The sequence below is a fragment of the Conexibacter sp. W3-3-2 genome, from assembly GCF_009707605.1.
In the GTDB taxonomy this organism is placed as follows: Bacteria; Actinomycetota; Thermoleophilia; order Solirubrobacterales; family Solirubrobacteraceae; genus Paraconexibacter; species Paraconexibacter algicola.
In genome coordinates, this window is sequence record NZ_WLYW01000001.1 from 394,226 (window position 1) to 449,542 (window position 55,317).

Below are 55,317 nucleotides of genomic sequence, written 5' to 3' on the forward strand. Positions count from 1 at the left end.
GAGCTGCAGTTCGGCGTCACGGTCATCGAGGGCGACAACCGCGTCTCCGGCTTCCGCGAGAAGCCGCGCAGCGAGCACTGGATCAACGGCGGCTTCTTCGTCTTCGAGCCCGGCGTCCTGGACTACCTCAGCGAGTCGAGCATCCTCGAGCGGGAGCCGCTGGAGGGCCTGGCGACCGACGGCGCGCTGCACGCGTTCCGCCACACCGGCTACTGGGACTGCATGGACACCTACAAGGACTCGATCACGCTGAACGACCTGTGGGCCTCCGGTACGGCCCCGTGGAAGGTCTGGGCGTGAGCGACGCGCGCACGGCGGTCGCCGGCGTCCCGTTCTGGTACCACACGATCGAGGTCGCCCCGGGGGTGCTGACCCCGGGTCAGGTGGACCTGCGCACGAGCGCCGCGAAGCTCCTGCCGGACGACCTGACCGGCCGGCGCGCGCTGGACGTCGGCACGTTCGACGGCTTCTGGGCGTTCGAGCTGGAGCGCCGCGGCGCGCAGGTCGTGGCGATCGACGTCGACGCGCTCGACAGCGCGCAGTGGCCGCCGCTGAACCGCCCGCGCCTGGAGCGCCAGGCGGCCGAGTGGGGGATGGAGCTCGGCCGCGGCTTCGCGGTCGCGCACGAGGCGCTCGGCTCGTCGGTGCAGCGGATCGTCTGCGACGTCTACGACGCGGCGCCCGACCGGCTGGGCGGCCCGTTCGACCTCGTCTTCATGGGCGCGATCACCGAGCACCTGCGGGACCCGGTCCGCGCACTGGAGGCGGTGCTGTCGTGCCTGCGCCCGGGCGGCGAGCTGGTCCAGATGGAGCCGTTCTCGATCCGCAACACGCTGCGCGCCCCGCGCACCCCGGTCGCGCACTTCCAGCCGCTGGTGAGCGACTTCAACTGGTGGTACCCGAACCTGTCGATGCTCAAGGCGATGCCGTGGGCCGCCGGGTTCGTCGACGTGCGGCGGACCTGCTTCCTGCGGCCGCCGTCCTCCAAGGCGATGACCGGCTGGTACGCCGGGATCGCCTCCCGCCGACCGTCCTGAACGACTGAGAGACTGAGCAGCACATGACCTTCGGAGAGCAGCTGTCCGGCAAGACCGCCTTCGTCACCGGCGCCTACGGGATGCTCGGCTCGTGGCTCGTGCGCGGGCTGCTGGACCACGGTGCACGCGTCGTCGTGCTCAAGCGCGACCAGGTGGCCGCGTCCGCGCTGGCCCTCGACGGGCTGGAGGCCCGCTGCCAGGTGGTCCGCGGCGACCTCGTCGACGCGAACCTCATGGACCGGGCGCTCGGCGAGTACGAGGTCGACGCGGTCTTCCACCTCGCCGCGCAGACGATCGTCGGCACCGCCAACCGCTCCCCGGCCTCGACGTTCGACTCGAACATCCGCGGCACCTGGACGCTGCTGGAGGCCTGCCGCCACCACCAGGTCTCGCAGACGGTCGTCGCCGCGTCCGACAAGGCCTACGGCCCGCACGACACGCTGCCCTACAAGGAGGACTTCGCGCTGCAGCCGAAGTTCCCCTACGACGTCTCGAAGGCCGCCACGGACCTCATCGCCCGCTCGTACTTCCACACCTACGGCCTGCCGGTGGCCGTGACGCGGTTCGCGAACATCTACGGCGGCGGGGACCTCAACCCGTCCCGGCTGATCCCCGAGATGGTCTCGGGCATCCTCGCGGGCCGCGCCCCGGTGATCCGCTCCGACGGCTCGCCCGAGCGGGACTTCCTCTACGTCGAGGACGCGGTCGCCGCCTACCTGGCGATCGCCGACGAGCTGGCGGCCGGCCGCGCGGGCGGCGAGGCGTTCAACGCCGGCGGCGACGCGCCGCACAGCGTTCGCGAGATCGTCGACCTGACGATCGAGGTGGTCGGCTCCGACGTCGTCGCCGACTACCAGGGCGCCGGCGTCCCCGACGGGGAGATCGACCGCCAGTACGTGGACTCGACGAAGCTGCGCGAGCTGACCGGCTGGGCCCCGCAGGTCGACCTGCGCGAGGGCCTGCGCCGCACCGTCGAGTGGTACCGGGCGCACCCCGAGGCGCTCTCGGCGTGAGCGACGGCGGCGGCGCCGTCCCCGCGATCTCGGTCGTCGTCCCCTCGCACGACCGGCCGCTGCGGCTGCGCTGGCTGCTCAACGCGCTCCAGGAGCAGACGCTCGACCCGGCCCAGTGGGAGGTCGTGGTCGCGCACGACTCCAGCGGCCCGGAGACGGAGGAGCTGCTGCGCACCCATCCGCTCGCGGCCGCCGGCGTGCTGCGCCACCTGACGTTCGACCCCGGACCGGGGCCGGCCGTCAAGCGCAACGCCGGGTGGCGTGCCGCGCGCGCCCCGCGGATCCTGTTCACCGACGACGACTGCCGGCCGCCACGCGACTGGGTCGCCAACGGGCTGGCCGCGGCGCTCGCGCGCCCGGACGCGATCCTGCAGGGCCGCACGACGATCGACCCGGACGAGCTGGCGGTCCGTCAGCGCGTGCCGCACGCCCGCAGCCAGGAGGTCGACCCGCCCGTGCCGTGGGCGCAGACCTGCAACATCCTCTACCCGCGCGCGGTGCTCGAGGCGACCGGTGGCTTCGACGAGTCCCTGCCGCTGGCGGCGGGGGAGGACACGGACCTCGCGCTGCGCGCCCGCGCGCTCGGCGCCCCCTACGAGGCGGCGCCCGACGTGCTGACCTTCCACTGCGTCGAGCCGGCGACGCTGCTCGCGCGGATGCGGGAGGTGCAGCGCTGGGAGCACCTGCCGTTCGTCGTGCGCGCGCACCCGGAGGTCCGCGACGGGCTCCCGGGCTTCGGCACGTGCTGGAAGCCCGCGCACGCGCGCCTGCCCGCGGCGGCGGCGGGCGTGACGCTCGCGGCCACCGCCCTGGCGCGCCGCCGCCCGGGGCTGCTCGGGGCGGGGGTCGCCGCGGTCGTGCCGTGGGCGCTGGCCGCCGCGCCGCGCTACGGCCGCGACCCGCGGGGCGTCGCGCGGTCGGTGAGCGAGCTGCCCGGACGGTTCGCGCTCGACGTCGCCGAGTTCACCGCGCTGGCCCGGGGCAGCGTCCGCTATCGCACCCTGCTGCTCTAGCCGTGCGCGTCCGCCTGCTCAACCCCGTCTTCTGGCCGGAGGTCCGGCGCGGCTCGGAGCGGTTCGCGCGCGAGCTCGCCGACGGCCTGCGCGACCGCGGCCACGACGTGACCCTGCAGACCTCCCGTCGCGGCCGGCGGACGGTCGCGGTCGAGGACGGGGTGACGGTCGTCCGGGTGCCGCGGCTGCCGGGGGAGGACCGGTTGCGCCGCCGCCTCTACGAGGACCACCTCCTGCACCTGCCGGCCGCCTACCGCGAGCTCGCCGCCGACCCGCCGGACGTCGCGCACGCGCTCTACCCGACCGACGCCCTGGCCGCCCTGCGCGCCCGCGACCGCCGCGGCGGCGCGCCGGTCGTCCTCTCCTACATGGGGATCCCGCACCGGGTCGGCCTCGCCAACCGACGCGGCCGCAAGGAGATCGTCCTGCGCGCGGCCCGCGAGTCCGACGCGGTCGTCGCGCTCAGCCGCACCGCCGCGGACGGCTTCGAGCGCTGGCTCGGGGTACGCGCGCACGTCGTGGCGCCCGGGGTCGACGTCACCGCGTTCGCGCCCGGGGAGGGCCGGGCGCCGGTCCCGACGATCCTCTGTGCCGCCGACCACACGCAGCCGCGCAAGCGGGTGGCGCTGCTGGCGGAGGCGTTCGCGCTGGTGCGCCGCGAGCGTCCCGACGCGCGGCTCGTGCTCTCCCGGGTCCCGGGCGCCCCGCTCGCCGGGCGGCTGCCCGACGGGGTGGAGGAGCGCGACCTCGACGACCGCGCGGTGCTGGCGGCCGCCAACCGCGAGGCGTGGGTGGCCGCGCTCCCGTCGGTGGGCGAGGCGTTCGGGCTCGTGCTCGCGGAGGCGCTCGCGTGCGGCACCCCGGTCGTCGGCACCGCGGCCGGGGCGATCCCCGAGGTCGTCGACCGTGACGGCATCGGCGCGCTGTTCGACGGGGACGACCCGCGGGAGCTCGCCGTCGCGCTGCGCACGGCCCTGGACCTCGCCGCCGACCCGGCGACCGCCGCGCGCTGCCGCGAGCGGGCGCTCGAGCTCTCGACCGACCGCACGACGGAGGCGTACCTCGCGCTCTACGCCGACCTGACCGCCCGGCGGTGAGCGCGTGCGGGTCCTGACGGTCGGGAACATGTACCCGCCGCACCACCAGGGCGGCTACGAGCTCGTCTGGCGGGCGGCGGTCGCGGACCTGCGCGCGCACGGGCACGAGGTCACGGTCCTCACGACCGACCACCGCGAGCCGGGCGTCCCCGACGGCGACGAGCCGGACGTCCACCGCACGCTGCGCTGGTACTGGCACGATCACGACTGGCCGACGCTCGGCCTGCGCGAGCGCGCCCGCCTGGAGCGCCACAACGCCGCCGCGCTCACCGCGGTCCTCGAGCGCGCGCGGCCCGACGTCGTCGCGTGGTGGTCGATGGGCGGCATGTCCCTGTCGCTGCTCGACGCGGTGCGCCGGCGCGGGCTGCCGGCGGTCGCGTTCGTGCACGACGACTGGATCCTCTACGCGCCGCGCCGCGACCTCTGGCTCGCCACCCCCGGCCCCCTGCGGAGGCTCGCCGGGGTGCCGCTCGCCCGCGACCTGGGTCCGGCGGCCGAGTGGGTGTTCGTCAGCGAGCACACCCGCGACCGGGCGCTGCACCACGGCGCGTGGACCCTCGCGCGCACGGCGATCGCCCACTCGGGCATCGACCCGCGCTTCCTCGACCCGGCGCCGGAGCGTCCGTGGGAGGGGCGGCTGCTCGTCGTCGGCCGGCTCGACGAGCGCAAGGGCGCCGACGTCGCCGTCACGGCGCTCGCCGCGCTGCCGGACGCGACCCTCACCGTCGCGGGCGACGGCGACGCCGACTACGCGCGCCGCCTGCGCGAGACGGCCGCGGCGGCGGGCGTCGCCGACCGCGTGCGGCTCCTCGGCCCGGTCGCGCGCCGCGACCTCCCGGCCCTCTACGCCGCCCACGACGCGACGGTCTTCCCGGTCCGCTGGGAGGAGCCGTGGGGGCTCGTGCCGCTCGAGTCGATGGGCGTCGGACGGCCCGTCGTGGCGACCGCCCGCGGCGGTGCCGCCGAGTACCTGCGCGACGGCGTCAACGCGCTGGTCGTCCCGCCCGACGACCCGGACGCGGTCGCCGAGGCCGTCGGGCGTCTGGCCGCCGATCCGGCGCTGCGCGGACGGCTGCGCACCGCGGGCGCGGCGACGGCGGCCGCCCACACCCACGAGCGCTTCCACGAGCAGGTCCGCGCGGCGATCTCGCGCGCCGGGCGCGGATAGGCTGCCGGTCCGTGCTGGACTCCGCCGCGCAGCGCATCGCCGAGCTCCCCGACACCGCCCGCGTCCTGGACGTCGGTGGCTGGGCCGCCCCGATGGCCCGCGCCGACGCGGTCATCGACCTGTTCCCGTACGAGACGCGCGGCCTCTACGGCCTACCGGTCGACCCGGCGGCCGAGCGGTTCACCGCCGCCACCTGGACGCAGCGCGACGTCTGCGCGAGCGGGCCGTGGCCGTACGCCGACGACGAGTTCGACTTCGTCGTCTGCTCGCACACGCTCGAGGACGTCCGCGACCCGGTCCGCGTCTGCGAGGAGCTCGTCCGGGTCGCGCGCGCCGGCTACGTCGAGGTGCCCGCCCCGGTCCACGAGCTCACCTACGGCGTGCACGGCCCCTGGGTCGGCTGGAGCCACCACCACTGGATCAGCGAGCTCGACGGGGACGGCCTGCGCTTCACGTTCAAGCCGCACCTGCTCGTCGAGCCGGGACGCCACCTGCCCGCGGGCAGCTGTGCGGGCCTGGCGCCCGAGGACCTCGTGCTGGAGCTGTGGTGGGAGGGCTCGTTCGCGTTCGGCGAGCAGGTCCTCGTCGGCGCCGAGGAGTTCGACGGCTGGCTCGGCGGGCTGCTGGCGCGCGCGGGGGAGCGGGCGACCCCGGTCGCGTCCCCTCGCCGGGCGCGCTGGCGGCGGCCCTGACAGAATCGCGTCATGGCCGGACATTCGAAATGGGCGTCGATCAAGCACAAGAAGGCGATCGTCGACTCCCGGAGGGGCAAGGCGTTCACGAAGCTCGCGCGGCACATCACCGTGGCCGCGAAGGCGGGCGGCGGTGACCCGGACGGCAACCCGGCGCTCGCGCTCGCCATCCAGAAGGCGAAGGCCGCCTCGATGCCGAAGGACAACATCGAGCGGGCGATCCAGCGCGGCACGGGGGAGGGCGCCGACGCGGAGAGCTACGAGGAGGTCCTCTACGAGGGCTACGGTCCGGGCGGCGTCGCGCTGCTGATCGAGGCGCTGACCGACAACCGCAACCGCACGGGCGCGGACGTCCGCCACGCGCTGTCCAAGGCGGGCGGCAGCCTCGGCGAGCCCGGCTCGGTCGCGTACCTGTTCGACAAGCAGGGGATCATCGTCGTCGACGGCGAGAAGTACTCCGAGGACGACCTGATGGTCGCGGTCGACGCGGGCGCCGAGGACATCGCCCAGGAGGGCGACGTGTTCGAGATCGTCACCGAGCCGTCGACGCTCTCGCAGGTGCGCGCGGCGCTGCAGGACGCGGGGATCGAGGTGCAGAGCGCCGACGTGACCCAGCGGCCGAAGACCCGCGTGCAGCTCGACGAGGAGACCGCCGCGAAGCTGTTCCGGCTCATCGACGTGCTGGACGACAACGACGACGTCGGCGACGTCCACGCGAACTTCGACGTGGATGACGACGTCCTCGAGCGCCTCGCCGGCTGACCCGCCGGTCCTGGGCGTCCTGCTGGACGTCCACCCGCTGCGCAGCCAGACGTTCGTCACGACCGAGCTGCGCGAGCTCGCCGCGCTGGGCCACCGCATCCACGTGGAGGCGACCCGGCGCGGCGACCACGAGCCGGAGCCGATCCCGGGGGTGACGGTCCGCTGGCGGCAGGACGACGTCGCGGTGTCACGTGGCTCGGCGCTGCCGCTGCTCGTCGGGCGCCCGCGCGCCACGGTCGCCGACCGGGTCGCCCGGCAGCGTTGGCGCCGCGGCGAGGCGGTGCCGCCGCTGCGCGAGCTGCTGGAGCCGCTCGCGCGCCTGCAGGCCGCCGGGGTGGAGCACCTGCACGCGCACTTCGCGGCGGGCGCCGCGCTCGACGCGCTGCGGCTGGCCCGCCTCCTGCGCGTGCCGTGGTCGGTGACCGCGCACGCCTACGACATCTACCAGCGGCCCGAGAACCTCGCGGAGAAGCTCCGCGACGCGGCGTTCAGCACGAGCGGCTGCGACTACACGGTCGCCGACCTGCGCCGGATCGCCGGGCCCGGGCACGCCGACCGGGTGCACCGGATCGTCATGGGGGTGGACGCGGCGACCTTCCGCCGCACGCGCCCGCTCCCGGGTGGACGCCGGGTCGTCGCGGTCGGCCGCCTCGTGGAGAAGAAGGGCTTCGCGCACCTGCTGGAGGCGGCGGCGATCCTCGAGCGTCAGGGCCAGGGCCTGGAGCAGCTCGTGATCGTGGGGGACGGGCCGTTGCGTGCCGCGCTCGAGGCGCGCGCCGCGGAGCTGCTCCCGACCGGTCGGTACCGGTTCCTCGGGGCGCAGGACGCCGCGACGGTCCGCGGCGTGCTCGACCGCGCCGACCTGCTCGCGATGCCGTGCGTCGTGGCCGCCGACGGGGACCGCGACTCGATGCCGGTGGTGGTGAAGGAGGCACTCGCGATGGAGCTGCTGGTCGTCGCCAGCGACGAGGTCGGCCTGCCGGAGATCGTCCGGCCGCCCGCCGGCACGCTCGTCGCCCCCGGCGACCCGGCGGCGCTGGCGCAGGGTCTCGCGGCCGCCCTGGCGCTCGGCCCGGACGCGCGCGCCGCCGCCGGTGCGGCGGGCCGCGAGCTCGTGCTGCGCGAGGCCGACGCGGCCGCCGAGGCCGCGAAGCTGTCGCAGCTCGTCCTCGACGCCCGCTGACGGGCGGCCGCGCCCCGGCCCGCCCGGCGGTCGCTCAGGCGCGCTCCGGGTCCGGCGCCCGGCGGGCCCGGAACGTCTTGACGCCGCCGCGGACGCCCTTGACGCGCCGCTCGCCCGCGAACGACCACGCCAGGCGCGGGTCGTCGGCCGCCGCGTCGTGGGCCTCCTGGGTCGCGAGCACGCTCCCGGTCCGGGCCAGCGACGTCATCCGGCTGGCGAGGTTCACCGGGGCGCCGAACCAGTCGCCGCCGACCGAGGTGGCCGGTCCCTGCGCGATCCCGACGCGCACCTGCGGGAACTCCTCGCCCTCCGCGGCGACGAGGTCGACGAGCGCGAGCCCGGCGACGACGAGCGCGGCGGGCTCGTCGCTCACGAGCATCACGGCGTCGCCGATCGTCTTGACGAGCCGGACCGGCCCGGTCGCGACGGCCGCGCCGAGCACCTCGAGCCGCTCCGCGACGCGCCCGACCTCCTGCGGTGGCACCTCCTGCCCGAGCCGCGTGAAGCCGACGAGGTCGGCGAAGGCGACGGCGACCTCCCGTGCCCCGGGGATCGCGCCCTCCTCCCGGGCCCGGAGGTCGAGCGTCTCCCCGCGCACCATGTCACGCAGGTGCATGCGCACCATCGACTCCAGCAGCGGCCCGACGTGGGGCAGGACGACCTCGACGGTCGCCTCGAAGCGCTCGGCGAGCTCGCGCTCGCGCAGCCCGGGCTCGAGCGTCAGCTCCAGGACGGTGCGGCGCATCACCTGCGCCGCCTGCGCGAGGCCGCGGCCGAGCACGCGGCCGATCGCGACCATCTGCGCCTCGCTCACGCCGAGCTCCGCGAACCGGGCGGTGAGCTCGACCGCGCGCGTCTCGGCCTCGGCGAAGTCGACCCGATCGGGGTCGGCGATCGCCAGGCCCTGCGAGGCGCGGACCGCCTGCAGCAGCTCGAGCGGCACGCCGGCCCGGTCGGCGAGCTGCGCCGCGGTCAGCGTCGGCGGGCCGCCCATCACCACGCGTTCCGCGGGCAGGAAGGCGAGCAGGCCCTCGGCGTGCGCGCGATGCAGCTCCGCGTCGGTGAACCCGCGGTCGGCGAGCCACTCCAGCAGCTCGACCCGCTCCTCCCGCGCGCGGCCCTCCAGACCGTCCAGGAAGCCGTGCCAGGGAGCGCTCATCGCGCCGGACGCTACCGGGCGTCGTACCCTGTGCCCGTGCCCGACCGTGAGCCCCGCCGTCGCCTGTCCGCCTCCGAGCGGCGCCGCGCGATCCTCGACGCCGCCCAGGAGGCGTTCGCCAGCGGCGGCTACCACGGCACGTCGTTGGAGGAGGTGGCGCAGGCGGCGGGGATCTCCAAGGCCCTGATCTACGAGCACTTCGCGTCCAAGCGGGACCTGCACGCGTCGCTGCTGCAGTTCCACGTCGAGGAGCTGTTCGCGCGACTGCACGCCAACGCGCGCAGCGGCGCGACCGGCGAGGCGCGGCTGCGCGGCGGGGTCGACGCGTTCCTCGGCTGGGTCGAGGAGCGGCGCGTCGCCTACCGGGTGTTCTTCCGTGACGCGGCCGACCCGGACGTGGCCGACGTGACGGCCGCCGTCCAGCAGCAGGTCACCGGGGTGATCGCCGTGCTGATGTCCACCGATCCGCAGCGCCCGCCGGGCGGCCGGGTCAGCGAGGACCAGATCACCCAGCACGCCCAGCTCCTCGCCGGCGCGGTGCAGGGCCTGGCGAGCTGGTGGCACGACCACCCGGACGTGCCCCGGCAGGAGCTCGTGGACCGGGTGATCGAGTTCGCGTGGGTGGGCCTGCAGCGGCTCGGCGAGCGCGCGAACGCCTAGGCCAGCTCGGTCGTGTAGCGCGTCTCGTTGCGCATGATGTTGATCGAGCCCTCGTTGTCGCGGGTGTAGCCGCGGAACGCGACGGTGCTGCCCTCGCGGTAGGAGTAGTCGCACCGGACCCAGGTGCCCTTGCCGTACGGGTTGCGGCAGTGCCGGTCCCGATCGGCGAGCTGCCCGTAGGCGGAACGGCCGTCGGCCGCCTTGTCCTGCACGTACAGGTACTCGCCGTCGCGCCGGAAGCAGACCTTCACGTTGTCGTTCTCGGCGACGTTGCCGGCGCAGGTCTTCCCGGGGCCCTTCACCTTCTGGCCGATCTGGATCTCCTCGGCGGAGGCGACGGAGACCGGGACGAGGCCGACCGCGAGGGTGGTCAGCAGTGCAGTGGTGCAGCGCATGAGCTGGTCCTGCCTCAGACCGTGGCCGCGTCCCACGCGGTCCAGTCCTGGTAGTGGCTGAGCTTCTTGCACGAGTTGATGGTGCCGTCGCAGCGGCCGGAGCGGATCTCGACGCGCTTGCCCTCGGGGAGGTCCTTGTCACACGCCAGGCGCGTGCCGACCCAGCCGACCGTGGGGACCCAGGCGGGGCCCTTGGTGGTGATGCACAGCCCGCGACGCGAGCCGTCCGAGAGACGCCAGTGGACGGCGGCGCGCATGCTGTCGCGCTCCCAGTCCGCGGTGTAGAACACGTCGCCGTTGTCGTTGAAGCACCCCATCGAGTAGGTGTCGCCGACCTTGGCGTCACAGCCGTAGAAGTCCTGGACCTCCGAGGAGGTGGCCATGTCGATCTCCAGCGGGGCGGCCGCCTGGGCGGCAGGAGCGCCGGTGAGGGCGACGAGCGCACCGGCGGCGACGGCGAGCGCGGTGGAACGCAGGGAACGGCGGGTGGACGGCATCGGAGGTGCTCCTCGGTGTGGGGTGGACGGTCACCCCGTGCCTACCCGCCGGGCGGCGCGGGACCGTGAGAGTTCGATGAGGGCCGCGGCGCGCCGGCTCCGGCGGCCTCGCCCCGGACCGGTCGCGGGTCGGCGGGACCGCGCCGCGGGGGAGGCATCCGGCCCGACGCGCAGAATCCCTGCGGTGGTGAAGGTCCTCGGCATCGATCCCGGTCTCGCGAACACCGGCTACGGCGTGGTGCAGCGCCGCAGCGGCCGGCTCGCGGCGCTCGACGGCGGCGTCATCACGACGGCGTCCGACATGCCGATGGAGCGGCGCCTCGTGAAGCTCCACGCCCGCGTGCTCGAGCTGCTCGTCGAGCACCAGCCCGACGCGGTCGCGCTCGAGGCCCTGTACTTCGGCCAGAACGCGCGCTCGGCCTTCGCGGTCGGGCAGGCACGCGGCGTCGTGCTGCTCGCCGCGGGTGCGCAGGGTCTCACGACCACCGACTACACGCCCCAGCAGGTCAAGGGCGCGGTCTGCGGCAGCGGCCGCGCCGAGAAGGACCAGGTCCAGCGGATGGTCCAGGCGCTGCTGTCGCTGCCGGAGCTGCCGCGTCCCGACCACGCCGCGGACGCGCTCGCCGTCGCGATCTGCCACGCCAACCACGCGCCGCTGACCGCGGCGGTCGCCGCCCGGCGCCACGCCCGTCCGACCCAGCCCGCGGTCCGGTGATCGCGCTCGTCGCCGGGGACGTCGCGGTGCGGCGTCCGGACCACGTCGTGATCGAGACCGCCTCGGGCGTCGGCTACCGGCTCGGCGTCTCCGCGGAGACGCTCAAGCACGTCCCCGCGGTCGGCCAGCCGGTGTCGTTGCACACCCACCTGATCGTCCGCGACGACGCGCTGGTCCTCTACGGCTTCCACGCCGAGGAGGAGCGGGACCTCTTCCTGCAGCTGATCGGCGTGCAGGGCGTCGGCCCGAAGGTCGCGCAGGCGGTACTCGGCGGCGGCAGCGCCCGGCAGCTCGTCGGCGCGATCATCGCCGGGGACGCGGCGCGCTTCCAGGCGGTGCCCGGGATCGGCAAGCGGATCGCCGAGCGGATCGTCGGGGAGCTGCGCGACAAGGTCGGCCTGGGCGACTGGGACACCGCCGTGCCGGGGGACGACATCGCGGTGCACCGCGCCGACGACCCGCGGCTGCTGGCCCGCGACGGGCTCGTCGAGCTCGGCTGGTCGCTGCCGGAGGCCGAGGAGCTGCTGCGCGGACTCACGGGCGACACGCCCGAGGAGCTGATCGCGCAGGCGCTGCGCGGGGCCCGCCGGTGAGCGACGAGATCCGCATCCAGACGCCCGGCTGGCTCCCGGACGAGGACGTGGAGGAGACGTCGCTGCGGCCGCGCACGCTGGACGACTTCGTCGGCCAGCCGGGGCTGAAGGCCCAGCTCGCGGTGAGCCTCGAGGCAGCGATCGCTCGCGGCGAGGCGCTCGACCACGTCCTGCTCGCCGGCCCTCCCGGCCTGGGGAAGACGTCGCTGGCCCACATCCTCGCGGCCGAGCTCGACGTGCCGCTCGTCATGACCGCGGCCCCGGCGCTCGAGCGCAAGGGCGACGTCGCGGCGTTCCTCACCGCGCTGGAGCCGCGCTCGATCTTCTTCGTCGACGAGATCCACCGGCTGCCGCGCGCGCTGGAGGAGACGTTCTACCCGGCGATGGAGGACCGGCAGCTGCCGATCACCGTCGGCCAGGGGGCGGGCGCGAAGGTCATGACGCTGCCGCTGCCGCCGTTCACGCTCGTCGGCGCCACGACGCGCGCGGGCCTGCTGACCTCGCCGCTGCGCGACCGCTTCGGCATCCAGCACCGGCTGGAGCCCTACGACCTCGACGAGCTCGCCGACATCGTCCGGCGCAGCGCGACGATCCTCGGCGTCGAGCTCGCCCACGACGGGGCCGCCGCGGTCGCCCGCCGCTCGCGCGGCACCCCGCGCGTCGCCAACCGGCTGCTGCGCCGCGTCCGCGACTTCGCGGAGGTCCGCGCCGACGGGGTCGTGACCGGGGACGTCGCCGACGCGGCGCTGGACCTGCTGCAGATCGACCACCTCGGGCTCGACCGCCTCGACCGGGAGATCCTGCGCGCGGTCTGCGAACGGTTCGACGGCGGGCCGGTCGGCCTGTCCACGCTCGCGATCACCGTGGGGGAGGAGCAGGACACGCTCGAGGACGTGTACGAGCCCTACCTGCTGCAGTGCGGCTTCCTCAAGCGGACCCCGCGCGGCCGTGTCGCGACGCCGCGTGCGTTCGCGCACCTCGGCCTCGAGCCACCGCCGGCCGGGCCGGCCGACGCCTCCTCGCTGTTCTGAGCGGCCCGGCCGCAACGCAGCCCCGGTGCGCCCCCTGGGCGGATTCTGGGTGATCCGCGTGCCGGATACGGGTCCCGGATCACCCAGTACGGCCTGGCTCGGTCGACCCCGCCGCGCTCAGCAGGGCCGGTTGCCCAGCGGCAGCGGCACGACGCCCGCCCGGCTGATGTCGACGCCCGCGGGCGAGCCGCTGAGCCGGTACGGCTTGCCGTTGACCGTGACGGCGGTCGAGGCGAGACCGACGTTCAGGCGCACGCGGCGGCCCTTGAAGGTCCGCGGCCCGCTGAGCGTGCCGGCGAACAGCTGCCGCCCGGCGCCGTCGTCGACGCAGAGGTACGTGGCCGCCGCCGGGGTGAGCCGCACGGTGACGAGCTTGCGTGCCGCGGCGCGGCGGCGGGCCTCGCGCTTGCGGCGGGCGGCGCGCCGGTCGGCGGCGCGGCGCTTCTCGGCCGCGCGGCGCTTCTCGGCTGCCGCCTTGCGGGCGGCCTCGCGGCGCTCCGCGGCGCTCGGACCGGTGGGGCCCGTCGTGGTGGCGGTGGCCTTGCGGGCACCGGTGGCGGCGCTGCCGCGGGCCCCGGTGGTGCCGCGCGCGCCGGTCGTGGCGGCGGCGCCGCGGGCGGCGTCGGTCGTGGTCGCGGCGGGGAGGGCGTCGGCGACGCGCGTGCCGGCGCCGTCGGCCCCGCCGACGACCGTGGAGGCGCCGGCGACCCCGGCGACGAGCGCGGCCAGCGCGCCGACGCCGACGACCGCGCGGCGCACGGTGGTCCCGCGCGACCCGGGGTCCACGGCCCGGACGCGCAGCTCGACGCGGGCGCCCGGCGCGGCGGTGGCGAGCCCACCGTCGGGGAGCTCCACGCCCGCGAGACCCAGCGCGGCCTCGACGCGGCGCAGGGCCGCGGGGTCCGCCGGATCCGCGCCGAACGCGGCGAGCAGCTGGTCGAGGGTGGGCCGTCGCTCGGCCTGACCGCCCCGCGCGGCGGCGCGGGCGATGTGGCGCGCCGTCTCGGCGTCGCGCAGGCTGACGGGCTGGTCGTCGGGGTGGGGAACCATGGACCTCATGCTTCTTCGTCGGCAGGTCCCTACCGTTCCTGAAGCCGGCCTGCGAGGAGCGTGACGCAGCGGTGACCCAGGCTCGCGTACCCTGTCGGAGTTCCACGATGGCCCACCTCTTCATCTGCCCCAACTGCGGCGCCCGCTCGACGGCGACCGATCGCACCGCCGGCTTCCGCTCGACCCCCAAGGGCTGCGCCAAGTGCGGCTTCGGGTTCCTGTTCGAGCTGCTGGACGACTACTACCCGGCCCCGGACGCCGCGTTCTTCGCGTGCGACCAGCAGGGGAACGTCATCGCCTGCGGTCGCGGGAGCTTCGAGCTGACCGGGCTCGACGACGAGCGCGTGATCGGACGCCCCGTGAGCGAGGTGCTCGGCCTGGAGTGGGGCGACCAGCCCGACGCGGTCGCCACCGTGCTGGAGTGGGGCGTCCGCCAGCTGGACAAGCCGGTCAGCGTGAACGCCGAGGGCGACCTGCCCGCCAGGGCGACCGCCGATCTGTTCCCCGCGTACGACGACGACGGCGGCCTGCTGCTCGTCCTCACCCCCGAGAAGTAAGGTCCCCGCGCTCGTGTCCGAACGCCGTCGCAATCTCTTCATCCTCCTGCTCGTCGGCGGCCTGCTGGCCGCCTCGATCGCGGTCGTCGCGACGAAGCAGACGAAGCTCGGCCTCGACCTGAAGGGCGGCGTCGAGCTCGTCTACCAGGCGAGCCCGACCAAGGAGGTCCCGACCGTCACCGGGGAGGCCGTCGATCGCTCGATCGAGGTCATGCGCGAGCGCGTCGACCAGCTCGGCGTCGCGGAGCCGGAGATCCAGCGCCAGGGCGCGGACCAGATCATCGTCTCGCTGCCCGACGTCGACAACGCCGACGAGGCGATCGACCAGGTCGGCACCGTCGCCCAGCTGTACTTCTACGACTGGGAGACGAACGTCCTCGGGCAGGACCTCAAGCCCGACCCGAGCAATGCGGACATCACCGGTGGCGCGTCCGCCGGCTCCGCGGGCTGCCTGCCGAAGTTCGACGCGCTGGCCCGCGCCTCGCGTCGCGCGGCGATGCCGAACCAGAAGACCTCGGCCGGCAACCAGTTCTACGTCACGGACAACAAGACCCGCAAGGTCCTCGAGGGCCCGCAGGAGACCCGTGAGGCCGTCCTCAAGAGCCTGGCCGCGGACCGCGCCGGCTCGGGCGCCGCGAACGCCCGCCCGGAGGGTCGCCTGGCGGCCGACGAGCAGGTCCGGGAGATCAAGGAGGGCACGATCATCGTCCGCGGCGAGCAGCCGCCGGGCAGCGACGACAACGACACCGAGCGCGACTGCTACTACGTCCTCAACGACAACTACGCGCTCCAGGGCAAGGACATCAAGAACCCGGAGCAGCAGTTCGACAACGGTCCCGGCGGCACCGGGCAGCCGAACGTCACCTTCGAGTTCAGCGACGCCGGCCGTCGCATCTGGCAGAACGTCACGCGCGAGATCGCCGAGCGCGGCCAGAACCAGTTCCTGCCGGGCTCCGACCCGCTGAGCGCCGCGCAGCACTTCGCGATCGTGCTCGACGGCCAGCTGATCTCCACGCCGTACATCGACTTCCAGCGCAACCCGGACGGCATCGACGCCCGGACGGGCTCGGAGATCTCCGGCGGCTTCACGATCAAGAGCGCGCAGACGCTCGCGAACCTCCTGAAGACCGGTGCGCTGCCGATCAAGCTCGACCTGATCTCGCAGTCGCAGGTGTCCGCGTCGCTGGGCCAGCAGGCGCTCGACGAGGGCCTCGTGGCCGGCATCGCCGGCTTCGTCATCGTCGCCCTGTTCCTGCTCGTCTTCTACCGCGTGCTCGGCGTCATCGCCGTGACCGCCCTGACCGTCTACGCGATCTACTTCTACGCGCTGATCAAGCTCATCCCGGTCACGCTGACGCTGCCGGGCATCGCGGGCCTGATCCTGACGATCGGCGTCTGCGCGGACGCGAACATCGTCATCTTCGAGCGGGTCAAGGAGGAGATCCGCGCCGGCAGATCCATGGCCGCCGGCATCGCGGCGGGCTACAAGAAGGGGCTCAGCGCGATCATCGACGCGAACGTCGTCACGTTCCTCGTCGCGTTCATCCTCTTCATCCTCGCCACCGCGGGTGTCAAGGGCTTCGCGCTCGTGCTCGGCGTCGGCGTCATCGTCTCGATGCTCACCGCGGTCCTGCTCACGCAGGCGATCCTCGGCGTCGCGAGCCGGTCCTCGCTGCTGCAGTCCCCGTCCGCCCTGGGGCAGAAGGACCCGTCCAAGCACAAGAACCGCTGGCGCTTCGACTACGCGGGCAACGCCCCGAAGTTCTTCGCCGCCTCCGGCGTCATCCTCGTCATCGGCGCGCTCGCGCTCGGCGGCAAGGGCCTGCAGTTCGGCATCGACTTCGACTCCGGCACGCGCGTGACCGCCGCGCTGGTGCAGAAGACCGACGAGGCCGGCATCCGCGACGTCCTCGACCGCGAGGGCCTGGGCGACGCGAAGATCCAGCGCGTCACCGACGAGGAGCTCGGCGACAACGCGTTCCAGATCCGCACCGAGCAGCTCGCGCCCGACGAGGTCTCGCAGAAGATCACGACCCCGCTGGACGACGAGTTCCAGATCCGCGGCGCGCCGAACACGGAGTCGATCGGCCCGACGTTCGGCAACGCGGTCGCCGAGAGCGCGGTGATCGCGATCATCGCGTCGCTGCTGGTCATCACCGCGTACATCGCGCTGCGGTTCGAGTGGAAGTACACGCTGCCGATCCTCATCGCGGTCAGCCACGACATCCTCATCACGGCGGGCGTCTACGCCCTCGTCGGCCGGGAGGTGACGACGTCGACGGTCGCGGCGCTGCTCACGATCCTCGGCTTCTCGCTGTACGACACGATCATCGTGTTCGACCGTGTCCGCGAGAACGTGCCACGGATGCCGCGGGCCGCGTTCTCCCAGATCGTCAACCGCTCGATGAGCGAGGTCATCGTCCGCTCCCTGGCGACGAGCTTCTGCGCCCTGCTGCCGATCCTCGCGCTGTACTTCTTCGGTGGCGAGACGCTGCAGGACTTCGCGTTCGCGCTGATCGTCGGCACGTTCTCCGGCACCTACTCGTCGGTCTTCATCGCCTCGCCGGTGCTGACCGCGTGGAAGGAGCGGGAGCCCGTGTACCGCCGTCGCCGTGCGCGGATCGCCGCGGCCAACGGCGGTGTCGTGCCCCCGTACGCCGACGGCGCGGCCGCGATCGAGGCACCGGTCGAGAAGGCACGCAAGCGCGCCCCGGCCCGGCTGTCCGACGATCCCGCCCAGGGCGTCAGCAAGCAGGAGTTCGACCAGATGGTCCGCGACCTGCACGTCGAGTCGCCGCCGGTCGCGACGGCCGACCCGACCGCCGACGCCTCGCCCGAGGACCTCGTGCTGAAGGACAAGCCGCAGCGCGACAAGTCCGGCCGCACCCGCAACAAGCGCCACGGGCGCCCCCGATAGGAGACACGTCATGGGCATGCTCACCTGGGTCACGATGGGCCTGGCGCTCTGGCACTTCACGGTCTTCGTGCCGGACCGCTTCGCCGGCGGGATCATCGGCGCGCTGATCGGCTCGGTCGCCGGGGCTGCGGTGTTCGGCGTCCTGCTGCACGGCTTCTCGGTGCCGGGCCGCAACGACACCGACCTGCTGACCGCGGCCGAGGCCATCCCGGGCGCGTTCATCGGCCTCGCGATCACCTACGCGCTCGGTCTGCGGACCGAGGACGTCGAGCCCGAGCCGGAGCCGCTGGCGCCCTAGCGCCGGCGGACCGCAGGGGGACAGTGGCGCGGTCACGGACGATCGCCCGGCACCGTCGCAGCGCCGCCGGCCTGGCGGCGCTCGCCGCGCTGGCGGGCGCGCTCGGCGCGGGCGCGGCGCCCGCGCAGGCGGCGCGCGGCCCGCTCGCGACGATCGTCCAGGACGACGCGCAGCTGCTGCACCGCGCGCCCGAGCAGGTCGCGGCCTCGCTGGACCGCCTGCGCGACCTCGGGGTCGACACCGTCCGCATCACCGCGGGCTGGTCGGTCCTGACGCGTGACGCCGACACCGACGCGATCCCCGCGGACTTCGACCAGACCGACCCCGCGGCCTACGAGCAGGCCCGCTTCACCGGCCTGGACACCGCGATCCGCCTCGCGGACGAGCGCGGGCTCCGCGTTCTGCTGGATCTCGCCTTCTGGGCGCCGCAGTGGGCGGCGGGCCGCGAGGAGGGCGAGCCGATGCCGCGCGCCCGGCGCGGCGTCGACGCCCAGGCCTACGGGCGCTTCGCGACGGCGCTCGCGCGCCGCTACGACGGCACGTTCACGCCGCCCCCCGCGGTGGAGCCGGTCCCGCCGACCGCCGACGGCTCGTTGCTGGACCAGCTGTTCGGGACCGCGCCGCCCCCCGCGGCGAGCGCCCCGTCGGCGGGCCCGCTGCCGCGCGTGGCGCGGTTCAGCCTCTGGAACGAGCCCAACCACCCGGCGTTCCTGCTGCCCCAGACCGCCCGCAGTGCCAACGGCAGCCCGGCGCTCTACCGGCGCATGGTGCGGGCTGCCGACGCGGCGATCCGCGCGGTGCAGCCCGACGCCACCGTGCTCATCGGAGGTCTGGCGTCGAAGGGCACGAACGGCCGCGGGATCGCGCCGCTGCGGTTCGTGCGCGAGCTCGCCTGCGTCGACGGGAAGCTCCGCCCGCTGCGCACGGCGGCCTGCCGTGACTTCCGCCCCGTGCCCGGGGACGGCTTCACGATCCACCCGTACTCGCTCAGCACGCCGCCGGACGCGCGCCCCTCGGCCTCCCAGCCCGACGACACGCCGCTGGGCGCGCTGCCGAAGCTGATCGACACGCTCGACCGGCTCGTCCGCGCCGGGCGCCTCTCGCGCGGCCTGCGCGACGTGTGGATCACCGAGTACGGGTACGAGACCAACCCGCCCGCGCGCACCACGACCTTCGGTCTGGACGACCAGGCCCGGTTCCTGCCGTGGGCGGAGTACCTCGCCTGGCGTCAGCCGCGCGTCCGGGCGTTCGCGCAGTTCCTGCTGCGCGACCTCCCGCCGGCCGCCTCCGTGCAGGGCCAGAGCGACCGGCGCGCGTTCGGCCAGTGGGAGTCCGGGCTGCTGTTCGCCGACGGCACCGACAAGCCCGCCGCGGCCGCGTTCGCCGCCGGCCTGTTCGTGCGCCCCGCCGACCGGACGGGACGTCGCCTCGCGGTCTGGGGCCGGCTGCGCACCGGCACGGGCCTGCGCACGGTGGTCCTCGAGGCGCGCGCGCCGCGCGGCACCTGGCGGCGGCTGCCCGGGACGGTGCGGACCCGCAGCGGCGTCGTCACCCGCACGCTCCCGGCGGCCGGGATCGCGCGCGGCTCGCTCGTGCGGATGCGCGTGACGGCCGCGGACGGGACGGTCTCCGTGAGCCCCGCGTTCCCCGTCCTGCACCGCCCGAGTCCCCTGCGCTGAATCCCCGCAGATTGCGGGAACGGCCGCCGGTTCCGTCCTCGCCGCGGCCTACCGTGGGCGGCGTCGATGGACGCGCGCCTGGACATCCCCGCCTGCCCGACCGACGCCGTGCGGACGCTGCGCGAGCAGCTCGGGGTCAGCGACGCGGTCGCGCAGATCCTCGTGCGACGCGGCCTGCACGACCCGGAGGTCGCACAGGCCTGGCTGCGCGCCGAGGAGCGCCACGATCCGTCCGCGTTCGCGGGGATCGACGACGCGGTCGCGCTGATCCTGCTGCACGTGCGGGCCGGCTCGCGGATCACGATCCACGGGGACTACGACGTCGACGGCGTGACCTCGACGGCGATCCTGCTGCGCGCCCTGCACACCTGGCAGGCCACGGTCGACCACCTCCTGCCCGACCGGCAGGCCGACGGCTACGGCCTCACGCACGCCACGATCGACCGCCTGCGCGCCCGCGGGACGCAGCTGCTGATCACGGTCGACTGCGCGATCACCGCGGTCGACGAGGTCGCCGCCGCCCGGGCGGCCGGGATCGACGTGATCGTCACCGACCACCACACGCCCCGGGCCGACGGCGTGCTGCCCGACGCGCTGCTCGTCCACCCGGGGGTCTGCGGCTACCCGTTCCGGGACCTCTGCGCGGCCGCGGTCGCCCACAAGCTCGCCGTCGCCGTGCACCGCGCCGCCGGCGGCGACCCGGCGCGCGCCGACGCGGACCTCGACCTCGTCGCGCTGGCGACAGTCGCGGACTGCGTGCCGCTGCACGGCGAGAACCGCCGGCTCGTCCGCGAGGGGCTCGGCGCGCTCGCCACCACCCGCAAGCCGGGCCTGCGCGCGCTGATGCGCGTCGCGCGGGTGGACCCGTCGACGATGGACGCGACCGACATCGGCTTCCGTCTCGCGCCGCGGCTGAACGCCGCCGGGCGCGTCGCCCGGCCCGACGCCGCGCTGGAGCTGCTGCTGACGCCCGACGAGGACCGCGCCGAGCGGATCGCCGAGGAGCTCGACCGCCACAACGCGGACCGCCGCCACACCGAGGAGCGGATCCGCTTCGACGCCGAGCGCCAGATCGCCGAGCTGGGGGAGCGTCCCGCCTACGTGCTGTGGGGGGGAGGACTGGCACTCGGGGGTGATCGGGATCGTCGCCTCGCGGATCGCCGAGCGCCACCGCCGGCCCGTCCTGCTCGTCGCCGTCCGCGACGGGGAGGGCACGGGCAGCGGCCGCTCGATCCCGGCGTTCGACCTGCTCGCGGGCCTCGACGCGTGCGCCGGGCACCTGCTGCGCCACGGCGGGCACCGCGCGGCGGCGGGCTGCACGGTCGCCGCGGACGCCCTCCCGGCGCTGCGCGCCGCGTTCGAGGCGCACGCCGCCGCGGTCCTGCGCCCGGAGGATCTCGTGCCGGTGGCCCGCGTCGACGCGGTCGTCGCGGGGATCGAGCTCGGCCTCGAGCTCGCCGAGGAGCTGCAGCGGCTGGCGCCGTTCGGGGAGGGCAACCCGGAGCCGTCGCTGCTGCTGCCCGCGTGCCGCATGCTCGACGTGCGACCGATGGGCGAGGGGCGGCACCTGCGCTTCGCGGTCCACGCCGGGGGCGTGTCGGCCCGCGCGGTCGCGTTCGGTCGCAGCGAGCTGCCCGACGGCGCCCCCGTCGCCGTGGACGCGACCTTCTCGCTGACGGTCAACCGCTGGAACGGCGCGGTCGAGCCGCAACTGCAGCTGCGCCATGCCACCGCTCCTGCGTGCGCCCCGATCACCTGCGTCGACGACGCCGACGACTGGGAGCCGGCGCTGCGCGCCGCGCTCACGGGGGGCGCGCCGGCGGCGTACGCGACGCTCGCCCCGCCCGCGACGCGCCGCACGGTCCTGGACCGGCGCGGCCAGGGCCTGCTCGGCACGGTCGCGGCGCTCGTCGCCAGCGGCGAGCCGGTGCTCGTCCTGACCGCCGACACGGCCAGCCGCCACCGCCATCTGCGCGGGCGCATCGGCGGCTTCACGCTCGCCTCGCACGAGGCGGCGCTCGCCGACCCGGCGCTGCGCGCAGCGCACCGGCACCTCGTGCTGCTCGACCCGCCGGCGCATCCGGCGATGCTCGAGGCGCTGCACGCCGGGAGCGCCGACCAGCTCGTCCACCACGCGTGGGGGCCCACCGAGGAGGGCTTCGCCGGCCGCGTCCACGAGCACCTCCACACCCTGCGCGAGCCGCTCGCCGACGTCTACCGGGCGCTGCGGGCCGGGACGGGCCTGCGGGACGCCCTGCGCGGGGACGGCGAGCGCCCGCGTCACGCGGTGCTCGCGGCGCGCCTGCTGCTCGTGCTCGAGGAGGCGGGCCTGGCGCGGGTCGACCGGGCCGCGCTCACGGCGGAGCTCCTGCCCAGCGGCCGCGTGGACCTGTCGGTGTCGGCCTGCTTCCGCGCCTGCGAGGAGCGCCGGGCGGCCGTCGCCGACCGCGCGACGCCGCCGCTCTCCCCGCCGCGCGAGCCGGTCGCCGCCTGACCGGCCCGGTGGCCGTCCGGGCCCCGACCGGCGGGCAGGACGCCTGGACCGTCGGCAGGTATCGGATCCGGCCCACCCCTGAGCTACGCTTGGGGCCGGATGGAGACCGCCACGACGACCCGTACGCCGCCGCGTGACTGACCGCTCGAACATCGGCGAGCGCCGTCCCGTGGGCGCGGTCGCCGACCCGGCGACCCACCCGTCGGTCGACCGCAAGGACCTCACCGAGACCGAGACGCGGCTGCTCTCCGACCTCTTCGCGATCGTCGAGGAGCACGCGGACGACGCGGCCGTCGCGGTCGACCGCGAGCGCGTCGAGGACGCGTTCGTGTTCGCCTGCGAGCACCACGCCGACCAGCGCCGCAAGTCCGGTGAGGAGTTCATCGTCCACCCGGTCGGCGTCGCGAAGATCTGCGCGGGCATGCGGCTCGACACGGAGACGCTCGTCGCCGCGCTCCTGCACGACACGGTCGAGGACACGTCCGCCTCCCTGGAGGAGGTCCGCGTCCGCTACGGCGACGAGGTCGCCGCGCTCGTCGACGGCGTCACGAAGCTCACGGGCATCACGTTCCAGTCGCGCGACGAGGCGCAGGCCGAGAACTACCGCAAGATGATGGTCGCGATGGCCTCGGACGTCCGGGTCATCCTGATCAAGCTCGCCGACCGCCTGCACAACATGCGGACGATCGCCGCGATGCCGAAGCAGAAGCAGATCGACAAGGCGAAGGAGACCCTGGAGATCTACGGGCCGATCGCGCACCGGCTCGGCATCCACGCGATCAAGTGGGAGCTCGAGGACCTCGCGTTCGCGACCCTGCACCCGCGCAAGTACCAGGAGATCAAGGGCCTGGTCAACCAGCAGCGCGACGAGCGTGAGACGTACGTCTCGAAGGCGGGCGCCTACCTAGCCCGCGAGCTCGAGGCGCTCGGCATCGACGCGGAGATCTCCGGCCGCGCCAAGCACTTCTACTCCATCTACACCAAGATGACGAAGAAGGGCCGGGAGTTCAACGAGATCTACGACCTCACGGCCATGCGGGTCATCGTCGAGTCGGTGAAGGACTGCTACGGCGCGGTCGGCGTCATCCACAGCCTGTGGAAGCCGCTGCCGGGCCGCTTCAAGGACTTCATCGCGATGCCGAAGTTCAACATGTACCAGTCGCTGCACACGACGGTGATCGGGCCCGAGGGCCTGCCGCTGGAGATCCAGATCCGCACCGTCGAGATGCACGCGATGGCGGAGTTCGGCGTCGCCGCGCACTGGATCTACAAGCAGGGTCGTGACGGCGGCCGACCGGTCGGTCCGCCGGTCTCGGCCAACGGCAAGGAGAAGCTCGACTGGCTGCGCTCGATGCTCGACGAGCAGCAGGACGACGCCGATCCGCGCGAGTTCATGGAGCAGGTGAAGGCCGAGCTCGTCACCGAGGAGGTCTTCGTCTTCACGCCGAAGGGCGAGGTGAAGTCGCTGGCGGCGGGGGCGACGCCGCTGGACTTCGCCTACGAGGTGCACACCGACGTCGGGCACCGCTGCGTCGGCGCGCGCGTCAACGGCAAGATCGTGCCGCTGCACTACGAGCTGCGCTCGGGCGACATCGTCGAGATCCTCACCTCCAAGCGCGACCGCGGGCCGTCCCGCGACTGGCTGGCGCTCGTGCGCACGACCCGTGCGCGGAACAAGATCAAGGCCTGGTTCAAGGCCGAGTCACGCGAGGACACCGAGCACACCGGCCGCGACCTGCTGCAGGAGCAGTTCAAGAAGGCCGGCCTGCCCGCCCAGAAGATCACCGGATCACCCCTGCTGGCGGACGTCATCCGCGAGATGGGCTTCAAGAAGGCCGACGACTTCTACATCGCGCTCGGCGCGGCGAAGATCAGCCCGAAGGTCGTCACCAACAAGGTGCTCGCGCGGTTGAAGGCCGGCGAGGCGGCGGAGGGGGAGGAGACGGCGGCCGAGTCGCTCATCTCCACCCGGCGCCAGCGGCGCCAGCCGACCGGGACGTCCTCGAGCTACGGCATCGTGGTCGAGGGCGTCGAGAACGTGCAGCTGCGGCTGGCGAAGTGCTGCCGGCCGGTGCCGGGCGACCCGATCGTCGGCTACGTCAGCCTCGGCCGTGGCATCACGATCCACCGCGACGACTGCCCGAACTCCGCGGCGCTGCGCAAGGACCCGGAGCGGTTCGTGCGCGTGCACTGGGAGGGCGACCACGAGAGCTCGTTCCGCGTCGAGCTGCAGGTCGACGCATGGGACCGCCACCGCCTGCTGGAGGACCTCTCGCGGACCTTCGCCGAGGGTGGGCTGAACATCGTCGAGGCCCGCTGCATCGTCAGCCCCCCGATGGTGCAGAACCGCTTCGTCGTCGAGGTCGGCGACACCAAGGCCCTGAAGGCCACGATCACCCGTCTGCGCAACATCGACAGCGTGTTCGACGCGTACCGCGTCACACCGGGAGCAGGATGAGCATGAGCACCACCCGCCGGACCACCGTGGCGACCCTCGCGGCCCTGACCGCTGCCGGCGCCCTCGCCGCCACCCCCGCGGGGGCGGACCTCGTCGTGCAGCAGTCGCTGGCGGGCATCTCGCCGGGCATGACCCGCGCGCAGGTCGAGGCGGTCCTCGGCGCCCCGCAGAGGGTCACGACGCGGCCCGACGACATCATGGGCTCGTACGACGAGCTGCGCTACGGCCTGACCACGGTGTCGATCAGCGGCGGCGAGGAGGGATCGGTGTTCTCGATCTCGACGACCTCGAAGAAGCAGCGCACGAGCTCCGGGGTGGGGGTCGGCACGACCGAGAAGACGCTGCGCCGCAAGGTCAGGGGGCTGCGCTGCTCGACGTACGCGGGCCGGTTCCGCATCTGCATGGTCGGGCGCCTCACGCCCGGGCAGACCGTCACGGACTTCCGCATCGGGAAGACGTCGAAGAAGGTCGTGAGCATCCAGCTGGGCCTGGTCATCGACTAGATGGCCGCGCTGGTCACCTCGCTCGCGGGGCTGCTGTGCCTCGCGCTCGCCGCCTACCAGGAGGTCCGCACCGCGCGGACGGCGGGCGTGTCGGTCGCGACGCTGGAGCGCCCGCCCGCCCTGCGCTACCTGCTGATCGCCTTCCCGTTCCTGTTCGTGGTGAGCGCGCTGGGGGAGGAGCACCTTCTGCTCGGCGTCGGGCTCGCGGTGCTCGCCCAGTCCGCCTACGTCACCTGGTGGCGTGGGCAGCGGCGTGCCTGAGCGGCTCGTCCGCCCGGCGGGGCCGCTGCGCGACGAGCGGGTCGTCCTGCGCCGGTGGCGTGCGGAGGACCTGCCCGACGTGCACCTCGGCATGCAGGACCCGGAGGTGCCCCGGTGGACGCGGATCCCGGAGGGCAACCCGCCGCACGAGGTGCGCCGCTACCTCGACGGGCAGCCACGGGCGCAGGCGGACGGCGCGGAGCTGGTGTTCGCGCTGGCCGACCCGGTCGACGACCGCTTCCTCGGCTCGATCTCGCTGCTGCGTGTCGTGCTCGAGGAGCACCGGGCCGAGGTCGGGTACTGGCTGGCGCCGTGGGGCCGCGGGCGCGGCGTGCTCACGAGCGCGCTGCGCCTCCTGAGCCGCTGGGCGCTCACGGACGGCGGCTTCGCGCGGCTGGAGCTGCGGATCGACCCGCGCAACGCGCCGTCCCTGGCCGCCGGGGAGCGCGCGGGCTACGTCCGCGAGGGCGTGATGCGGTCGATGCAGGAGCACCGCGGCGAGCGCATCGACCTCGTGCTGCTCTCGCTGCTGCCCAGCGACCTTCCGCGCGCCCCGACCGCCGGCTGAGCGCCGAGCACCCCATGATGAGACGATGTCTCATCATGGGATCCGTCGCGTCGACCCGTCCGCTGCCCGCGCTGCTCCTGACCGGCTTCCTCGGTGCGGGCAAGACGACCGCGCTGAACACCCTCTTGGCGGCCCGGCCCGACCTGCGCGTGGGCGTGATCGAGAACGAGGCCAGCGCCGAGGGCGTCGACGGCGACCTGCTGCAGGGGGCCGCGCGCGTGGTCGAGATCGCGGGCGGCTGCGCCTGCTGCACGGTCCGCGGCGCGCTCTCGTCGGCGCTGGAGCTGCTGGCCGAGCGCATCGACGAGCTCGACCTCGTCGTGGTGGAGGCCTCCGGGATCGCGGATCCCGTGCCGATCGCGCAGGCGTTCCAGGTCGCGGCGGTCCGTGGCGCGATCCGGATCGCCGCGACCGTGTGCGTCGTCGACGTGCCCGCGGTCGCGGCGGCGGACCTGCTGCCCCACGTCTGGGGGCGCCAGCTGCGCTTCGCCGACCAGGTGCTGCTGACCAAGGCCGACGGCGTCTCGGGGCCGCGCGTCGCCGCCGTGCGGCGGCGCGTCCGCGAGCACGCGCCGCACGCCGGGTTCGTCGCGGGCCTGGACGACCCCGCGGTGCTCGCGCCCGGCGCGACCGTCGCGCCGCCGGTCATCGACGCGCCGCCGGCGTCCGAGCCGTCCGCCTCCTCCGCGGCCGGCGAGGGGCACGGGTTCGCCGCGCACGCGCTGCGCGTCGCGACGCCGCCGGACGCCCACCGGCTCGAGATCTGGGTCCGCGAGGCGGTGCGCCGCCCCGGGGTCCTGCGGCTCAAGGGTGTCGTCGCGGTCCGCGGACGGCGCCGTCCCGTGATCGTGCAGGGCACGCCGCAGGGCGTCGCGCTCGAGGAGGCCCGTGGTCCCGTCTCGGCGCGGGGAAGCCGCCTCGTCGTGATCGGGACCGACCTCGACCCGGTGGCGCTGCAGGCAGAGCTCGACGCGTGCGCCGCCGCGCGACCGGACCCCGCTTCGGGAGCGGGTCAGGCGACGACGGTCAGCGCGCCGGGCGTCAGCGCGTAGACGGCCTCGTCCACGACGCCGATGGAGTCTCCGTCGACCTGCAGCGGCAGCGGGCGGTCGTCGGTGCTGCGGATCGTCACCGTCGGCACGGACTGGAAGCTGCTGACCGCCCGGTGACCGGTGATCTGCGCCCGCGGGGAGAAGAGACGGAACATGATCCCCGGCATGACCGTCGGCGTGGTGCGCTGGAGCACGATGCCGCTGAGCGTCCCGGAGTCGAGCCGCTGTCCGGGCACGAGCGCGATCGGGTAGTCCTTGAAGAACGTGAACGGGTCGCTGTTCTGGATGATCGCGGTGACCCCCGGGTGCACGGTCCCGTCCGGCAGCACCGCCTCCAGCCGCGGCGGCCTGACGACGTAGTCCTTCACGAACGTCGTGACGCCCGCGTAGGTGAAGTAGAACGGCCCGAAGCGGCGCTTCATCCGCGGGTGCGCGTCGACGCGCGCGACGACGCTGGCGTCGAGCCCGACGCCGCTGGAGAACGTGAACCAGCGGTCGTTGACCTTCGCCAGGTCGACCTTGCGCGGCGCCCACGTGTCGGCGATCCGCAGCAGGTGCTCGGTCGCGTCGACGATGTCGCCGGGGATGCCGAGCATCTTGCAGTAGACGTTGGTCGCCCCGCCCGGGAGCGTGGTCAGCGGGGTGGAGGAGCCGGCGAGGCCGTTGGCGGCCTCGTTGAGGGTGCCATCCCCGCCGAACGCGACGACGACGTCGTAGCCCTCGGCGGCCGCCTCGCGGCACAGCTCGGTGGCGTGGTCGCGCTTCTGCGTGTCGATCGCGTCGACGTCATAGCGGCCCTGCAGCGCGTAGACGACGAGGTTGCGCAGGCGGTCGCTGACCGTCGTCGCGTACGGGTTGACGATCACCAGCATGCGCTTGCGCTGCACCGGGCGATCGCTGGCGAACGCGTCACCGAGACGTTCGAGCGACTGGAGCTGGAGCGGGGCGGCCACGTCTCGACCTACTCCCGTCGCGCGCCCGCGTTACGGGCTAGAGCAGCGGGGTGCGGGCCCGCACGGACCCGGCGGCGAGGCTCGCCGCGCCGACGGCGTCCGCTGCGACGTTCGCGGCGGCGACCGCCGGCCCGCGCCGGACGCCCCAGGGCCGCACGTACGGCCAGAGGATCCGCACGTACGGGACGGCCGCCAGCAGCGGCCACGGGCGCCGCCGCACGACGGCGGCGACGGTCGCGAGCGCCGCGAGGTCGAACGCGGCACTGCGCCGGCTGAGGAACAGCCGCCGGAAGCAGAGGCCGTCACGCAGCTCGGGGATGCGGGCGACGAGCGCGGGGAAGAACCGCAGCCGCGCCCGCTCGAGCACGAACGAGCGGGCCGTGCCCGGCAGCACGGCGTGGTGCACGAGCGCGTCGGGGGCGAAGGCGACGCGCGCGCCCGCGCGGACCGCGCGCCAGCCGAACCACGCGTCCTCCCCGAGCTCCTTGGCGGTGGCGGTGCCCAGCCAGCTCTCGAAGCCGCCGAGCGCGTCGAACCGCGCCCGGGTCACGAGCAGGTTCGCGGTCTCGTACAGCTGGGTCGGCTGCCCGACGCGCACGGTGCGGTCGAAGGGGCCGACCGGCACGTCGGGCGGCGGGCCGACCGCGCCCTGCACGAGCTCGGCGCCGTCCTCGAGGGCGCGCAGGCCGGCCGCGAGCCAGTCGGGGGTGGGGGCGCAGTCGGCGTCGGTGAACGCGAGGACCTCGCCGCGGGCGTGCGCGGCGCCCCGGTTGCGGGCGGCGGCGGGCCCGACCCCGGTGCTCGCGAGCACCGTGACCGGCAGCGGGTGCGCGGCCGCGAGCGCCGCGGTGGCGTCGGTGGAGCGGTCGTCCACGAGCACGTGCTCGACCGTCCAGCCCTCGGGTGCGCGGACCGCGGCGAGCGCGTCGAGCAGGGCGGGGAGCGTCGCGGCGGCGTTGCGCGCGGGCACGACGACGCTGACGGTCCGAGGGCTCATCGCGCGGGGGACGGTACCCGGCGGCGCGGCGCTCGGTACGGTGGCCGTGATGTCCGACCCCCGCCACATGGCCGAGTTCTGGGACGAGCGCGCCCGCGAGGACGCGCTGTTCTTCGTCGACGACCGCCTGCGCTACGACCCGGCGCGCGCCGAGGGCGACGAGACCTGGTTCTGGGCGGAGGGCGAGCGGCTGCTGGACGAGCTCTTCACGCGCGCGGGCGCCCCGGCGATCGACCCGGGCGCCACGACCCTGGACGTCGGCTGCGGCGTCGGCCGGTTCACGCGCGTCCTGGCGCAGCGCTCGGTGCAGGTCCACGGCGTCGACGTCAGCGCGGAGATGCTCGACCGCGCCCGCCGGCTGCTGGGCTCCCACGCCAACGTGCAGCTGCACCAGGGGGACGGCGTGTCGCTGCCGCTGCCGGACGCCAGCGTCGACGTGGCGATCTCGTTCGTCGTCTTCCAGCACATCCCCGACCCGCGGATCACGCTCGGCTACGTGCGCGAGCTCGGTCGGGTGCTGCGCCCGGGCGGCTGGCTGTGCATCCAGCTGAGCAACGACCCATCGGTGCACCGGTCCGACCGTGCGGACGTGCCGCGTCCGCGGCTGCGCGACCGGCTGCTCGGCCGCGTGCCGAAGGGCACCGACGATCCGGCCTGGCTCGGGTCCGCCGTGACGCTCGAGCAGCTGGACGAGGCGCTGGCGGACGCCGGGCTGCGCAGCGAGCACCGCAGCGGGCAGGGCACGCAGTACCTGCTCGAGCGCGCCGTCAAGGCCGCCTGAGCGACCGGGCGGTCACAGCCAGCCGCGGCGGCGGAACAGGTAGAACATCCCGCCGAGCAGCCCGACCATGAACGCGATCACGATCCAGAACGCGGTGATCGAGTCCTGGCCGGGGACGTGCACGTTCATCCCGAAGATGCTCGCCACGAACGTCAGCGGCAGCATCACGGCGCTGAACGCGGTGAGCACGCGCAGGACGTCGTTGAGCTGGTGGGAGAGCACCGACTCGTTCGTGCTCTCGAGGCCCTCGACGACCTCCTTGAAGTTCTCGAGCATGTCCCAGATCCGCTCCGACGCGTCGTTGATGTCGTCGAAGTAGATGTCGAGGTCGTCGGGGATGTACCGCTTCGTGCGCTCGAGGTCGGCGAGCGCGGAGCGCTGCGGCCGCACGATCTTGCGGAAGTTGATGATCTCCTGCTTGGCGTTGGAGAGGTCGCGCACGATCTCCCCGGAGCGGCCCTCGAAGATGTCCTCCTCGAGCCGCTCGAGCTTGTTGCCGATCTTGCGCAGCATCGGGAACGACGCGTCGACGCAGTCGTCGACGATCTTGTAGAGCAGGTAGCCGGCGCCCTTGCCGAACAGCGACGCGCGGACGTCGTCGCGCTGCTGGGCCTGGGTGAAGAGGTACTCGAGCGGCTGGATCGGCTGGTTGGGCAGCGTGATCACGAAGTCGGGGCCGACGAACACGTCGACCTCGGCGGCGTTCAGACGGCCGACCTGCTTGTCGAAGGCGGGGAAGTGCAGGACGACGAACAGGTAGTCCTCGTACTCGTCGACCTTCGGGCGCTGGTTGCGCGAGAAGACGTCCTCGTAGTCGAGCGGGTGGAAGGCGAAGTGCTCCTCCAGCCACGCCCGGTCGACCTGGCGCGGCTGGACGATGTTCACCCAGCGCAGGCCGTCGTGCTCGACGACCTCGACGTTGGGGGTCTCAGGCTCCGGAGCGTGCGCGACGGCCGAGCCGCGACCGCGAGCCGGCCGCCGCAGGCGGGGCTTGGGCAGGCTGGGCATCGGGACTTCGGGGCTCGTCGGTCATCGGGGGCACCGCCGTCCATCCTACCGCCGTCCCGTCCCGGCCTGAACCCCCGGGCGTGAACGAGCGGTGAAGCGGGCCGCCGGTCCGCGGGGCTTGGTCCCGCCCGCGACGGTGTGTAGACTCCGCGCCACATAGCTGGACACATCCAGAGGGGTGGAGGGACTGGCCCGATGAAACCCCGGCAACCACGAGAGCGGCTCGCGCAGCGCTCGCGAAAGGTGCCAATTCCTGACAGATGTGGCCGGAGCTCCAAGGCACCGCCTCCCGGAACCTCCGCCACCCGACGGAGGTTTTTTGATGGCTGCAGAAGCGCTGAAGTGCCGGGAGTGCAAGACCGAGTACCCGCTGGAGGCCCACTACGTCTGCGAGCGGTGCTTCGGCCCGCTGGAGGTCTCCTACGCCCACAAGCCCGTCACCGACGTGGCGGAGGCCCGCCGCCGCATCCAGGCCGGCCCGCAGAGCGTCTGGCGCTACGCGGACTTCCTGCCGCTCGCCGGCGGCCCGCCGCAGGTCGGCCTGCCGGCCGGCTGCACGCCGCTGATCAAGGCGGACCTGCTCGCCGAGCGGCTCGGGATCAAGGAGGTCTGGGTCAAGAACGACACCGCGAACCCCACGCACTCGTTCAAGGACCGCGTGGTGTCCGTCGCGACCGCCCGGGCCCGCGAGCTCGGCTTCGAGGTGCTCGCCTGCGCCTCGACCGGCAACCTCGCCAACGCCGTCGCCGCCCAGGCCGCCGCGCTCGGGATGGAGTCCTACGTCTTCATCCCGGCGAACCTCGAGGAGCAGAAGATCCTCGCCACGGGCGTGTACGGCACGAACGTCGTCGCCATCCACGGCAACTACGACGACGTCAACCGGCTCTGCACGGAGGTCAGCGGCGAGCGTGAGGGCTGGGCGTTCGTGAACGTCAACATGCGCCCCTACTACGCCGAGGGCTCCAAGACGATCGCCTACGAGATCGCCGAGCAGCTCGGCTGGGAGACCCCGGACCGCATCGTGTCGCCGATCGCGTCCGGCTCGCTCTTCACGAAGATCGCCAAGGGCTTCGAGGAGTGGCTGGAGCTCGGCCTCATCACCGGCTCGCTGCCGAAGATGAACGGCGCCCAGGCCACCGGCTGCTCGCCCGTCGCCCAGGCCTACGAGGCCGGCCACGACGTCTGCCGCCCGGTCAAGCCGGACACGATCGCCAAGTCGCTGGCGATCGGCAACCCGGCCGACGGCCCGTACGCGGTCGAGCTCGCCCGTCGCAGCGACGGGGGCGTCACCGCCGTCACCGACGACGAGATCCGCGCGGGCATCCGGCTGCTGGCCGAGACGACCGGCATCTTCACCGAGACCGCCGGCGGCGTCACCACCGCCACGCTGCAGAAGCTCGCCGAGCAGGGCGAGATCGGCAGCGACGAGCGCGTCGTCATCGTGATCACCGGTGACGGCCTGAAGACCCTCGACGCCGTCCGCGACACGTTCGAGACCCACACCATCGATCCCACGTTCGACGCGTTCGAGGACGCGTTCGCGATTGGAGCCGCGAAGTAGATGAGCATCAAGGTCAAGCTGCCCACCCAGCTGCGTGCCGCCGCCGGCGGCGCCTCCAGCGTCGAGGTCGACGGGGCCACCGTCGGCGAGGTGCTCGCCGCCGTGTACGAGGTGCACCCGGAGCTGAAGGACCGCCTCGCCGACGAGGACGGGTCGCTGCGCCGGTTCGTGAACGTGTACGTCGGCGGCGACGACATCCGCTTCGGCGACGGCCTCGACACGAAGGTCGCCGACGGCGCCGAGGTGCAGGTCCTGCCCGCGGTCGCGGGCGGCTGCTGACCCCCGACTCCCGGTAGCGTCCCGACCCGCATGGTCGGACGCCTCCTGCAGCTCTCGCGCGCCGCGCGCTTCCGCCTCTGGGCGGTGGTGACCGCGGCGCGTCTGCGTCGCCTCGGCGGGCGCCTGGTCCTCGAGGTCGACGAGGTCCCGCGGCTGCTCGGCCTGCCGACGGTCGAGATCGACGGCTACCCGGGCACGCTGACGCTGCGGATCGGCCGCGAGGTGAAGCTCGGGTCCGGGCTCGTGATCGACCTCGCGCACGGCAAGGACGGCACGATCGACCTCGGGGACCGGGTCGTGTTCCAGAACGGCGTGCGGCTGCAGCCCTGGGGCGGTGCGATCCGCCTCGGCGTCGCCGCGCAGATCCGCGACCGCTGCGAGCTGAAGTCCGCCGGCGAGCTCATCCTCGGCGAGCGCGCGATCTGCGGGCGCAACGTCACGCTGCACTGCGAGGAGCGCCTGGAGCTCGGCGCGAAGGTCGGGCTCGCCGAGCGCGTCACGGTGATCGACTCCGACCACGGGTTCGACGGCAGCGACACGTTCTTCATGGACCAGCCGGTGCGCAGCACCCCGGTGCTCGTCGGCGCCAACTCGTTCGTGTCGACCAACGGCGTCGTGCTGCGCGGCAGCGTCATCGGCGAGAACTCCGTCGTCGCCGCGGGCGCCGTCGTCAACGGCGGCACCTATCCGCCGCAGTCGATCCTCGGCGGCATCCCCGCCCGGGTGCTGAAGTCCCTCGCCGACGGGGCGCACGCGGCGACGTGAGCACGCCGCCCGCGGACCGGCTGGGCGGCTACCGCGCCAAGCGCGACGCGGCCGGGACGCCCGAGCCCGGTCTCGGGGAGGACGAGGGCCGGCCGGACGGGGAGGAGGGCCGGCGCTTCGTCCTGCAGGAGCACCACGCCACGCGCCTGCACTGGGACCTGCGGCTCGAGCGCGACGGCGTGCTCGTCTCCTTCGCCGTCCCCAACGGCCTGCCGCCCGACCTCGGCACCAACCACCTGGCCATCCGCACCGAGGACCACCCGCTGGCGTACCTGGACTTCCAGGGCGAGATCCCGCGCGGCAGCTACGGCGCCGGCACGATGACGATCAGCGACCGCGGGACCTACGAGGTCCTGAAGTGGGATCCCGGCAAGATCGAGGTCCACCTGCACGGCGAGCGCCACGACGCGCAGTTCGCGCTGTTCGTCATCGACCGCGACCGCACGCTCGACCCGGAGCGCGACGGGGCGCAGTGGATGGTCCACCGGATGGGCTCCCCGCAGGATCCCGACGCCCAGCCGCTCCCGGACCGCGTGGCGCCGATGCTCGCCCGTCCCGGCACGCTGCCGCGCGGGGACGACTGGCGGTTCGAGATCAAGTGGGACGGCGCGCGCGTGCTCGCCCACAGCCGACCGGGGCAGCTGCGGCTGCGCAGCCGCAACGGCAACGACGTGACCGGCCAGTTCCCGGAGCTCGGGGCGCTGCAGCGGGCGTTGGGGGAGCACCGGGCCGTGCTGGACGGCGAGGTCGTCGCCTTCGACGAGGAAGGACGTCCGAGCTTCGCGGCGCTCCAGCGCCGCCTGAACGTCACCGACGAGGGACGGGTGCGGCGGCTCGTGCGTGAGCAGCCGGTCCGCTACGTCGTCTTCGACCTCCTGTGGCTCGACGGCCACGACCGCTGCGCGCTGCCCTACGAGGAGCGGCGCGCGCGGCTCGCGGCGCTGGAGCTCGAGCGGCGCAGCGGGGGCGTCGTGACCGCGCCGGAGGCGGAGGCGGACGGCGAGGCGCTGCTGGAGGCGGTCCGCGCCCTGGGGCTGGAGGGCGTGATGGCCAAGCGCCGCCGGGCCCCGTACCTGCCCGGTGTCCGCTCCGACGCCTTCACGAAGGTGAAGCTCACGGGCGAGATGACGTTCGAGATCGCCGGCTGGACCGCCGGGGAGGGCGGGCGTCGCGGCCGCCCCGGCGCCCTGCTCCTCGGCCTGCCCGATCCCGACGGGGGCCCGCTGCGCTACGTCGGACGGGTCGGCAGCGGCCTCGACGAGCGGACCCTCGACGAGCTGACGGGCGCGCTCGCACAGCGCGAGGTCGACGCCGATCCGCTGGCGCCCTCCAGCGGCGGGACCGTCGCGCCGCGCGGCTCGCGCTTCACCGGACCGGGCCTGCGCTGCGAGGTCCGCTTCACCGGCTGGACGCCGGACGGGGTGCTGCGCCATCCCGTGTTCGTGCGGCTCGTCGCGCCCGAGGGGGACGGGGCGGGCCCGGCGGCCCCCGGGGCCGGGAAGGGCACGCGCGTCACCGCGGCGGGCCGCGAGCTGCGCGTCACGAACCTCGACAAGCCGCTGTGGCCCGACGGCACCACGAAGGGCGAGCTGATCGGCTACTACGCCCAGATCGCGCCGGTGCTCGTCCCGCACCTCGCCGGGCGGCCGCTGACGATGCGCCGCTGGCCCGACGGCGTGACCGGCCCGACGTTCTTCGAGAAGCGCGCGCCCGGCCACCGTCCGGACTGGGTCGCCGTGGCCGACGTGACGCTCGACGGCGTCGCCGCGACGCAGCTGCTCGTCCAGGAGCCGGCGACGCTCGCCTGGCTCGGCAACCTCGCGGCGATCGAGCTGCACACGCCGCTGCACCGCCTGTCCGCCGCCGACGGGACGGCGGAGATCCTCGCCTTCGACCTCGATCCGGGCGCGCCCGCCACGGCGGTCGAGTGCGCGCGCGTGGCGTTCCTGCTGCGCGGCATGTTCGCCGGACTCGGCCTCGACGCGTTCGTGAAGTCCTCCGGATCGAAGGGCCTGCAGGTCTACGTGCCCCTGAACGCGGGCGCCGTCCCGTACGCGCGCACGAAGGCGTTCGCCCGCACGGTGGCCGAGCTGCTGGCCCGCGAGGAGCCGGGGCTCGTCGTCTCGCGGCAGGTGAAGGCCGAGCGGCGCGGCAGGGTGCTCGTCGACTGGCTGCAGAACGAGCACGGCAAGACGACCGTGTCGGTCTACTCGGTGCGTGCCGCGCACGACCGTCCCACGGTCAGTGCGCCGCTCACCTGGGACGAGCTGCAGGACCTGCTCGACGCGGGCGACCCCGACGCGTTCCTGCTCGGCCCCGACGAGGTGCTCGCCCGTGTCGCGCGGCTCGGCGACGTGTGGGCCGACGTCCTGACCCTCGACCAGGAGCTGCCCGCGGTCTAGCGCCGGCGCTACACGCCGGCGCACAGCGCCTGCAGGGCGAGCAGCGCACGCTCGGGGTCCTCGCGCATGAGCGCGAACGCCTGCGACGCCTGGTCGACGTCCTCGATCGAGACGTCCCGCCGCTCGACGCAGAAGCGGGCGATCCAGCGGACCGCGGCGCGCTCGTAGCGCTCGGGCTCGCGGTCGCGCAGCAGCACGCAGACGTGCAGCGCGTCGTCCAGCGACACGTTCGGCAGCTCGGCCGCCGCGGTGCGCACGAGCGTGAGGTTGCCACTCTGCAGGGCGCGGCGGAAGCGGGCGTAGGCGGAACCGTTGGACGTCATGGAGCGAACGTATGTTCGCACTCTCGTCAAGGGGTCTGCGCGCGCCGGCGTGCCATGCTGCGGGCATGCGCGAGATCCCCCTGCGTGACGGCATGATCCGGCTCGGCCAGCTGTTGAAGCTCGCCGATCTCGTCGACAGCGGCGGCGAGGTCCGCTGGTTCCTCGACGAGGCGGAGATCACCGTCAACGGGGAGCCCGAGAGCCGCCGGGGCCGCCAGCTGGTCCCGGGGGACCTCGTCGTGGTGAACGGCGAGGAGCTGCGGCTCGTCGCGACCTGACGCGGGCTCGACGCGCTCGGGGCTGAGCGCTCACCGGGTCGCTTCGTGGGCTGCATGCGCCCTCCGGGGACTCGCGTCATCCGAAGCCGTCGGGCTGACCGATGGCGACACCAGTGCGGCGGCCCATGCCTCGAGCGAGTAGTCCCGGGCGTAGCGCACCCGCCGCGCCTGCCCGTTGCGCGTGGCTTCGAGCCGCAGTCGCACCTCGAACCCCTGTGCCTCGTCCACGGGCACGACGAACTGCGCGCGCAGCTCCGGAACGTGGATCGCCAGCACGTCGACCAGGCCGACGTAGCTCTGGCGGCCGGCTCCGTGGTCGGTGCTGCGACAGTTGGCGAGGACGCAGCGGTCGCGCAGGCGGCCGCACTTCACCTGGACGCGCACGAGCTGTCCCCCTGGCGTCTCCACCATCAGGTCGCACGCTCCGAACTGGCTCCAGGGCAGCCAGACGGCGAGGCCGGCGGCGGTTAGCGCGGACAGCACCGCGGCTTCTGCGGCGTCTCCTCGCTGGCGGGTGTTCATCGGACGACGATCCCGCACCGACCGGACGGAACATACGTTCGTCTCGGGGTTCGCGGCAAGGATCCGCTATTGTCGCCGTCGCTCTGCGCCCGTAGCTCAGCTGGATAGAGCGCCGCCCTCCGGAGGCGGAGGCCGTAGGTTCGAATCCTACCGGGCGCGCCTCGTCGAAACCCCGCCTCGGTGCGGGGTTTCGCCGTTCCGGGAGGAGGCCGGACCGCCGGGCTAGGCGGCGGGCTTGCGGAACCGCAGGCGGGCGACGTGGTCGCCCTTGCCGGCGCCGCGCAGCGGCCGGTGGGTGACGGGCTTGCCGTCGCCGATCGGCTCGAGGCCGACGGTCGCCGCGTAGCCGCGGAGCGTCGCGAGGTTGCCCAGCCACCACGTGTAGCGCGAGCCGGGCACGATCGGCCGGTACTCGGCGACCGCGCGGCGGGGGTGGCGACGCGTGAGCGGCACCGAGTACGCCTCGATCATCAGCAGCTCGCCGCCGGGGGCGAGCACGTCGACCATCCGCTCCAGCGCGCCGACGGGGTCGCGCAGGTGCTGCAGGATCGTCCCGCACAGCACGAGGTCCACCGGGCCGTCGGTCCACGCCTGCTCGAGCTCGTAGACCGTGCCGAGCACGCGCTGCACCGACGAGCCGAGCGCCTCGTGCGCGAGCAGGAAGCCGGTGCCCCACTGCAGGCCGGACGCCTCCGTGTCGGCGAGGTTCAGCGCCCGCGTGTTCGGCGGCCAGTCCGCCTGCGTGCCGTCCGGCAGGTCGAGCGTGTGCACCGACGCGGCTCCCCGCCGCTCGAGCTCGAACGCCCAGAAGCCGTCGAAGGTGCCGACGTCCAGGCAGCGCAGGCCCGCCGTCGAGGCGGGCAGCGCCTCGGGCGCGAACGGGCGCAGGTCGCAGAAGCCGGGCGTGACGAGGTCGGGCGCGAGCTCGAGCGTGTGGTACCAGGCCGGATGGGCGAGGACGCGCTCGCGGACGTCGGGGGAAGGGGACGGCACGCGGGGCAGGGTACCTGTCACCCGTCGGCGAGCAGCCCGCGAGCGGCGCGCCCGCACCGCCACGGCGCGGCCACGATTCCGCCACACGGTCCACCGGGACGGCGGATAGGGTCGCGCCACCCCAACCACAGACCGTTCCCCACAGCACACCGGAGGTGCACCATGGTCAAGGGTTTCAAGGAGTTCCTGATGCGCGGCAACGTCATCGACCTCGCCGTCGCGGTCATCATCGGGGCCGCGTTCGGCGCCGTCGTCAAGGCGTTCGCCGACGACTTCATCGGTGGCCTGATCGGCGTCATCGGCGGCACCCCGAACTTCGACACCGCGGGGATCGAGATCGGTGACGGCAAGATCATCATCGGCACCACGATCACGGCGCTGATCAACTTCGTGATCGTCGCCGCCGTCATCTACTTCGTCATCGTCCTGCCGATGAAGACGCTCGCCGAGCGCGGCAAGAAGGCCGACAGCGACTCGCCGGCCCCCACCGACGAGACCGTCCTGCTCACGGAGATCCGCGACCTGCTCAAGGCCCAGCAGGAGCGCGGCCTGTAGGCGACGCACCCCGGGCGGGTCCACCGCCGCCGCGGCGTCGCTACGCTCGCTGGCGGTGGACCTCTCCCTGCACTTCGCCGGCACGGCCGGCTCCGTCCCGACCGCGCGGCGCGGCCTGCCCGCGACGCTGCTGCGCGCCGGCGGCGACCGCATCCTGTTCGACTGCGGCGAGGGCACCCAGCGGCAGCTGATCCGCTCGGTCGGGCTCGTCGAGCTCGACGCGATCTTCCTCACCCACCACCACATCGACCACTGGCTGGGCCTGCCCGGCCTGTTCAAGTCGTTCGACCTGCGCGACCGCGACCGCGAGCTGCTCCTCTACGGCCCGCCCGGGACCGCGGCGCTGCTGCAGTCCGTGCGTCCCACCTACGGGCGCCTCGGCTACCCGCTGACGATCACCGACCTCGAGGCGGGCGACGTCCTGGAGTGGGACGGCTACGAGATCGAGGCGTTCAACGTCCAGCACCGCGGGCGCGCGTTCGGCTACGCGATCGTCGAGGAGGACCGCCCCGGCCGGTTCGACGCCGAGCGCGCGGTCGCCCTGGGCGTGCGGCCCGGGCCCGACTTCGGGCGGCTGCAGGCGGGGGAGACCGTGGACGGCGTCACGCCCGACCAGGTGATCGGCGAGGACCGTCGCGGCCGGCGGATCGTGCTCAGCGGCGACACGCGGCCGTGCGACGCGGTCCGGGCGCACGCCGCCGGCGCCGACCTGCTCGTGCACGAGTCGACGTTCCTGCACGAGGACCTCGCGCGCGCGGGCGAGACCGGCCACACCACCGCCCGGCAGGCCGCCGAGCTGGCGGCCGAGGCGGACGTCGGCCTGCTCGCGCTCACGCACGTCTCACAGCGCTACCACCCGCGCGCGCTGCGCGAGGAGGCGCGCGCGGTGTTCGCGCGCACCGAGCTTCCGCGCGACCACGACCACGTCGTCGTCCCGTTCCCCGAGAAGGGGCCGCCCGAGCTCGTCCGCGCGGCGCGCCCCGAGCCCGCCACGCCCCAGGAGACCGCCGCATGACCGAGCCGACCCGCGTGCAGCCGCCCCCGGAGCGGCGCTTCTCGACGCTCGGGCTCGTGCTCACCGGCGCGGCGGGGTTCCTCGTCGGGATCCTGCTCGTCGCCGCGCTGGGCGGGGCGAAGGGCCGGTCGACCGAGACGGTCACGGTCGCGCGCACGACGACCGTCACGCGGACGGTGCCCGGGCCGGTGACCAACGGCGGCACGGTGATCGTCACGACCGCGGTCCCCGACGTCGTCGGTCAGCCGCTGGACGTCGCCCGCCAGCGGCTCGAGCGCTCCGGCTTCGACACCGACGTCGAGGGCGGCGGGCTGTTCGGCGTCATCGAGGAGTCCAACTGGCAGGTCGTCGCGCAGTCGCCGCAGCCGGGCGGCCAGCTCGAGCAGGGCTCGACCGTCCAGGTCGCGATCGAACGTCGCTGAAACCCGCACGGTGCGGCCGCGGCGCCTGCGCCGGCGGGCGGTCCGCCTGGACCGCTGGTAGGGTCCGGGGCGTCCTTTAACCCGGTCCCGTGAGGCCAGGAAGGAGCTCATGCCGCACCCGCAGAAGGTCGTCCTCGACGGCGATGCCATGCGCCGCACGCTCGTGCGGATCGCCCACGAGATCGTCGAGAAGCACGGCGAGCCCGACCGGCTCGCGATCGTCGGGATCCACCGTCGGGGCGCCGTCCTCGCCGCCCGGCTGCAGCGCCTCCTCGCCGACCTGCTCGACGCCGACGTCCCGCTCGGCGAGCTCGACATCAGCTTCTACCGCGACGACGTCGCCACGCGCGACGGCGGCCCCGTCATCCTCGCGTCGAAGATCGACTTCCCGATGGAGGGCCGCAGCGTCGTCATCGTCGACGACGTCCTCTTCACCGGGCGCACGGTCCGCGCCGCGATCGAGGCGCTGTTCGACTACGGGCGCCCCGCGCGCGTGCAGCTCGCGGTCCTCGCCGACCGCGGCCACCGCGAGCTGCCGATCCGCCCCGACTACGTCGGGAAGAACCTGCCGACCGCGCGCAGCGAGCGCGTGAACGTCGCCGTCGAGGAGCTCGACGGCCACGACGGCGTCACGATCACCACGGAGGACCCCTCATGAAGCACCTCCTGTCGATCCACGACCTCGACCGGGCCGCGATCGAGCGCATCTGCGACCGCGCCGCCTCGTTCGCCGAGGTCGGCGACCGCGAGATCAAGAAGGTCCCGGCGCTGCGCGGCCGGACCGTCCTGAACCTCTTCTACGAGGCGTCGACGCGGACGCGCAGCTCGTTCGAGCTCGCCGCCAAGCGCCTCTCCGCCGACGTGGTGAACTTCGCGGCGAGCGGCTCGAGCGTCGAGAAGGGCGAGTCGCTGAAGGACACGGTGCTGACGCTCTCCTCGCACAAGCCGGACGCGATCGTCATCCGCACCCCGTGGGCGGGCAGCGCCGACCTCGTCAGCGGCTGGACCGACGCGTCGATCGTCAACGCCGGCGACGGCAAGCGCGAGCACCCGACCCAGGCGCTGCTGGACGTCTACACGCTGCGCCGCCGGCTCGGCAGCCTCGACGGGCGCCGCATCTGGATCGTCGGCGACGTCCTGCACAGCCGCGTCGCCCGCTCGAACATCCTCGCGTTCGCGAAGATGGGCGCGCAGGTCACCGTCTGCGGACCGCCGACGCTGCTGCCGCGCGACATCGAGGACGCGCTCCCGTGCGCGGTCTCCTACACGCTCGCGGGGATCGAGGAGGCGGACGTCATCTACGCGCTGCGGATGCAGAACGAGCGGATGCACGACAGCTACGTGCCGTCGCTGCGCGAGTACGCCGCCCAGTACCAGATCAACGCGCGGCGCCTGGACCCGCAGCAGATCGTCATGCACCCCGGCCCGGTCAACCGCGGCGTCGAGCTCAGCGGCGAGGTCGTCGACTCCCCGCAGGCCGTGATCACCATGCAGGTGGAGGCCGGGGTCGTCGTGCGGATGGCGGTCCTCTACGAGGTGCTCGCGGGCTCGCGCGCGCCGCAGCCGCCGGAGGTCGCGCCCGTGCCGTCCACCCAGCAGGGAGTCGCCTCGTGAGCACCGCCCAGCCACTCGTCCACCGCGCCGGCCCGGCCGCCACGCTCGTCGTCCGCGGCGCGCACGTCCTCGATCCGCGCACCGGCATCGACGCGCCGATGGACGTCCTCGTGCGCGACGGGGTGATCGCGGAGATCGCGCAGCCCGGCCTCGCGGTCGTCCCCGATGGCGCCGAGGAGATCGACGGCACCGGCCGCCACCTGTTCCCGGCGTTCGTCGACCCGCACGTGCACCTGCGCACCCCCGGGCAGGAGCACAAGGAGGACCTCGACACCGGCACCCGCTCCGGTGCCGCGGGCGGCTACTGCGCGCTCGTCTGCATGCCGAACACCACGCCGGTCCTCGACAGCGCGCCGCTGCTGCGGTCGCTGCGCGAGGAGGCGGCGCGGCACGCGCGGATCCCGGTCGGCGTGATGCCCGCGATCACGCGGAACATGGAGGGCCACGAGCTCACCGACATGGCCGAGCTGCGCGAAGAGGGCGCGGTCGGGTTCACCGACGACGGCCGGCCGGTCGTCAGCGCCGGGATGCTCCGCAAGGCGCTGCGGTACCAGAAGCTCTGCGGTGGCGTGATCGCGCTGCACGAGGAGGACCCGACCCTGAGCGCGGGCGGCTCGATGCGCGAGGGCGCGGTCAGCGCGCTGCTCGGCGTCGGCGGCATCCCGTCGATCTCGGAGTCGACGATGGTCGCGCGCGACTGCGCGATCGCCGGCTACGAGGGCGCGCGCGTGCACATGCAGCACCTCAGCTCGATCGACTCGGTCCGCGCGATCCGCGACGCGAAGGCCCGCGGCGTGCAGGTCACGTGCGAGGCGTCGCCGCACCACCTCTGCCTCACCGACGAGAGCATCCGCGAGTCGCTGGACACCGCCAAGAAGATGAACCCGCCGCTGGGGACCGAGGAGGACCGCCAGGCGCTGATCGCCGGACTGCTCGACGGCACGGTGGACTGCATCGCCACCGACCACGCGCCGCACGCCCGGGACGAGAAGGAGGTCCCGTTCGAGCAGGCGCCGATGGGCACGACCGGCCTGGAGACCGCGTTCGCCTCGGTCTACACCGACCTCGTGCTGCCCGGGGTGCTGCCACTCGCGCTCGTCGTCGAGAAGCTCACCAGCGGCCTCGCGCTGCTGGACCTGCTCACCCCGCGCGTGGAGGTCGGCGCTCCCGCCAACCTCACGCTGCTCGACCTCGCGCAGGAGTGGACCGTGGGAGAGCACGGCTACCACTCCCGCTCGGCCAACAACTGCTTCGCCGGACGCCGCCTGCACGGTCGCGTCCTGCTGACCGTCGCCGCCGGCGCGGTCGTCCACCGGACCCCGGAGACCACCAGCTCGTGACCGCCACCGCCACCGCCTACGTCCTGCTCGCCGACGGCACCCGCTTCGACGGGATCGCCTGCGGCGCCGACACCCCACGCCGTGGGTGAGGTCGTCTTCACCACCGGCATGTCCGGCTACCAGGAGTCGGTGACCGACCCGTCGTTCGCCGGCCAGCTCATCACGTTCACCTACCCGCACATCGGCAACTACGGCGTGTGCGAGGCGGCGATGGAGAGCGACCGCATCCACGCGCGCGCGGTCATCATGCGCGCCGCCACGAACACCGAGGACGCGCCGACCGCCGAGCGCGGCTGGCTGGACTGGCTCGTCGACTGCGGCGTCCCGGCGATCACCGACGTGGACACGCGCGCGCTCGTGCGGCACATCCGCGAGGCGGGGTCGATGCCGGGCGGCGTCTTCCCGGCGTCGATGAGCGAGGACGAGGCGCGCCAGCGGATCGCCGCGGAGCCGCCGATGACCGGCCGCGACCTCGCCCGCGAGGTGACCCCCGCGGAGGCGACCGTGCACGGCGGCGCGCCGCATCCCTCGGGCCTCGTGCGCGTCCACGCGATCGACACCGGCATCAAGGGCTCGATCGTCCGCCACCTCGTCCAGCGTGGCGCGCAGGTCACGCTGCACCCCTGCACGGTCAGCGCCGAGGAGCTGCTGGCCACCGACGCCGACGCGTTCTTCCTCGCCAACGGTCCCGGCGACCCGGCGGCGCTCGACCACGTCGTCGAGACCGTCCGCGGGCTGATCGGCCGCAAGCCGGTCTGGGGCATCTGCCTCGGGCACCAGCTGCTGTGCCGCGCGGTCGGCCTCGAGACGACGAAGCTGCCGTTCGGGCACCGGGGCGGCAACCACCCGGTGAAGGACCTCCGCACGCAGCGCATCGAGATCACCTCCCAGAACCACGGCTTCGCGGTCACCGCCCCCGCGGGCGGCGTGCGGATCGAGGTCGACGAGCCGGTGCGCTGGGAGACCGACTTCGGGGCCGCGGCCCTGACCCACGTCAACCTCTACGACCGCACCGTCGAGGGCCTCGAGCTGCTCGACGTCGAGAGCGCCACCGTCCAGTACCACCCCGAGGCCGGTCCGGGGCCCAACGACGCGCTCTACCAGTTCGACCGGTTCCTCGACGCCGTCCGGGAGGCGTAGCCCGATGCCCCGCCGCAACGACCTGAAGCGCATCATGATCCTGGGCTCCGGCCCGATCGTCATCGGCCAGGCGGCCGAGTTCGACTACTCCGGCGTGCAGGCCTGCAAGGTCCTGCGCGAGGAGGGCTACGAGGTCGTCCTCGTGAACTCCAACCCGGCGACGATCATGACCGACCCGGAGTTCGCCGACGCCACGTACGTCGAGCCGCTGCTGCCGGGCCCGGTCGCCCGCATCATCGAGAAGGAGAAGCCCGACGCGCTGCTTCCGACGCTCGGCGGCCAGACCGCGCTGAACCTCGCGAAGGCCCTGTACGAGGACGGGACGCTCGACCGGCTCGGGGTCGAGCTGATCGGCGCGAACTACGACGCGATCTGCTGCGCGGAGGACCGCGACCTCTTCCGGGCCGCGATGGAGCAGGCCGGCCTGAAGATGCCGGAGTCCGAGATCGCCACGACGATCGAGGAGGCCCTGACCTTCCAGGAGCGGATCGGCCTGCCCGCGATCATCCGCCCGGCGTTCACGCTCGGCGGCCGCGGCGGCGGCATCGCCCGGACGCCGGAGGAGTTCCGTGCGATCGTCGAGCGCGGCCTCGACGCGTCCCCGATCACGCAGGTGCTGATCGACCGGTCGGTCCTGGGCTGGGGCGAGTACGAGCTCGAGGTCATGCGCGACAACCGCGACAACGTCGTGATCGTGTGCTCGATCGAGAACGTCGACCCGATGGGCGTCCACACCGGCGACTCGGTGACCGTCGCCCCGCAGCAGACGCTGACCGACGCGCTCTACCAGCAGCTGCGCGACCAGGCGATCCAGGTGATCCGGGCGGTCGGCGTCGAGACCGGCGGCTCCAACGTGCAGTTCGCGGTCAACCCGGAGACCGAGGAGATCCTCATCGTCGAGATGAACCCGCGCGTGTCGCGGTCCTCGGCGCTGGCCTCGAAGGCGACCGGCTTCCCGATCGCGAAGATCGCGGCGCGGCTCGCCGTCGGCTACGCGCTCGACGAGATCGACAACGACATCACGATGTCGACCCCGGCGAGCTTCGAGCCGACGATCGACTACGTCGTCGTGAAGTGGCCGCGGTTCGCGTTCGAGAAGTTCACGGGCGCCAACGCCGAGCTGTCCACGCACATGAAGAGCGTGGGGGAGGCGATGGCGATCGGCCGGACCTTCGGCCAGGCGTTCGCGAAGGCGATGCGCTCGCGCGAGCTCGACGCGATCCCGCACCTGGCGGAGCGCTCAACCGAGGAGCTCGTCGCGTCGCTGGAGCGCCCGTCCTCGGAGCGCTACGACGTGCTGATGGAGGCGCTGCGCCGCGGCACGTCGACCGCGGAGATCCACGCGGTGACGAAGATCGACCCGTGGTTCCTCGCCGAGCTCGAGCAGCTCGCGCACGAGCCCGACGCGGCGTTCGCCGGCGTGCGGACGTTCAAGTCGGTGGACACCTGCGCCGCGGAGTTCCCGGCCAGCACGCCGTACTTCTACTCCGGCTGGGAGCGGCCGACCGCCGACGGCGCGCCGCGCCACGAGGTGGACCGCGGCACGAACCGCAGCGTCGTGATCCTCGGCGCGGGCCCCAACCGGATCGGGCAGGGCATCGAGTTCGACTACTGCTGCGTGCACGCGGCGATGACCGTGCGGGCCTCCGGGCGGGACGCGGTGATGATCAACTGCAACCCGGAGACGGTCTCCACCGACTACGACACCTCCGACCGCCTCTACTTCGAGCCGCTGACGCTCGAGGACGTGCTCGGCGTGCTGGAGCTCGAGCAGCCCGAGGGGGTCATCGTGCAGTTCGGCGGGCAGACGCCGCTGAAGCTCGCGGCCGGGCTGATGGAGGCCGGGGTCCAGATCCTCGGCACGAGCGTCGACGCGATCGACCTTGCCGAGGACCGCGGTCGCTTCGGCGCGCTGCTGACCGAGCTGGGCTACGAGGCGCCGCCGTACGCGACCGCGCACTCGGTCGCCGAGGCGCTCGAGGCGGCCGAGCAGGTCGGCTTCCCGCTGCTGGTGCGCCCGAGCTACGTGCTCGGCGGCCGCGCGATGGAGATCGTCTACTCGGTCGAGGGCCTGCGCGACTACCTCGCCCGGCACGCCCCGCCGGAGGGCGTGGAGCGCGGCGAGATCTTCCTCGACCGGTTCCTCGAGAACGCGATCGAGGTCGACGTCGACGCGCTGTGCGACGGCACCGACGTGTGGGTCGGCGGGATCATGCAGCACGTCGAGGAGGCCGGGATCCACTCCGGCGACTCGGCCTGCGTGCTGCCGCCGCACTCGCTGGGCGGCGAGATGCTCCAGCAGCTGCGCGAGCAGGCGCGCGGGATCGCGCTCGGGCTCGGTGTCGTCGGCCTGCTGAACGTGCAGTTCGCGGTGCACGGCGGGCGCCTGTACGTGATCGAGGCCAACCCGCGCGCGTCGCGGACGGTGCCGTTCGTGTCGAAGGCGATCGGCGTGCCGCTGGCGAAGATGGCCTGCCGGCTGATGCTCGGCGAGTCGCTCGCCGACCTGCAGCTGCCGGCCGACGACCGCGTCTTCGACCACGTCAGCGTCAAGGAGGCGGTCCTGCCGTTCGACCGCTTCGACGGCTCGGACGCGCTCCTGGGTCCGGAGATGCGCTCGACCGGCGAGGTCATGGGCATCGCCCGCGACTTCCCGGCGGCGTTCGCCAAGGCGCAGGCGGCGGCGGGCGCGTCGCTGCCGAGCGAGGGCACGGTGTTCATCACGGTCGCCGACACCGACAAGCCGGCCGCGGTCGCCATCGCCCAGACGCTGCACGACCAGGGCTTCAAGATCATCGCGACGACCGGGACGGCGGCGGCGATCGCCCGCATGGGCATCCCGGCGGAGGCGATCAACAAGATCGGCGAGGGGTCCCCGCACGTGGTCGACTGGATCGAGCGCGGTGACGTGCAGCTCGTCGTCAACACCCCGACCGGCTCGGGGGCGCGCACCGACGGCTACGAGATCCGCAGCGCGGCGATCGCCCGCGGGATCCCGTGCCTGACGACGCTCTCGGGTGGCCTGGCGGCGGCGCGCGCGATCGCGGCCGCCCGCACGGGGGAGCCCGAGCCGCTGTCGCTGCAGGAGATCCACGACCGCGACGGCGCGACCGCGTAGGCCGGCCGTGATCTGGCGCGCGCTCTTCCGCCTCGTCCTCGTCCGGGTCGACGCGGAGACCGCGCACCGGCTCGGGACCGTCCCGCTGCGGCTGGCGGGCCGGCTGCCGGGCCTGGCGCGGCTGCTGGGGCCGCGCGACCCGCGGCTGCAGGTGCGGGCCTTCGGGCTGACGTTCCCGTCGCCGGTGGGCCTGGCGGCGGGCTTCGACAAGGACGCGGAGCTCGTCGACGGGCTGCTGGCCCTGGGCTTCGGGTCGGTGGAGGTCGGCACGGTCACGGCGGAGGGCCAGCCGGGCAACCCGCGCCCGCGGCTCGTGCGGCTGCCCGCCGACCGGGCGCTCGTGAACCGGATGGGCTTCAACAACCGCGGTGCCGCGGTCGCCGAGGGACGGCTGCGGGCGCGCCGGCGGACCGGCGCGGTCGTCGGCGTGAACCTCGGCAAGACGAAGCTCGCGACCGACGCGGTCGCCGACTACGTGGCGTCCGCGCGCCGCCTGGCGCCGCTGGCGGATTACGTGGTGCTGAACGTCTCCTCGCCCAACACGCCGGGCCTGCGCGACCTGCAGGCCGTCGCGCAGCTGGGGGAGCTCGTCCGGGCGGTCCGGCCGGTGCTCGACGGGCGGCCGCTGCTCGTGAAGATCGCGCCCGATCTCAGCGACGAGGACGTCGACGCGGTCGCCGAGCTCGCGCTGGCCGAGCGGCTCGACGGGATCATCGCGACGAACACGACGATCACCCGCGACGGGCTGCGCTCGACCGTCGCGGAGGTCGAGGCCGCGGGCGCGGGCGGGCTGTCCGGGGCGCCGGTCGCCGCGCGGTCGCTGGAGGTGCTGCGGCGGCTGCGGGCCCGGGTGGGGGAGGAGGTCGTGCTGGTGTCCGTCGGGGGGGATCGAGACGCCGCAGGACGCCTGGGATCGCCTACAAGCCGGTGCGACGCTCGTCCAGGCCTACACGGGCTTCGTCTACGGGGGCCCGCTGTGGCCCTGCAAGATGCATCGCGGGCTCTCGCGGAGGCTCGACGCGGCGGGTCTCGGATCGGTCGCCGAAATCACGCAAAAAGCGGGGAAGTTTGCACCCTGACGCACCTGCCCTGAGGCTTGGGCAAGCGAAAACCGCTGCAAATCGAGAGAAAACGCTCGACCACGCTCGACAGCCCTCAACCTGAGGTCGAGCTTGAGTCGAATGTGGGTATCGGGCCCGCGATGGCCAACCCGACGATGTATGCTCGCCCACGCCGATGACCGCTGCCCCTGACACCGCTTCGAAGACCACGGCCCCCGAGCGCTCGCTGAACCAGCGCATGGACGCGCTCCAGCGGGCCAACGACATCCGCAGCCGTCGGGCGCAGCTCAAGAAGGACCTGAAGGCCGGCCGCGTGTCGATCCACCAGCTCCTCGCGGACCCGCCCGAGTACGTCGAGACCGCGAAGGTCTTCGACATGCTCCTCGCCGTCCCGAAGTACGGCCGCGTGAAGGTGAACAAGGTCCTCACGACCTGCCGCATCTCCCCGAGCAAGACCATCGGCGGCCTCTCCGAGCGCCAGCGCAACGAGCTCGTCGAGTCGCTCAAGCGCTAGGCCGGCCGGCGGTCCCGGGCGGTCCCTCCGACCCGCGGTCTAGGCTCACGCGCCCATGTCGCGTGTCTTCGTCATCACGGGCCCCAGCGGGGTCGGCAAGGGCACGCTCATCCGCCAGCTGCTCGACCGCGTGCCCGGCCTCGAGCTCAGCGTCTCGGCCACGACGCGCGCGCCCCGCCCCGGCGAGGAGCACGGCGTCGCCTACCACTTCCTCTCCGACGAGGACTTCGCCCGCCGCGTCGACGAGGGCGACTTCGTCGAGTGGGCCGAGTACTCCGGGCGCCGCTACGGGACCCTGCGCTCGGAGCTGCGCAAGCGCACCGACGCCGGCGCCCCCGTGCTGCTGGAGATCGAGGTGCAGGGCGCCCGCCAGGTGCTCGACTCGCTGCCCGAGGCCGTGCGGATCTTCATCGCGCCGCCGTCGGCCGAGGTCCTGCGCACGCGGCTCGTCGGCCGCGGCACCGACGGCGACGCCGAGATCGAACGGCGCCTGCAGGTCGCCGAGGAGGAGCTCGCCGCCCAGGGCGAGTTCGCCCACGTCGTCGAGAACGACCGGCTCGAGGACGCGATCGACGAGCTCGTGGCGATCGTCCGCACGCACCTCGACGGCTGACCGACCGGATCGGCCCCGCCGACCCACCGCTACACTGGGTCGATGATCAACCCTCGCATCGACACGCTGCTCGAGAACGTCGACTCGAACTACGCGTCCGTGATCGTCGCCGCCAAGCGTGCGCGGCAGATCAACTCGTACTACCACAACCTCGGCGAGGGGACCTTCGACGAGTTCCCGCCCCCGATGGTGGACTCGAGCTCGAAGAACTACCTGACGATCGCCCTCGAGGAGGTCGCGGGCGGCAAGGTCAAGTACCAGTACCGCTAGGCCGCACCGGCCGGAGCTCCGGCGATGGCGCGCGTCCTGATCGGCGTCACCGGCGGCATCGCCGCCTACAAGGCGCTGGAGCTCGTCCGGCTCGCCACGAAGGCGGGCCACGCGGTGCGCGTCGTGCAGACGCCCACCGCGCAGCAGTTCGTGGGGGCCATGTCGTTCGCCGGCCTGACCGGCGCGCCGGTCCTCGTCTCGGAGTTCGAGCGCGACCCGGCACGCGGCGCGTTCCCCGACCAGGCGCCCCCCGAGCACGACCCGCTGAGCCACCTCGAGCTCGTCGCCAACGCCGACGTGCTCGTGATCGCCCCGGCGTCGGCGAACACGATCGCCAAGCTCGCCCACGGGCTCGCCGACAACCTGCTCACCTCGGCGGCGCTCGCCGCGACCTGCCCGGTGCTCGTCGCGCCCGCGATGAACAACGCGATGTACGAGCACGCCGCCACGCAGGCGAACCTCGCGACGCTGCGCGACCGCGGCGTCGTCGTGATCGACCCGGGCACGGGCGCGCTCGGCTCCAAGGGGGAGTGGGGCGTCGGGCGGCTCGCCGAGCCCGCCGACCTGCTCGCCCGCATCGAGGCGGTCCTCGCCGGCCGGCCCACCGCCGGGCCGTGGGACGGTCTGCGCGTCCTCGTCACCGCCGGGGGCACGCGGGAGCCGATCGACTCCGTGCGCTACGTCGGCAATCGCTCCTCGGGCCGGATGGGCTTCGCGCTCGCCGACGCGGCCGCCGCCCGCGGGGCCGTGGTCACCGTCGTCGCCGCGAACGTCACGCTCCCGCGCAACCCCGCGGTCCGCTACCTCGACGTCGAGACCGCCGCGCAGCTCGCCGACGCCTGCGCCGGCGCCTTCGCCCAGACCGACGTGCTGCTGATGGCCGCCGCCGTCGCCGACTTCCGGCCCGTCGGCCCCGCCGACCACAAGATCAAGAAGACCGGCCGCGGCGAGCTCACGGTCGAGATGGAGGCGACGGTCGACGTCCTCGCGTCCCTCTCCGGCACCCGCCGCGACGGGCAGGTCCTCGTCGGCTTCGCCGCCGAGCACGGCGACGGCGCGCTCGCCTACGGGCGCGACAAGCTCGAGCGCAAGGGGCTCGACGCGATCGTCGTCAACGACATCTCGCGGCCGGACATCGGCTTCGACACGCCCGAGAACGAGGTCACGGTCATCACGCGCACGGGGGACCAGCCGATCGCCAAGGCGGACAAGGCCGCGGTCGCCGACGCGATCCTCGCGGTCGTCGACCGGCTGCGCGACGCCGCCGTGCGGACACCGACGTGAGCGAACTCGACGGCGCCGCACACGCCCCGCTCGACCGCGGCGAGATCGACGCCGCCGTCGGCCTCGCCGCCCGCATCCGGGCGACCGTCCGCGACGGGGTCGAGGTCCGCGAGGAGGTGCTCGACGACCTGCTCGTCGCGATCGTCGCCGAGGGGCACGTCCTCCTGGAGGACCTTCCCGGCGTGGGGAAGACCACGCTGGCCCGCGCGCTCGCCCGCGCGCTCGGGCTCGAGTTCGCGCGCATCCAGTGCACCGCCGACCTGCTGCCCGCGGACGTCGTCGGCACCAACGTCTTCAACCAGCGCGAGGACCGCTTCGAGTTCCGGCCCGGCCCGATCTTCGCCAACGTCGTCATCGTCGACGAGATCAACCGCGCGAGCCCCAAGACGCAGTCGGGCCTGCTGGAGTGCATGCAGGAGCGGCGCGTGACCGTCGACGTGCACAGCCACGAGCTGGCCCGCCCGTTCGTCGTGCTCGCGACGCAGAACCCGGTGGAGTTCGAGGGCACCTACCCGCTGCCCGAGGCGCAGGTCGACCGCTTCATGATGCGCCTGTCGCTCGGCTACCCCGACGCGGACGCCGAGGCCGCGATGCTCCTCGCGCACGAGCTCGGGGACCGCGTCGCCGCGCTCGACGCCGCGGGCGGGCCCGCCGAGGTCCTGCAGGCTCAGGACCTCGCGCGGCGCGTGCACACCTCCGAGGCGCTGCGTGCCTACGTGGTGGCGCTGCTCACCCGCACCCGCGAGGACGCCCGCGTGGAGCTCGGCGCGAGCCCCCGCGCGGGCCTGCTGCTGCTGCGCGCGGCGAAGGCCCGCGCCCTGCTGCACGGCCGCGACCACGCGCTGCCCGACGACGTGCAGGCGCTCGCCGAGGTGGTGCTCGCGCACCGCCTGGTGCTCGCGCCGGAGGCGCACGGCGCCCGTGGCGGCGAGGTCGTGCGCGACGCCCTCGCGAAGACCACGGCGCTCTGAGGTCCGGGCGATGCGCCGTGGCGACCGCGACCACGGAGGCAGCCGGCCCGCGGCGGGCACGCTGCTGCTCGCGCTCGCCCTGCTCGCCGCGGCCGCGGCGTTCGACGCCGAGCCGCTCTACGTGCCGGGCGTCGCGTTCGGGCTGCTCGCGGTCCTCTGCCTGCTGTGGGTGCGGCTCGCCGCCGCGGGCCTGCGGGTACGGCGCACCGTCTCCGGCGGCCGCGTCCAGGAGGACGACCCCCTGCCCGTCACGGTCACCGTCGTCGGTGGGGTGCTGCGGCTGCCGACCGGCGAGATCCGCGACCCGCTCCTGCGACGCGCGCGGCCGCTGCAGCTCGGGCGCGACCGCCAGGTCGTGCAGGCGACGGCGCGACTGCCGCGGCGCGGGCGGCGCCTCGTCGCGCCGCCCAGCGTGCTGGTGCGCGACCCGTTCGGCCTCGCCGCCCGCACGGTCGGCGGCGGCGAGCCGACCGAGGTCCTCGTGCTGCCGCGCGTCGATCCGGTCGTGGTGACCGCGGCGGGCGCCGACGGCACCGGGCTGGGCCTGCGCCGCCGTCACCGCCCGACGAGCGCCGAGGTCGAGGTCGACGGGGTCGGTCCGCTGCGCCCGGGCACACCCGCCTCGCGGATCCACTGGCCGTCGATCGCCCGCCGCGCCGAGCCGCAGGAGCGTCGCCTCCACGCCGACGGCGGGCGCCTGCCGGTCGTGGTCCTGGACCCGTCGCCCGACCCGGGCGATCCGCAGGGCGCCGCCGACGACCTCGACGCGGCGGTGCGCGCGGTCGCCTCGCTGGCGGTGCACCTCGCGCGGCGCGGCGGCTGCGAGGTTCTGCTGCCCGGCGACCGCCGGCCCACCGAGCTCGACGCGACCCTCGGCGGCTGGGCCCGGCTGCACGTGCGCCTCGCGCTGGTGGAGGCGGGGCCCGCGCCCGCGACCGCCCAGCTGCGCGGCCGCACCGGCCCGATCGTCCACGTCTCCGCCCGGCGGGTGCAGCGTCCGCCGCGCGCGCTGGCCCAGCACGGGGCGGGCCAGGTGCTCGTCGTCCCGGGCTCGATCGCCGGCCGCCGGCCCGCGTTCGCCGTCGCGGGCTGCGCGGGCTACGAGCTCGCCGACCGCCTCGACGCCGCGAGGTCGGCGTGAGCACCCTGGCACCCGCGCCGCGCCGCGAGCGTCCTGCCCGCCGGGCGCCACGCACGGCGGCACCCGCGCCCGTCGTGGCGCCGGCGCGCGGCGGCCTGCGGCTCGCCGCCTGGACGCTGCTCGCGCTGCTGGCCGCGCACGCGTGGGCCGACCAGGTCGCCCCGGCCTCGCGCGCCGCCGCGACCGCGAGCGTGCTGCTGGGCAGCGCGATCGGCGCGCTCCTGCTGCTCGCCCCGCGCGTCACGTCGCGCCGGCGGCGGCTGCTGCTCGTCGACGGCCTCGCGCTGGGCGCGCTCGTGCTCGCCCTGGCGACCTGCGGCGTCCCGCTGCGCCTCCTGCTGCCGGACGCCTGGGGCGAGCTGGCGGCCGGCATCGGCCAGGGGCTCGGCGCGCTGCCCGGCGTGCGCGTCCCGTACCGGGGGCTCGACGAGTGGACCCGCGCGACGATCGTCCTCGGCGGCACGCTGCTGGTGCTCGTGTCCGCCTGGGTCGCGTTCGTCCCCCGCGGCGCGGCGACCGGCCGCCCGCTGGTCGCCGCCGGCCTGCTCGCGACGCTGTACGCGGTCCCGGTCGTCGAACGCGCACCCGACCACCCGTTCCTGCAGGGCACCGCGGTCACCGTGCTGCTCGCCGTCCTGCTGTGGGGGGACCGGCTGCCGCGCGGCCAGGCGCGTCCGGCGGCCATCCTGCTGGCGGTCGCGGCCGTCGCGGCCGCGGTGCTCGCCCCGCGCCTGGACGGTGACCGGCCGCTGTTCGACTACGAGTCGTTCGTCGCCGACAGCCTCCAGGGCCGCAACACGAGCACGTTCTCCTGGCAGCACCGCTACGGCCCGCTGAACTGGACGCGGACCGGCCGCGAGGTCCTGCGGATCCGCGCCCGGCAGGGCACCTACTGGAAGGCCGCCGTCCTGCCCGAGTTCGACGGTCGCGCCTGGCGGACGACCGACGCGGTCGACATCCGCACGCCGGACACCGAGATCGCCGAGGACCCCGGCTACCGCCAGCAGCTGACCGTCGTCGTCGCCGGGCTGCGCTCCCCGGAGTACGTGACCGCCGGCTCGACCCGCAGCATCGCCGCGTCGCCACGGCTCGCGATCGAGAGCGGCTTCGGCACCTTCCGGACGGGGTCGCGCCCGCTGCGTCGCGGCGATGCCTACCGCGCCGAGGTGTACGTGCCGCAGCCGTCCCCGGAGACGATGCGCGACGCCGGCAGCAGCTACCCGCTGTTCACCCGCCGGTTCCTGTCGATGGGCCTCCCGGACAGCGAGCGGTCGGTGCTGCTGTTCCCGCGCTGGGGCGAGAGCCAGTCGATCTTCCGCTACGCCCTCGGCGCCCCGCCGCGCTCGGACGGGGAGGAGCAGCTGCTGGCCTCGCCCTACCGGCGCACCTACCGCCTGGCGCAGCGGCTGCGCGCGGCGTCGGCGACCCCGTACGACTTCATCCGCAACGTCCGCGCGCGGGTCATGCGCGACGCGACCTACACCGAGACGCCGCGCGTCGACCCGCGCGCGCCGCTGGACGGCTTCCTCTTCGACCGCCGCGAGGGCTACTGCCAACAGTTCTCCGGCGCGATGGCGCTGCTGCTGCGGATGGGCGGAGTGCCCGCCCGGGTCGCCTCCGGCTTCACCGCCGGCACCTACGACGACGCCCGCAAGGAGTGGGTCGTACGCGACCTCGACGCCCACTCGTGGGTCGAGGCGTACGTGCCCGGCCAGGGCTGGGTCGCGTTCGACCCGACGCCGGCCGCCGCGCCGCCGCGCTCGCAGCTGCGTGACGACGACGAGCCCGCGACCACGCCGGACGAGCCCGCCGAGGAGCAGGACGCCGACGAGGGCCCCGCCGGGGCGCCGGCCGACGCGCGTCTGGGCGGCGGTCCGGGCGCGCCCGCGGCGAGCCCCGGGGACGAGTCGCTGTCGCTCGGCCCGCCGCTGCTGGTCGTCCTCGCCGCCGGGGTGCTCGTGGCGTTCGTCGTGCGCCGCCGCGTCGGCGTCCGGGCCGACGACCCGCCGGAGCTCGCCGAGCTGCTGCAGGCGCTGCGCCTGACCGGTCGACCGCCGGCGACGGGCACGACGCTGCGCCAGCTCGAGGAGCGGTTCCGGCACGCCCCGCAGGCCGCCGACTACCTGCGCGCGGTCCGCGCGCAGCGGTACGCGCCGTCCGCGACGGGTCCCGGCCGGGCCCAACGCGCCGCCCTGCGCACGGCGCTGGCCGACGGCCTGGGGGCGGGGGGACGCCTGCGCGCCTGGTGGGCGCTGCCGCCACGACCCGTGGGCCGGCGCGGCCGACGGGCGTAGACTTCCCGGGGCGGCATGGACGACGTCTACACCCTCTTCCGCAACGGCTCGCGGCTCCTCGACGAGGGGGACTTCCACGCGGCGACCGTGCCGCTGATGCGAGCCCGGGACCTCTCCCCGGGGGAGGACTCGATCCACGAGGCGCTCGGCCGCGCGCTGTTCGGCGCGCACCGCTACCGCGAGGCCGCCGCCGAGTTCGCGGCGGTCGCCGCGCACGCGCCGACCAACGACTACGCGCTGTTCTGCCTCGG

General features: G+C 74.3%; 54 protein-coding genes, 1 tRNA gene, 3 pseudogenes and 1 riboswitch (2 of these 59 only partly in view). Of the genes and pseudogenes, 48 read left to right on the top strand and 10 right to left on the bottom strand.

Annotated elements, in window-relative coordinates:
- The 9 genes in view from GKE82_RS01940 to GKE82_RS01980 are tightly spaced (at most 28 nt apart) and all read left to right on the top strand, a layout consistent with a single transcriptional unit that may run on beyond the window.
- On the top strand, nucleotides 1–300 hold the 3' end of the coding sequence (locus tag GKE82_RS01940; protein ID WP_154732165.1) for a sugar phosphate nucleotidyltransferase. 426 nt of this gene lie to the left of the window's left edge; 300 of the gene's 726 nt are visible here — the last part of the coding sequence; the start codon falls outside the window, past its left edge; its stop codon occupies nucleotides 298–300.
- A complete protein-coding gene (locus GKE82_RS26755) occupies nucleotides 297–1,037 on the top strand; it encodes a methyltransferase domain-containing protein (protein ID WP_196189024.1) in 741 nt (246 codons plus the stop codon). Before GKE82_RS01940 ends, GKE82_RS26755 begins: the two co-directional genes overlap by 4 nt.
- 23 nt (nucleotides 1,038–1,060) lie before the next feature.
- A complete protein-coding gene (locus GKE82_RS01950; protein ID WP_107570957.1) occupies nucleotides 1,061–2,050 on the top strand; it encodes a dTDP-glucose 4,6-dehydratase in 990 nt (329 codons plus the stop codon).
- Entirely contained in the window at nucleotides 2,047–3,063 is a 1,017-nt protein-coding gene (locus tag GKE82_RS01955) for a glycosyltransferase family 2 protein (protein WP_196189025.1), read from the top strand. Before GKE82_RS01950 ends, GKE82_RS01955 begins: the two co-directional genes overlap by 4 nt.
- Before the next feature lie 2 nt (nucleotides 3,064–3,065).
- Nucleotides 3,066–4,160: a glycosyltransferase family 4 protein gene (locus GKE82_RS26760; protein ID WP_284690358.1), complete on the top strand. Its 1,095-nt coding sequence runs from the start codon at nucleotides 3,066–3,068 to the stop codon at nucleotides 4,158–4,160.
- Between the two features lie 28 nt (nucleotides 4,161–4,188).
- Nucleotides 4,189–5,328: a glycosyltransferase family 4 protein gene (locus GKE82_RS01965; protein ID WP_154732168.1), complete on the top strand. Its 1,140-nt coding sequence runs from the start codon at nucleotides 4,189–4,191 to the stop codon at nucleotides 5,326–5,328.
- 11 nt (nucleotides 5,329–5,339) lie between these two features.
- Complete coding sequence (locus GKE82_RS01970; RefSeq protein ID WP_154732169.1) at nucleotides 5,340–6,020, top strand: bifunctional 2-polyprenyl-6-hydroxyphenol methylase/3-demethylubiquinol 3-O-methyltransferase UbiG; 681 nt, start codon at nucleotides 5,340–5,342, stop codon at nucleotides 6,018–6,020.
- A 12-nt stretch (nucleotides 6,021–6,032) separates the two neighbouring features.
- On the top strand, nucleotides 6,033–6,782 hold the full coding sequence (locus GKE82_RS01975; RefSeq protein WP_107570961.1) for a YebC/PmpR family DNA-binding transcriptional regulator: 750 nt from the start codon (nucleotides 6,033–6,035) through the stop codon (nucleotides 6,780–6,782).
- The gene (locus GKE82_RS01980; protein WP_154732170.1) at nucleotides 6,751–7,965 is read left to right on the top strand and encodes a glycosyltransferase; all 1,215 of its coding nucleotides are present in this window, start codon (nucleotides 6,751–6,753) and stop codon (nucleotides 7,963–7,965) included. Before GKE82_RS01975 ends, GKE82_RS01980 begins: the two co-directional genes overlap by 32 nt.
- A 34-nt stretch (nucleotides 7,966–7,999) precedes the next feature.
- On the opposite strand, the gene GKE82_RS01985 is transcribed toward GKE82_RS01980, so the two are convergent.
- Nucleotides 8,000–9,124 carry an adenylate/guanylate cyclase domain-containing protein gene (locus tag GKE82_RS01985; RefSeq protein WP_154732171.1) on the bottom strand — a complete coding sequence of 375 codons (1,125 nt, stop codon included), beginning with the start codon at nucleotides 9,122–9,124 and terminating at the stop codon, nucleotides 8,000–8,002.
- A gap of 36 nt (nucleotides 9,125–9,160) precedes the next feature.
- On the opposite strand from GKE82_RS01985, the gene GKE82_RS01990 reads away from it, so the two are divergent.
- Entirely contained in the window at nucleotides 9,161–9,784 is a 624-nt protein-coding gene (locus GKE82_RS01990) for a TetR/AcrR family transcriptional regulator (protein WP_158276962.1), read from the top strand.
- On the opposite strand, the gene GKE82_RS01995 is transcribed toward GKE82_RS01990, so the two are convergent.
- Nucleotides 9,781–10,179 carry a hypothetical protein gene (locus GKE82_RS01995; RefSeq protein WP_154732172.1) on the bottom strand — a complete coding sequence of 133 codons (399 nt, stop codon included), beginning with the start codon at nucleotides 10,177–10,179 and terminating at the stop codon, nucleotides 9,781–9,783. The two genes, GKE82_RS01990 and GKE82_RS01995, sit on opposite strands and share 4 nt — an antisense overlap.
- Nucleotides 10,180–10,193: 14 nt before the next feature.
- Nucleotides 10,194–10,676, bottom strand: a complete 483-nt coding sequence (locus GKE82_RS02000) for a hypothetical protein (RefSeq protein ID WP_154732173.1) — start codon at nucleotides 10,674–10,676, stop codon at nucleotides 10,194–10,196.
- Nucleotides 10,677–10,860: 184 nt separating this feature from the next.
- On the opposite strand from GKE82_RS02000, the gene ruvC reads away from it, so the two are divergent.
- Genes ruvC through ruvB form a run of 3 tightly spaced genes read left to right on the top strand, consistent with a single transcriptional unit; the run spans nucleotide 10,861 to nucleotide 13,015 of the window.
- Nucleotides 10,861–11,391 (top strand): crossover junction endodeoxyribonuclease RuvC, encoded by a 531-nt coding sequence (gene ruvC, locus GKE82_RS02005; protein ID WP_233243935.1) that lies wholly within the window; start codon nucleotides 10,861–10,863, stop codon nucleotides 11,389–11,391.
- Nucleotides 11,388–11,984, top strand: coding sequence for a Holliday junction branch migration protein RuvA (gene ruvA, locus GKE82_RS02010; protein WP_154732175.1), 597 nt, complete (start codon nucleotides 11,388–11,390; stop codon nucleotides 11,982–11,984). The genes ruvC and ruvA overlap by 4 nt, the downstream gene beginning before the upstream one ends.
- Nucleotides 11,981–13,015: a Holliday junction branch migration DNA helicase RuvB gene (ruvB, locus tag GKE82_RS02015; protein ID WP_233243936.1), complete on the top strand. Its 1,035-nt coding sequence runs from the start codon at nucleotides 11,981–11,983 to the stop codon at nucleotides 13,013–13,015. The genes ruvA and ruvB overlap by 4 nt, the downstream gene beginning before the upstream one ends.
- Nucleotides 13,016–13,132: 117 nt before the next feature.
- Here ruvB and GKE82_RS02020 read toward each other — a convergent pair whose 3' ends face one another.
- Nucleotides 13,133–14,065: a hypothetical protein gene (locus GKE82_RS02020; protein WP_154732177.1), complete on the bottom strand. Its 933-nt coding sequence runs from the start codon at nucleotides 14,063–14,065 to the stop codon at nucleotides 13,133–13,135.
- A 107-nt stretch (nucleotides 14,066–14,172) separates the two neighbouring features.
- Between GKE82_RS02020 and GKE82_RS02025 the strand changes: the two genes are divergently transcribed.
- From GKE82_RS02025 to GKE82_RS02075, 11 genes and pseudogenes are all read left to right on the top strand, one after another.
- Complete coding sequence (locus GKE82_RS02025) at nucleotides 14,173–14,622, top strand: hypothetical protein (protein WP_107570968.1); 450 nt, start codon at nucleotides 14,173–14,175, stop codon at nucleotides 14,620–14,622.
- 13 nt (nucleotides 14,623–14,635) lie between these two features.
- Nucleotides 14,636–17,539, top strand: a complete 2,904-nt coding sequence (secD, locus tag GKE82_RS02030; RefSeq protein WP_107570969.1) for a protein translocase subunit SecD — start codon at nucleotides 14,636–14,638, stop codon at nucleotides 17,537–17,539.
- A gap of 10 nt (nucleotides 17,540–17,549) precedes the next feature.
- Nucleotides 17,550–17,837 (top strand): hypothetical protein, encoded by a 288-nt coding sequence (locus GKE82_RS02035; RefSeq protein WP_154732178.1) that lies wholly within the window; start codon nucleotides 17,550–17,552, stop codon nucleotides 17,835–17,837.
- A 23-nt stretch (nucleotides 17,838–17,860) separates the two neighbouring features.
- A complete protein-coding gene (locus GKE82_RS02040) occupies nucleotides 17,861–19,516 on the top strand; it encodes an alpha-amylase family protein (RefSeq protein ID WP_154732179.1) in 1,656 nt (551 codons plus the stop codon).
- A 66-nt stretch (nucleotides 19,517–19,582) separates the two neighbouring features.
- Nucleotides 19,583–20,197, top strand: a pseudogene (locus GKE82_RS31170) (DHH family phosphoesterase); the annotation flags it as partial.
- Nucleotides 20,198–20,639: 442 nt separating this feature from the next.
- Nucleotides 20,640–22,010, top strand: a pseudogene (locus GKE82_RS02050) (DHHA1 domain-containing protein); the annotation flags it as partial.
- 133 nt (nucleotides 22,011–22,143) lie between these two features.
- Complete coding sequence (locus GKE82_RS02055; RefSeq protein ID WP_233243937.1) at nucleotides 22,144–24,468, top strand: bifunctional (p)ppGpp synthetase/guanosine-3',5'-bis(diphosphate) 3'-pyrophosphohydrolase; 2,325 nt, start codon at nucleotides 22,144–22,146, stop codon at nucleotides 24,466–24,468.
- Between the two features lie 2 nt (nucleotides 24,469–24,470).
- Nucleotides 24,471–24,971 carry a hypothetical protein gene (locus GKE82_RS02060; protein WP_154732181.1) on the top strand — a complete coding sequence of 167 codons (501 nt, stop codon included), beginning with the start codon at nucleotides 24,471–24,473 and terminating at the stop codon, nucleotides 24,969–24,971.
- Complete coding sequence (locus GKE82_RS02065; protein ID WP_107570974.1) at nucleotides 24,972–25,232, top strand: hypothetical protein; 261 nt, start codon at nucleotides 24,972–24,974, stop codon at nucleotides 25,230–25,232.
- Nucleotides 25,225–25,800, top strand: coding sequence for a GNAT family N-acetyltransferase (locus tag GKE82_RS02070; RefSeq protein ID WP_154732182.1), 576 nt, complete (start codon nucleotides 25,225–25,227; stop codon nucleotides 25,798–25,800). The genes GKE82_RS02065 and GKE82_RS02070 overlap by 8 nt, the downstream gene beginning before the upstream one ends.
- 35 nt (nucleotides 25,801–25,835) lie before the next feature.
- Entirely contained in the window at nucleotides 25,836–26,852 is a 1,017-nt protein-coding gene (locus GKE82_RS02075) for a GTP-binding protein (RefSeq protein ID WP_196189027.1), read from the top strand.
- On the opposite strand, the gene GKE82_RS02080 is transcribed toward GKE82_RS02075, so the two are convergent.
- Both GKE82_RS02080 and GKE82_RS02085 read right to left on the bottom strand, forming a co-directional pair.
- On the bottom strand, nucleotides 26,813–27,805 hold the full coding sequence (locus GKE82_RS02080; RefSeq protein WP_107570977.1) for a diacylglycerol kinase family protein: 993 nt from the start codon (nucleotides 27,803–27,805) through the stop codon (nucleotides 26,813–26,815). The genes GKE82_RS02075 and GKE82_RS02080 overlap by 40 nt on opposite strands.
- Nucleotides 27,806–27,842: 37 nt before the next feature.
- On the bottom strand, nucleotides 27,843–28,802 hold the full coding sequence (locus tag GKE82_RS02085; RefSeq protein WP_196189028.1) for a glycosyltransferase family 2 protein: 960 nt from the start codon (nucleotides 28,800–28,802) through the stop codon (nucleotides 27,843–27,845).
- Between the two features lie 49 nt (nucleotides 28,803–28,851).
- Between GKE82_RS02085 and GKE82_RS02090 the strand changes: the two genes are divergently transcribed.
- Nucleotides 28,852–29,583: a class I SAM-dependent methyltransferase gene (locus tag GKE82_RS02090; protein ID WP_154732185.1), complete on the top strand. Its 732-nt coding sequence runs from the start codon at nucleotides 28,852–28,854 to the stop codon at nucleotides 29,581–29,583.
- Between the two features lie 12 nt (nucleotides 29,584–29,595).
- Here the strand turns inward: GKE82_RS02090 and GKE82_RS02095 are convergent, their stop codons facing one another.
- The gene (locus GKE82_RS02095; RefSeq protein WP_107570979.1) at nucleotides 29,596–30,591 is read right to left on the bottom strand and encodes a magnesium transporter CorA family protein; all 996 of its coding nucleotides are present in this window, start codon (nucleotides 30,589–30,591) and stop codon (nucleotides 29,596–29,598) included.
- Between the two features lie 163 nt (nucleotides 30,592–30,754).
- Nucleotides 30,755–30,858, top strand: a riboswitch (SAM riboswitch).
- 55 nt (nucleotides 30,859–30,913) lie between these two features.
- Between GKE82_RS02095 and thrC the strand changes: the two genes are divergently transcribed.
- Genes thrC through ligD form a run of 4 tightly spaced genes read left to right on the top strand, consistent with a single transcriptional unit; the run spans nucleotide 30,914 to nucleotide 35,598 of the window.
- Nucleotides 30,914–32,152, top strand: coding sequence for a threonine synthase (gene thrC / locus GKE82_RS02100; protein ID WP_154732186.1), 1,239 nt, complete (start codon nucleotides 30,914–30,916; stop codon nucleotides 32,150–32,152).
- Nucleotides 32,153–32,431 carry a ubiquitin-like small modifier protein 1 gene (locus tag GKE82_RS02105; RefSeq protein WP_107570982.1) on the top strand — a complete coding sequence of 93 codons (279 nt, stop codon included), beginning with the start codon at nucleotides 32,153–32,155 and terminating at the stop codon, nucleotides 32,429–32,431. It abuts the gene before it with no gap.
- A gap of 30 nt (nucleotides 32,432–32,461) precedes the next feature.
- The gene (locus GKE82_RS02110) at nucleotides 32,462–33,196 is read left to right on the top strand and encodes an acyltransferase (protein ID WP_154732187.1); all 735 of its coding nucleotides are present in this window, start codon (nucleotides 32,462–32,464) and stop codon (nucleotides 33,194–33,196) included.
- A complete protein-coding gene (gene ligD / locus GKE82_RS02115; protein ID WP_154732188.1) occupies nucleotides 33,193–35,598 on the top strand; it encodes a DNA ligase D in 2,406 nt (801 codons plus the stop codon). Before GKE82_RS02110 ends, ligD begins: the two co-directional genes overlap by 4 nt.
- Before the next feature lie 8 nt (nucleotides 35,599–35,606).
- Here ligD and GKE82_RS02120 read toward each other — a convergent pair whose 3' ends face one another.
- Complete coding sequence (locus GKE82_RS02120) at nucleotides 35,607–35,921, bottom strand: hypothetical protein (RefSeq protein WP_107570986.1); 315 nt, start codon at nucleotides 35,919–35,921, stop codon at nucleotides 35,607–35,609.
- 65 nt (nucleotides 35,922–35,986) lie between these two features.
- On the opposite strand from GKE82_RS02120, the gene GKE82_RS02125 reads away from it, so the two are divergent.
- Nucleotides 35,987–36,199 carry an RNA-binding S4 domain-containing protein gene (locus GKE82_RS02125; protein WP_154732189.1) on the top strand — a complete coding sequence of 71 codons (213 nt, stop codon included), beginning with the start codon at nucleotides 35,987–35,989 and terminating at the stop codon, nucleotides 36,197–36,199.
- A 30-nt stretch (nucleotides 36,200–36,229) separates the two neighbouring features.
- On the opposite strand, the gene GKE82_RS02130 is transcribed toward GKE82_RS02125, so the two are convergent.
- Nucleotides 36,230–36,721, bottom strand: coding sequence for a group I intron-associated PD-(D/E)XK endonuclease (locus GKE82_RS02130; RefSeq protein WP_154732190.1), 492 nt, complete (start codon nucleotides 36,719–36,721; stop codon nucleotides 36,230–36,232).
- Nucleotides 36,722–36,806: 85 nt separating this feature from the next.
- On the opposite strand from GKE82_RS02130, the gene GKE82_RS02135 reads away from it, so the two are divergent.
- Nucleotides 36,807–36,880 (top strand) — tRNA-Arg (locus GKE82_RS02135).
- Between the two features lie 63 nt (nucleotides 36,881–36,943).
- Here GKE82_RS02135 and GKE82_RS02140 read toward each other — a convergent pair.
- On the bottom strand, nucleotides 36,944–37,714 hold the full coding sequence (locus tag GKE82_RS02140) for a methyltransferase domain-containing protein (protein WP_196189029.1): 771 nt from the start codon (nucleotides 37,712–37,714) through the stop codon (nucleotides 36,944–36,946).
- A gap of 162 nt (nucleotides 37,715–37,876) precedes the next feature.
- Here GKE82_RS02140 and mscL point away from each other — a divergent pair, with 162 nt between their 5' ends.
- The 17 genes and pseudogenes from mscL to GKE82_RS02225 all read left to right on the top strand — a co-directional run.
- Complete coding sequence (mscL, locus tag GKE82_RS02145) at nucleotides 37,877–38,269, top strand: large conductance mechanosensitive channel protein MscL (RefSeq protein WP_107570990.1); 393 nt, start codon at nucleotides 37,877–37,879, stop codon at nucleotides 38,267–38,269.
- Nucleotides 38,270–38,324: 55 nt separating this feature from the next.
- Complete coding sequence (locus GKE82_RS02150; RefSeq protein WP_309233337.1) at nucleotides 38,325–39,284, top strand: ribonuclease Z; 960 nt, start codon at nucleotides 38,325–38,327, stop codon at nucleotides 39,282–39,284.
- The gene (locus GKE82_RS02155; RefSeq protein ID WP_154732193.1) at nucleotides 39,281–39,706 is read left to right on the top strand and encodes a PASTA domain-containing protein; all 426 of its coding nucleotides are present in this window, start codon (nucleotides 39,281–39,283) and stop codon (nucleotides 39,704–39,706) included. The genes GKE82_RS02150 and GKE82_RS02155 overlap by 4 nt, the downstream gene beginning before the upstream one ends.
- A gap of 109 nt (nucleotides 39,707–39,815) precedes the next feature.
- A complete protein-coding gene (gene pyrR / locus GKE82_RS02160) occupies nucleotides 39,816–40,364 on the top strand; it encodes a bifunctional pyr operon transcriptional regulator/uracil phosphoribosyltransferase PyrR (RefSeq protein WP_107570993.1) in 549 nt (182 codons plus the stop codon).
- Nucleotides 40,361–41,320 carry an aspartate carbamoyltransferase catalytic subunit gene (locus GKE82_RS02165; protein WP_107570994.1) on the top strand — a complete coding sequence of 320 codons (960 nt, stop codon included), beginning with the start codon at nucleotides 40,361–40,363 and terminating at the stop codon, nucleotides 41,318–41,320. The genes pyrR and GKE82_RS02165 overlap by 4 nt, the downstream gene beginning before the upstream one ends.
- Nucleotides 41,317–42,660: a dihydroorotase gene (locus GKE82_RS02170; RefSeq protein WP_233243938.1), complete on the top strand. Its 1,344-nt coding sequence runs from the start codon at nucleotides 41,317–41,319 to the stop codon at nucleotides 42,658–42,660. Before GKE82_RS02165 ends, GKE82_RS02170 begins: the two co-directional genes overlap by 4 nt.
- 81 nt (nucleotides 42,661–42,741) lie before the next feature.
- Nucleotides 42,742–43,800 (top strand): glutamine-hydrolyzing carbamoyl-phosphate synthase small subunit, encoded by a 1,059-nt coding sequence (carA, locus tag GKE82_RS02175; RefSeq protein ID WP_309233338.1) that lies wholly within the window; start codon nucleotides 42,742–42,744, stop codon nucleotides 43,798–43,800.
- A gap of 4 nt (nucleotides 43,801–43,804) precedes the next feature.
- Entirely contained in the window at nucleotides 43,805–46,918 is a 3,114-nt protein-coding gene (gene carB, locus GKE82_RS02180) for a carbamoyl-phosphate synthase large subunit (protein ID WP_154732194.1), read from the top strand.
- A gap of 7 nt (nucleotides 46,919–46,925) precedes the next feature.
- A pseudogene (locus tag GKE82_RS02185) lies at nucleotides 46,926–47,997 on the top strand (quinone-dependent dihydroorotate dehydrogenase).
- Nucleotides 47,998–48,154: 157 nt separating this feature from the next.
- A complete protein-coding gene (gene mihF / locus GKE82_RS02190; RefSeq protein WP_107570998.1) occupies nucleotides 48,155–48,493 on the top strand; it encodes an integration host factor, actinobacterial type in 339 nt (112 codons plus the stop codon).
- A 55-nt stretch (nucleotides 48,494–48,548) separates the two neighbouring features.
- A complete protein-coding gene (gene gmk / locus GKE82_RS02195) occupies nucleotides 48,549–49,106 on the top strand; it encodes a guanylate kinase (RefSeq protein WP_107570999.1) in 558 nt (185 codons plus the stop codon).
- A gap of 42 nt (nucleotides 49,107–49,148) precedes the next feature.
- Entirely contained in the window at nucleotides 49,149–49,376 is a 228-nt protein-coding gene (gene rpoZ, locus GKE82_RS02200) for a DNA-directed RNA polymerase subunit omega (RefSeq protein WP_107571000.1), read from the top strand.
- Nucleotides 49,377–49,400: 24 nt separating this feature from the next.
- The gene (coaBC, locus tag GKE82_RS02205) at nucleotides 49,401–50,660 is read left to right on the top strand and encodes a bifunctional phosphopantothenoylcysteine decarboxylase/phosphopantothenate--cysteine ligase CoaBC (protein WP_154732195.1); all 1,260 of its coding nucleotides are present in this window, start codon (nucleotides 49,401–49,403) and stop codon (nucleotides 50,658–50,660) included.
- On the top strand, nucleotides 50,657–51,631 hold the full coding sequence (locus GKE82_RS02210) for an AAA family ATPase (protein WP_309233340.1): 975 nt from the start codon (nucleotides 50,657–50,659) through the stop codon (nucleotides 51,629–51,631). The genes coaBC and GKE82_RS02210 overlap by 4 nt, the downstream gene beginning before the upstream one ends.
- 10 nt (nucleotides 51,632–51,641) lie before the next feature.
- Complete coding sequence (locus GKE82_RS02215) at nucleotides 51,642–52,772, top strand: DUF58 domain-containing protein (RefSeq protein WP_154732196.1); 1,131 nt, start codon at nucleotides 51,642–51,644, stop codon at nucleotides 52,770–52,772.
- Nucleotides 52,769–55,066 (top strand): transglutaminase domain-containing protein, encoded by a 2,298-nt coding sequence (locus GKE82_RS02220; RefSeq protein ID WP_154732197.1) that lies wholly within the window; start codon nucleotides 52,769–52,771, stop codon nucleotides 55,064–55,066. Before GKE82_RS02215 ends, GKE82_RS02220 begins: the two co-directional genes overlap by 4 nt.
- Nucleotides 55,067–55,081: 15 nt before the next feature.
- On the top strand, nucleotides 55,082–55,317 hold the 5' portion of the coding sequence (locus tag GKE82_RS02225) for a hypothetical protein (RefSeq protein ID WP_107571005.1). The gene runs 172 nt beyond the window's last position; the window shows 236 of its 408 coding nt (coding positions 1–236); its start codon is at nucleotides 55,082–55,084; the stop codon falls past the right edge of the window.

What these genes read in the sequence shown, in the direction of transcription:
- GKE82_RS02065 (WP_107570974.1), top strand. Translation starts at nt 24,972, where the DNA reads ATGGCCGCGCTGGTCACCTCGCTCGCGGGGCTGCTGTGCCTCGCGCTC.
- GKE82_RS02020 (WP_154732177.1), bottom strand. Translation starts at nt 14,065, where the DNA reads ATGGTTCCCCACCCCGACGACCAGCCCGTCAGCCTGCGCGACGCCGAG.
- gmk (WP_107570999.1), top strand. Translation starts at nt 48,549, where the DNA reads ATGTCGCGTGTCTTCGTCATCACGGGCCCCAGCGGGGTCGGCAAGGGC.
- GKE82_RS02155 (WP_154732193.1), top strand. Translation starts at nt 39,281, where the DNA reads ATGACCGAGCCGACCCGCGTGCAGCCGCCCCCGGAGCGGCGCTTCTCG.
- GKE82_RS02090 (WP_154732185.1), top strand. Translation starts at nt 28,852, where the DNA reads ATGTCCGACCCCCGCCACATGGCCGAGTTCTGGGACGAGCGCGCCCGC.
- GKE82_RS02000 (WP_154732173.1), bottom strand. Translation starts at nt 10,676, where the DNA reads ATGCCGTCCACCCGCCGTTCCCTGCGTTCCACCGCGCTCGCCGTCGCC.
- GKE82_RS02125 (WP_154732189.1), top strand. Translation starts at nt 35,987, where the DNA reads ATGCGCGAGATCCCCCTGCGTGACGGCATGATCCGGCTCGGCCAGCTG.
- GKE82_RS02165 (WP_107570994.1), top strand. Translation starts at nt 40,361, where the DNA reads ATGAAGCACCTCCTGTCGATCCACGACCTCGACCGGGCCGCGATCGAG.
- mscL (WP_107570990.1), top strand. Translation starts at nt 37,877, where the DNA reads ATGGTCAAGGGTTTCAAGGAGTTCCTGATGCGCGGCAACGTCATCGAC.
- GKE82_RS02120 (WP_107570986.1), bottom strand. Translation starts at nt 35,921, where the DNA reads ATGACGTCCAACGGTTCCGCCTACGCCCGCTTCCGCCGCGCCCTGCAG.
- GKE82_RS02060 (WP_154732181.1), top strand. Translation starts at nt 24,471, where the DNA reads ATGAGCACCACCCGCCGGACCACCGTGGCGACCCTCGCGGCCCTGACC.
- GKE82_RS02085 (WP_196189028.1), bottom strand. Translation starts at nt 28,802, where the DNA reads ATGAGCCCTCGGACCGTCAGCGTCGTCGTGCCCGCGCGCAACGCCGCC.
- GKE82_RS01965 (WP_154732168.1), top strand. Translation starts at nt 4,189, where the DNA reads ATGTACCCGCCGCACCACCAGGGCGGCTACGAGCTCGTCTGGCGGGCG.
- GKE82_RS02075 (WP_196189027.1), top strand. Translation starts at nt 25,836, where the DNA reads ATGGGATCCGTCGCGTCGACCCGTCCGCTGCCCGCGCTGCTCCTGACC.
- GKE82_RS02105 (WP_107570982.1), top strand. Translation starts at nt 32,153, where the DNA reads ATGAGCATCAAGGTCAAGCTGCCCACCCAGCTGCGTGCCGCCGCCGGC.
- GKE82_RS01985 (WP_154732171.1), bottom strand. Translation starts at nt 9,124, where the DNA reads ATGAGCGCTCCCTGGCACGGCTTCCTGGACGGTCTGGAGGGCCGCGCG.
- coaBC (WP_154732195.1), top strand. Translation starts at nt 49,401, where the DNA reads ATGGCGCGCGTCCTGATCGGCGTCACCGGCGGCATCGCCGCCTACAAG.
- GKE82_RS01950 (WP_107570957.1), top strand. Translation starts at nt 1,061, where the DNA reads ATGACCTTCGGAGAGCAGCTGTCCGGCAAGACCGCCTTCGTCACCGGC.
- mihF (WP_107570998.1), top strand. Translation starts at nt 48,155, where the DNA reads ATGACCGCTGCCCCTGACACCGCTTCGAAGACCACGGCCCCCGAGCGC.
- GKE82_RS02095 (WP_107570979.1), bottom strand. Translation starts at nt 30,591, where the DNA reads ATGCCCAGCCTGCCCAAGCCCCGCCTGCGGCGGCCGGCTCGCGGTCGC.
- rpoZ (WP_107571000.1), top strand. Translation starts at nt 49,149, where the DNA reads ATGATCAACCCTCGCATCGACACGCTGCTCGAGAACGTCGACTCGAAC.
- GKE82_RS02130 (WP_154732190.1), bottom strand. Translation starts at nt 36,721, where the DNA reads ATGAACACCCGCCAGCGAGGAGACGCCGCAGAAGCCGCGGTGCTGTCC.
- GKE82_RS02215 (WP_154732196.1), top strand. Translation starts at nt 51,642, where the DNA reads ATGCGCCGTGGCGACCGCGACCACGGAGGCAGCCGGCCCGCGGCGGGC.
- GKE82_RS01995 (WP_154732172.1), bottom strand. Translation starts at nt 10,179, where the DNA reads ATGCGCTGCACCACTGCACTGCTGACCACCCTCGCGGTCGGCCTCGTC.
- GKE82_RS01980 (WP_154732170.1), top strand. Translation starts at nt 6,751, where the DNA reads ATGACGACGTCCTCGAGCGCCTCGCCGGCTGACCCGCCGGTCCTGGGC.
- pyrR (WP_107570993.1), top strand. Translation starts at nt 39,816, where the DNA reads ATGCCGCACCCGCAGAAGGTCGTCCTCGACGGCGATGCCATGCGCCGC.
- GKE82_RS02110 (WP_154732187.1), top strand. Translation starts at nt 32,462, where the DNA reads ATGGTCGGACGCCTCCTGCAGCTCTCGCGCGCCGCGCGCTTCCGCCTC.
- GKE82_RS01975 (WP_107570961.1), top strand. Translation starts at nt 6,033, where the DNA reads ATGGCCGGACATTCGAAATGGGCGTCGATCAAGCACAAGAAGGCGATC.
- carB (WP_154732194.1), top strand. Translation starts at nt 43,805, where the DNA reads ATGCCCCGCCGCAACGACCTGAAGCGCATCATGATCCTGGGCTCCGGC.
- GKE82_RS02035 (WP_154732178.1), top strand. Translation starts at nt 17,550, where the DNA reads ATGGGCATGCTCACCTGGGTCACGATGGGCCTGGCGCTCTGGCACTTC.
- thrC (WP_154732186.1), top strand. Translation starts at nt 30,914, where the DNA reads ATGGCTGCAGAAGCGCTGAAGTGCCGGGAGTGCAAGACCGAGTACCCG.
- GKE82_RS02025 (WP_107570968.1), top strand. Translation starts at nt 14,173, where the DNA reads ATGGCCCACCTCTTCATCTGCCCCAACTGCGGCGCCCGCTCGACGGCG.